This is a genomic window from Pontibacter mucosus (assembly GCF_003054055.1).
Taxonomy (GTDB): Bacteria; Bacteroidota; Bacteroidia; order Cytophagales; family Hymenobacteraceae; genus Pontibacter; species Pontibacter mucosus.
On sequence record NZ_QBKI01000010.1, the window covers coordinates 114,756 to 172,426 of the forward strand.

Sequence of the window (57,671 nt, forward strand, 5' to 3'; positions counted from 1 at the left end):
GGGTTGATAACCATGGCTGTGATGCTGTTGGTAAGGCCCGGGTTGATGTGACCTGAAGTGAAGTGCGTAGCTGTCGTAACGGCTACACCGCTTGCAATTCTGGCAGGGTCCATCACCAGGTAGTAGCGTGAGCCGGCACGGTCGCCGCCATACAGGGTGTTTCTCACAGAGCCGGCAGTGGTGTACACAGAGCCCGTTAAGCGTACCCGCAGGTCTTCGTTCAGCTGGCTGTCGTAGCCCAGTTTACCGATGAAAGAGGGCTTGCGTTGGTCCGGATTCTGAATACCACCCTGGATTTCACCGCCTGTCACGGAGCCTACCGCCAGGAAGCCATTGTTCTGGTAGATAACCTCGGCGCCGATTTCAGTGGTGAAGGCATCCATGATGTAGTTGCCCACGAAGGGGTTGTGCAAGGCATGGGCGTTATCGGTTCTGCGGAAGTGGGCGTCGCCGTAGTTGATTTCCATGTGGCCCACTTTCAGGGTCAGGTTCTCCATCAGCTTGTCCACCAGCGGGCTGTTCAGGAACTCCGCCTTATCTACCTGAATGTAGCCACCTTTTACCCAGGCCTCCGGGTGGTGTCTGGAAGACAGGTAGGTAATCAGGTTGAGTCGGATACCGTCGGCCAGCGCCACATCCAGGTTCAGGTTAGCAGCGGCCAGGTTAAAGCCGTTCTCGATGGGCATCAACTGGTTAAGGTTTACCTCGTTGTTGCCTTGCTGCTGCATCAGGGCTGTGGCCGAGTTCTTGTGCTTCAGGCCCTGGAACTGCTGTGCAAAGCCGCCGCCAAGTCTCACTTTAATGCCATCAAAGGCTGCTGTGTCTTGCTTCGGCGTTTCGAAGGTATTTAGTCCCCTTTTATCGTAAGGGCGGGCGTATGGCAGGTCCGATAAGGTAATCTGCGCAAAAGAGCTCAAGCTTAAGCCAAGCATCAGGCCCAGTGAAAGTGTAAACTTTTTCATGACGTTCAGTATTTAAAATCGTTAGTTTTTTGTGTAAGAAGCAACGGGCTGGAAGCCTACCTTGAAGTTGATTTTAAGCTCGTTGCCGGTTTTTACAGTGCCTAAAAGCGCTGTGGGTGGCTTGATGCCGAAGTCGGTGAATTTGATGTTCGCCTCGCCTGCCATTTGCACCAGGTTGGATTTAGTGCTCGTCTCCACGTTAAAAGTCACGGGCTTGGTGGTGCCGGCGATGGTTAGGTTGCCGGTAGCCAGGCCGCGGTTATTGTCCAGTGCGCGGAAAGAGGTCAGCGTAAACGTGATGTCTGGGAACTTGCTAGCCTTAAGCGACTCGTAAGCCAGGTCGTCCATCTTGGCTGTGCCGCTCTTGATAGATTGGGTCTTCATGGTTACGGAAGCCGCCTTCACGTTTTTAAGGGTGGCGCCTTCTAGCACCATTTCAGCTGTACCCTGGGCCTGCGCGGAGGTCATTTCCCAGTCGTGCAGGGTAGAGGTGCCCTTTACTTTCAGCTCGGGCTTTGCGGCCAGTTTATACTGGTCCTGGGCGAGCAACGTGTTGCCTAAGCTTAGTCCTAAAAGGAGGCTAAACAGGCTTAGCAGTTTTATGGGGTTAAAAGTTCTCATGATGCAAGGGGTTAAGGTTTCTACTATTTTGTGTTATTTCTATGATGCAAAACTATAGCAGCCCGCCTCCGCAGCGAATGACCTTGCGCAGTTAAAGAAGTGATCTTAGCTGGTATTTAAGATGACGAAAGGCAGTAAATGCCTATAAGAGCTGTATTATGCCCCCTCTGGCGGCTTTTTCGTGCTTTTAGAGCATGTGAGATTTCCTGTTCAGGTAAGAGAGGTAGAGAAAAAAATATAGCCCGATGGAGGGATGCTGCATTCAGTTGGGATTTTGAACGCTGGGGGTTGTGCTGTCTTTTAGAGTGTAACTAATTGACTTTCTGTTTATTGGTGAGTGAAGTGATTCTGAAAATCACCGAATCAGAAAAATACAAAAGGGGAGATGCTATACTTTATTACTTCACCTCGCTCTTAAAAACAGCCGCGTAGTGGTCGGCCAGGCGGGTGGGTTCGGGCAGTTTATACTTGGTGGCGCAGGCCAGGGCTATACTTGTAGCGGACTCCAGGTCCATCAGGTGGCCGGGCGAGACGAAGACAGGCTTGATGTTATCCTTGGTGCGGAGCACGTTGGCGATGATGTCATCCTTATAGATAAGTGGCGAGACAGAGCCCTTGATTGCAGCCGGCTCTTTATACTTGCCTACCAGTACTTTCTTGGCCACCCCCATAGTGGGCTTGTTCAGGTGCAGGCCCAAGTGCGTGGCAATGCCCAGGCGCCGCGGGTGCGAAATGCCGTGGCCGTCCACCATGATCAGGTCGGGCTTTTGTTCCAGCTTCTCGTAGGTTTTTAGCAAATTGGGTGCCTCCCGGAAGGCCAGGAAGCCCGGGATGTAGGGCAACTCGACCGGCCCATGGTGCCATACTTTCTCCACCACCTCCAACTCCGGGTACGTCAACAGTATAAATACCGAAAGGATGGTGTCCTCGCCGATAAAGGAGGAGTCGCAGCCTGCTATCAGCTTCAGGTCAAAGTCCGGCTTCTGGATGACGATGCGCTCCTGCATTTGCCGCTGCTCTTCGGTGAGGCGGGCAAGTATAGCCGGGTCCGGGGCAGGATAGTCGAAGCGTCGGAAGTAAGCCATGGTTGAGTTGGGGAGTTTGGGAGTTAGAGAGTTTGGGAGTTAGAGAGTTAGAAGGTTAGAAAGTTAAAAAGTAAGGTATGGGCTCGGTTTAAAGTATAGTTGATTGTTACGTGCATACGTTTTTTCCTACATAATGGTGATAGCAGTAGAATATAATCATAGTATAGAAGAATCACCCTCCAACTCATTAACTCCTTAGACGCAACGTATGGCGTCCCTGAGAACCCTCAATTCTTAAACTCTCTAACTCTCTAACTCCCAAACTCTACAACTCCCTCAGGCACTGCAGGGGTAGATTAGCTTGGCGAACAGCAGATACCAGCGGCCCTCTGCAAAGCCGAAGTGAAACTCAAAGGAGGTGGCGGTGTGCAGGACCGATTGCTGTACCAGCGGCAAGGTGGCTTCTATCTGTTTTAACTGTGCCGGGGGCAGGTCGGCATACTTCCAGTAGCCGCTTTTCACGAAACGCTCCGGGCCGGCTGCAAAGCAACCATCCTTGCTATAACCTGATTGGTCCGCGTCGTAATCCATGTCGGCACAGTCGAAGGTAGGCCAGGATTCCTGCTGCAGATCGCAGGTTTTTCCCTCGTCTTTTATAGTTAGGAAGGAGCGGTCCTGATACTCGCGTTTAAAGCTGCCGATGTCCGTCACAAAGGTCATTTTAGGCATCGCGCCCGGCTGCTCAATCACCCATAAGCCATACTTTGGGTGCAGAAACTGATTTAGATCGGCTGTATCAGCAGCTTGCAGTGCCGAAAAGAACTGGCTGAACGCCTGCTCAAAAGTAGTATCGGCTGCCAGCGGCACTTCCTGTTCCGTCTCCAGCGAGTCCGTTCGCTGCGCATTGTCGGGCTTTTTGTCAGGACTGCAGGCGCTTAGAACCATTAGTAGTGCAAGTATAAAGTAAGCAGGGTATTTCATAGGGTTGATCGCTTTTGCTTTGATACGCACAGCGGCGGCAGGTGTATACTTTCTGAACTTTGGATAGGGCGGTTCGTAATCAAAGTAGGCAGATAACCAGATACTTATACTGGTGTAAGATAACAAGCTATGATGAACTATACTTTCAACGACAGTGTCCGGATTGAGCTGAAGGATGCCCATTTAGTTGGCGATCTGGCGATTCCGGAAGGAGCCTCCGGGCTGATTATCTTCTCGCATGGTAGCGGCAGCAGCCGCCTCAGCAGCCGCAACCGTTTTGTGGCAGATCACTTGCAGCGGTCGGGCTTTGCCACACTGCTCTTCGACTTGCTGACGGAGGAGGAAGACCGGGAGTACAGCAACCGCTTCGACATCCCCAAACTCACGCGCCGCCTCATCGACACGACTTACTGGGTGCAGCAGGACCCACGCACCAGCGATTTTAACCTGGCTTACTTTGGGGCCAGCACGGGAGCCGCCTCCGCCATTGGAGCCGCTGCCGCTGAGGGACCCGAGATTGTAAAAGCCGTGGTGAGCCGTGGTGGTCGTCCCGACCTGGCCGATGCCGTGTTACCTGACCTGCGCGTGCCAACGCTGCTGATTGTGGGAGGCAAGGATGAGGAAGTGCTGGCGCTGAACATGCAGGCGCAGGACCAGATGCAGTGTATTAAGGATTTGGAAATCGTGCCCGACGCTACGCACCTTTTCGAGGAGCCGGGCGCCCTGGAAATGGCTGCCCAACTGGCCACCGACTGGTTCCGGAAGTATGTGAAACCCGAAAAGCAGCAGCCCTTGCGCCAGGACCAGCCCTAGGATAGTTGTGAATGAGTGATTGAGTGAATGAGTAAGAGTGACCATGTGCAATTGCAGGTATTGTATCATTAGGTATCCCCTTTGTAGACAGTTAATGTCCTTAGCTATAGCTGCGAATAACGAGTAACGAATAACCAACAACTAAAAACAATTCACACATTCACTCATTCAAAATTAAAACCATGGATATGATCCGAAACAGGGAGGAGGCGGCGCAGCTGCTGGCAGAGCGGCTACAGAAGTATACTGGGGAGCAGGGGGTGGTGCTGGCCATTCCGCGCGGTGGCGTGCCGGTAGCTGCCCCGATAGCCAAAAAGCTGGGCATGCCCCTGGAGGTGACGGTATCCAAGAAGATAGGCCACCCCCTGAACCCCGAATTCGCCATAGGTGCCGTAAGTATGGACAGCGTCAGTTACAGCCCGCGCCCTGACGTGCCGGAAGAGTATATTAAGCGGGAGGTCGAGCGCATCCGGGAAAGCCTGAAGCAGAAGTATAAGTTGTTTATGGGCAAGCGGCAGCACATTCCGCTTCAGGACCGTGTGGTGATCATCGTGGATGATGGCATTGCCACCGGCCGCACGCTGGAAGCCACCGTGGAGTTGGTGCGAAAGGAGCATCCGCGCAAGATTGTGGTGGCGGTGCCCGTTGCCCCTCCCGAGGCCGCCACGCGCTTCTCTAAGATGGTGGATGATTTTGTTTGCCTGCTCACGCCCCCGTTCTTCCAGGCGGTAGGCCAGTTTTACGTAGAGTTCTCCCAAACCTCCGACGAGGAAGTGATACAGCTTTTGGAGGAGCAGGACAAAGTATAACTACCGCTCCACCACAAACTTCGAGAAGTATACTTTGTCGCCGGCCAGCACCCGCACCAGGTAAATGCCTGCGCCGTGTAGCTGGTCTGTGATTATTTTTGTGCTGAAGGTGCCGTTAGGAGCCTGCGCCAGTTGCTGTTTGTGCACCAGTTTGCCCTCTTTAGTATACACATGCACGTCGGCTACTTGGCTGGGGTGGCTGTGCTGCAGGTGCAGCGTTACGTGCTGGCCCTTGCTGCTGGTGGGGTATACTTTCAGCCTCTGCGGTTGCTCTTTCACCTGCACATGCACCACCTGCGACAGGCTGCTGGTGCCGTCTGTGTCTACCTGCTTTAACCGATAGTATAAGGTACCTGGAGAAGCTGTAGAGTCAGTGAACGTATAGTGCTGCGCCACTACGGTGGTGCCGGCTCCCGCCACACGGCCAATCTCCTGGAATTCTACCCCATCTTTCGAGCGCTGTACATCAAAATAAGCATTGTCTGTTTCTGATGCGGTTTGCCACTCCAGTTGCACCTGCCCGTTTATACCTGGGCGGGCGCTGAAACTGGAAAGTTCCACGGGGAGCGGAACGATCACCTCGTTCATGAGGGCGTCGAACCAGCGTTGGGCCATTTTCCGCTCGCCAATAAAGTTAGGGTGCAGGCCATCGTGCGTGTCGCCCTGGCCTTCGACTGAGTTTGGGTTCCAGGTGGCATCAAAGTCGGTATGTTGGTCTACCACAATTACCGGAGACTGAAGCGTGGTGAGTTCCTCTGCAAGGGCAGGGATGCGTGCGTTCAGCTTGCTGATGTTCTGATTTACCTGTACGTTGCCCACGCCTTCATCTGCCGGAATGAGCTGCGCCATGAAGATGACTACGTCCGGATTATCAGCCCGAATCTGCCGTACCACCTCACGGAGTTCGCCTAGCGTTTCTTCCACACTCTGGTTCTGGAACATATCGTTTGTGCCCAGGTGCATCAGTACAACATCCGGCGTATACCTGTTGAGCCATTGGCTTAGCCGCTGTTTGTTTCGTTCTCCTTCTTTCCCGTTAAGTATCTCGTCCACACGCCAGCCCCAGTGGCCTTCGTTTTTGTTCGTGTAAATCTTTCCTTTATAATCAGAGCCCTTTACAGCAGGACTTACGTCGTCCTTATTTACATCATGTGAGCCGACAAACTCAAAATCCACCTCTGCATCAATCAGCATTTTCCAGAGCTCATAGCGGTAGCTGGGGTGCTTGCCATCGCCCTGCGTGATGGAGTTGCCCAAAGGCATGATCTTAAGCTGTCCGGAGGCCGGGAAAACTAAAATAGCGAAGCAGGAAATAAGCAGAAAGCGTAAGACGTGTAAGCTAAGTGAAGTGTAAATTGTACTCATAAGCTAAATAGTAGGTAAGTAGTAAACGAGCTAACAGGGACGGTAGGTGAGGGGGTAACAGTTACGCGAGCGGCTGTAAGAATGGGTAAAAGTGAGCTTAGGGTAAGGGAATGTAGCTGTTTTATAAGGGAACGAAACGACTGCCTGCGCTTGCCGAGCAACTGAGGAGGTCGCCGGAGCTGAAAAAAGTATAACTTTATTGCTGGTGCCTGGTTGCAGTAGCATGGGTCAGGCCTTCTATACTTTGCAGAGGTATGAGTTTTATGCCGAAGGAAAGCCTTCCTGCATTAGCCTATTTCAAAAAGACTCTTATATTTGCTTTTAGAACTATATGTATTTATCTGCCCATAAACAGCAGTATTTTAATCTAATATTTTAACATGACGACAAAAGCATCTAAAATAATCTACACGATTACCGATGAGGCTCCTGCGTTGGCGACACGTTCGTTCCTGCCAATTGTACAGGCCTTTACAAAAGCTGCCGACATTGCGATAGAAACAAGAGATATTTCCCTGGCGGGCCGTATCATCTCCGCTTTCCCGGAAAACCTTTCCGAGGAGCAGCAGCAGTCGGATGACCTGGCGTACCTGGGCGAACTGGCGAAAACGCCGGAGGCAAACATTATCAAGCTGCCAAACATCAGTGCCTCTATTCCGCAGCTGACAGCGGCTATCAAGGAGCTGCAGGCACAGGGCTACAACATTCCGAACTATCCGGCAGAGCCTAAAACAGAAGAGGAGAAAGACATTAAGGCGCGTTACGCCAAGATTCTGGGTAGCGCCGTAAACCCTGTGCTGCGCGAGGGTAACTCTGACCGCCGTGTGGCAGATGCGGTGAAGCAGTATGCTAAGAAGCACCCGCACTCCATGGGCAAGTGGTCTGCTGACTCTAAAACGCACGTGGCCCATATGACGGGCGGCGACTTCTACGGCAGCGAGCAGTCTGTGGTAGTAGACAAAGCAACGGATGTGCGCATCGAGTTTGTAGGCGCGAACGGTGAGACCAAAGTGCTGAAAGACAAGGTTGCCCTGAAAGCCGGTGAAGTGATGGATTCATCGGTGATGAGCCGGAAGGCACTGCGTTCGTTCCTGGAAAAGGAAATCGCGCAGGCTAAGGAGCAAGGTATACTTTTATCCCTGCACCTGAAGGCAACCATGATGAAGGTGTCTGACCCTATTATGTTCGGCCACGCGGTAACCGTGTTCTTCAAAGATACTTTTGCCAAGCATGCCGCTACCTTTAAAGAGATTGGTGTGGATGCCAACAACGGCCTGGGCGATGTATACGCGAAAATCCAGAGCCTGCCGGAAGAGAAACGTGCCGAGATTGAAGCAGACCTGAAAGCGGAGATGGCGCAGCGCCCGGAACTGGCAATGGTAAACTCTGATAAAGGCATCACCAACCTGCACGTGCCAAGCGACGTGATCATCGACGCGTCTATGCCGGCGGCGATACGTTCGTCTGGACAGATGTGGGGACCGGACGGCAAACTACATGATACGAAAGCTATCATTCCGGACCGTTCTTATGCCGGTATTTACCAGGAAGTGATTCAGTTCAACACAGAGAACGGCGCATTCGACCCGACCACAATGGGTACTGTTCCGAACATCGGCCTGATGGCGCAGAAGGCGGAGGAGTATGGCTCGCATGACAAGACGTTTGAAATAGCTGCTGCTGGTACCGTGCGCATGGTGGATGCAGACGGTAACACGCTGATGGAGCAGAAAGTAGAGGAGGGCGATATCTTCAGAGCCTGCCAGACGAAAGACCTGCCGATTCAGGACTGGGTGAAACTGGCTGTAACCAGAGCTAGAATTACCAACACACCGGCCGTTTTCTGGCTTGATCCGCAGCGCGCCCACGACGCTAACCTGATCAAGAAAGTTGAGAAGTACCTGCAGGACCACGACACCAACGGCCTTGAGATTAAGATCATGTCGCCGGTAGAAGCCATGCGCTATACTTGCGAGCGTGCCAAAGCGGGTAAAGATACTATCTCGGTAACCGGTAACGTGCTGCGTGACTACCTGACGGACCTGTTCCCGATTCTGGAGCTGGGCACCAGCGCCAAGATGCTTTCGATTGTGCCGTTGCTCGATGGCGGTGGCCTGTTCGAAACAGGTGCCGGTGGATCTGCACCGAAACACGTGGAACAATTCGTAGAAGAGAACTACCTGCGTTGGGATTCGCTGGGTGAGTTCCTGGCCCTGGCTGTATCGCTGGAGGACCTGGCGTACAAGACCAAGAACGAAAAAGCCGAAGTACTGGCTGAGGCCCTGAACCAGGCCAACGCCAAGTTCCTGGAGAACGATAAGTCGCCAGCCCGCAAAGTAGGTGGCATCGACAACCGTGGCAGCCACTTCTACCTGGCCATGTACTGGGCACAGGCGCTGGCTGAGCAGTCGAAGAACCAGGAGTTGAAGGACCGCTTCTCGAAGCTGGCCAAAGAACTGACCGACAACGAGCAGAAGATCGTAGACGAGCAGATCGCCGCCCAAGGCAAGCCGGTTGACATCGGCGGGTACTACCACCCGAACGAAGAGAAGACCAGCAAAGCCATGCGCCCAAGCGAAACGCTGAACGCTGCTTTAGCTAACTTCTAAGAAGTATAAAGTATAAAAAGAGAAAGGCTGCCTGAGTGATCGGGCAGCCTTTTCCTTTTCATATCAAATCGATGTGGAAAGTTATTTCATTGAAGACATTCTCCTTGCTTAAGTGGAGATAAACATATATTATTTATTATTTCTGTTGATTACGAAGCGACAAAAGCTAAATACTTGTTTGATTACAAAATAAGACCAATAGCCTAAGCATAGAGCTATAAGTATCCAAACGTGAGTGTAGAAACCTTTAATTTTTGATGGTATACCAATAAACTTCAGCAATATGGTTGCTACCATCATCACAAAAACTGATGCTAGGAAGTAACCAATAAAGAAAGTTAATCCAGCGCCTAATTCATCTATACCATCTGATATGAAGTTACGCATTTCTTCATGCGTTTTCAAACCTGTCTTAATTAACGTGAATTTTATAAGGTATAGAACCACTGCTAAAAGAGCAAAGATGCTAACAAGAATGATAGATAGTCCTAGACCATCGTCTGAATCATAAACAAATCTATACATAGTAGCATAAATATATAACTAAGGATATTTAAAACATATTTTTTTACTTGCTAACACCTGCTAAGTTAGTAAGCTGTAAGATTTATATCTCTTTTCATGCCGCAAGTTTAGCGCCAGCGCAACTTGTGGCTGCACATGATGCCAGTTTGTAACTGGCGTTTTCCGCAAACTATACTTTTGCCAGTTACAAACTGGCTCCATACCAACCACCAGTTACCGCTGCGCTCAAACTGGCGGTATGTTCGTATAGTATGCCATGAGCCGAAACTATAAGATCAGTGACCAGAGCCAGCTGCATTTCATTTCTTTCGCAACGATACATTGGATAGATGTCTTTACAAGACCTGCTTATAAAGACATTGTAGTTGACAGCCTGAATTATTGTATTAAGAACAAAGGGCTGGAAGTACACGCCTGGTGCATCATGTCCAACCACGTGCATCTTGTTGTCAGCTCACAAACTGCAAACCAATCCCACATCATCCGCGACCTGAAAAAGCATGCTTCCAAGACCATAGTAAAAGCCATAGTTGATAATCCGCAGGAAAGCCGCAAGGAGTGGATGCTCTGGATGTTCGAGCGGGAAGGTAAGCGGAATAGCAATAACTAGGATTTCCAGTTCTGGCAGCAGCACAACCAGCCTATTGAACTTAACTCGAATTTTCTAATAGAGCAGAAGCTGAACTACATTCACAACAACCCCGTGGAAGCGGGCTTTGCGTGGGAGCCGCAAGATTATCCTTACAGCAGCGCTACAGACTATGCTGGAGGAAAAGGAATGGTTGAAATCATACTTTTAGAATAATTTTATCTCCAGTTTGAGCGCAGTGGTAACCGGTGGTTTGGCATGGCTGCCGGTCCGTAGAGATATTAATACTTATACTTTCGCCAGTTACAAACTGGCTTCATGTACAGCCACAAGTTACGCTGGCGCTAAACTTGCGGCATGAGGAACAGAGAGCATAAAAGGAGAGCGGCAGCCATACTTTGGCTGCCGCTCTCCTTTTATACTTAAAATATTCCCTAATCCGCATTAACACCTATATCTCCCTGAGCTACGATGACCTGTAATTGTTCTGGGCTCAGGTGCACATTCACATGGCCGTCATACTTCAGCACATCCTTGTAGCCAAACGGGGTGCCATCGTCAAGTTCTGCCACGTTAGATATGCTCATGCCCGTGGTACCGTTCACCGGGTTAAAAGTATACACAATGCCGCCACCTTCCTCTGCAGAGTTTTCGTGTATATGGGCCGGGTGCACACCTCCCTCAGGAGTACCATCCAACGAGATGGTGGCTAAGGCTTCGCCATTTCTTCTTTCTTCAAACAAAACGGTACCGCTTATACCGGGTACAGCTGCCTCATTTAGTTCGTAGCGTTTGGCTTTGCCTGTCAGCTCGTTCTGCCCGATATCTCCTTGCGCTACAATTACATCCAGTTGGTCCTCGCTCAGGTGCACGTTCAGGTGACCATCGTACTCCATCAGGTCCTCGAAGGTAACAGGAGTACCACTGTCGTCTCTTTGTATAATGGTGGTGCTGGTGCCTGTTGTGCCGTCAACCGAGTTGAGCGAAATAACGATGGGGCCGCCCTCTGCCGCGGTGTTGGCATGAATATGAGCAGGATGTTCGCCTCCTGTAGGTGTTCCCGTCAATACAATAGTGACGGATGTTGTTCTTGCGTCTACTCTCACAAAGGTAGCGGTACCCTCTATGTTCGGATCCGCTACGGATTCCAGATCATACACCTTCGTGTCAGGGAAAGGTATCGGGGAGTCGTCATCGTCCTTACAGCCGGTAAAGACAATCGTGCTGAGCACTAACACAAGTGCAAAGACATTGATTTTGGATAGGCTGTGTAACATAGGCTTAAGAATTAAAATGGTAATAAATAATTTACTATTGGCATTATTCTGATTTAACTTCTTGATTATCATTATGTTCTCTGTTTTTTGTCAGAGAGGCTAAAAACAGAGCCAGCGGTATGGGAAACGCTTTAAGCAGAAATGCCAATAAGGAGCGCTCTTTGAAGCTATTTTCTTCTCCTTATATCTGAATAAACTGATGAAGGAGCGCCCAAAAAGCTCGTTCCCGTCCTTTCGGATTTGCAATCTGAAAGAGCGGTTATGAAAAGTCTAGCCAATCGTAAACCTGTTGTAACCTTTGCCGCAAAACCTGCTACAACCGAAGGTAAACGAGCAGCTATGACTATGGACAATAAATTTGAACCGCATGCCTCCACTATCGTGCTGGCAGGAGCCACAGGGGATTTAGGAGGGCGCATTGCTAGGGCGCTTCTGGCAAAGGGGGCCCTTGTGAGGGTGCTGGTCCGCAGCAACAGCGACAGGGCTAAAGTGGAGGCTTTGCGAAAGGCAGGGGCTGTTATTGTTGAAGTGGATTTCCACAAGGCTGCTACACTGGCCAGAGCCTGCGAGGGGGCTACTTGTGTGGTCTCGGCCTTGTCGGGCTTGCATTATGTGATAGTGGGCATTCAGACCTTGCTGTTAAACGCAGCAGTGGCTGCCGGCGTGCCCCGCTTTATCCCTTCCGACTTTGCGGTTGATTTCACGAAGCTGCCTTACGGCCACAACCGCAACCTGGACTTCCGGAAAAATTTTAAAGAGCGGTTAGACAAAGCTCCGATAGCTGCCACGTCTATCTTAAACGGCATGTTTACGGACCTGCTTACCGGGCAGGCGCCCATCGTCCTTTTCCCAATAAAGCGGGTGATGTACTATGGCGATGCCAATCAGCTGATGGACTTTACCACCATTCAGAATACCGCTGAATATACTGCCGCCGCGGCCCTTGATTCCTCTACGCCCCGTTACCTGCGCATTGCCGGGGACGTGCTTAATGTGCGTGGGTTGAAAGAGGCTGCGAGTAAGGCTACCGGCGAGGAGTTTAACTTATTCAGGGTCGGTGGATTGGGCTTGCTGGATACGCTCATAAAAATCACAAAAGCACTTACGCCTGATAACCAGGAAGTCTTTCCGGCCTGGCAAGGCATGCAGTACATGCGCGATATGTTCAGCGGGTTACCGAAATTAGAACCGCTGGATAATGACCGCTACCCTGAGGTTAGATGGACGAGCGTAGCCGAGGTGCTGGCGAGGCGGTAGGGAAGGACACTATACTTTTGAAGTATAGATTATGCAGCATTTAACTTGCTACATCCCTCTTAGGAGGCTTTTGCCGCTTCAGGAAAGTATACATCATCCCCAAAACGCCGCCGCCCAGGGCCGCATAGCCATACCCGATTAAAAAACCATAGGCCTCATTTTCTGCACCCAGCCCTAGCGAGGCTGCAAGAGCCGTAATGCCTGACACGAGAAGTACTATCGCTTTAGTGTAGTTCATCTTATTTTCCATATTTCGAAGCATTTGGTTATTTCTGGTACACATAGGCCTGCATGTGGCTAAATGCCTGGTGCCTATACGAATATAGCAAGTCCAGCCGCATGCGTTGCCACTATTAGACCAGCAAAGCGATAAACCAGACCAGCAGGTGTTTTCTCTGGAAATCTTGTCTATGCTGCCCATCCGAAGTATAAATCTGCAAGGTAGCCAGCAGCTATGAAGTCGTGCCACAGGCCAAAGTAGTGAGCAGCCAGAAATAGTCATAGGTAAGTACTCCCACTGAAGCGGTACTAAACAAGAAGCGGCAGCCATACTTTGGCTGCCGCTTCTTTATACTTGTCTAATATCAGAATACCAACTTTAAACTAGTAACCAAACAGCGTCTTCAGGTCCAGCTGCTTCACTTTGCCATACTTCTCGAGCTCCTTAAAGTTGAGGCGGTCTTTAGAGCCGATCACAAGTATAACCTGTGGCTGAGCTTTTACATACTTCTGCTGGAACTCCTTCAGCTGGTCGAAGGTCATGGTGTTAGCGCTTTGGTACACGTCCTGGCGGATGTCGTAGTTCAGGCCCAGTTTCTTGGCGCGCTCATAATCGAACAGGATGCCGGATTTGGTGATGCGCTCCGTAGAAATGCTGTTGCGAAGTGCCGCCTGTGCGTTCTGGAAGTTGGCATCGGCCAGCGGCATATCCGTTAACAGTGCCTGCATACCCGCCATTGCCTCCGACAGCTTATCGGCCTGCGCCCCGATGTAGGACACCAGGTAGTTGGCGCGCTCTTTCTTGGACGCCGTGCCATAGTAGGAGTAAGTAGAGTAGGCGAGGGCCTTCGACTCGCGCAGGTCCTGGAACACGATGCCGCCCATGTACTCGTTGTAAAGGCGAACTACCGGTATGATGTCCTTGCTGTAAGGTACTGACTTGCTTACGAACATCATCTCGGCCTGCACCATGTTATAGTCTGCCCAGTACACGGTGGGCTCTTTGATGTCCAGCTCGGGGTAAACTACTTCGGCAGGCACTGGCTTGAGCGTGGCCGGCACGTTGTGGCCGGTGTTCAGGGTGGCCACCAGGTTTTCTGTTTCACGTGGACCATAGTATAGCACGCGGTGCTCGTAGGTCGGGATGCTCTTGATGATGTTTACCAGTTCCTGCGGCTTCAGGGCCTTTAGCTGCTTTTCGCTCAGCACGGTGTTGAACGGGTTCTTAGGGCCATACTTGGCGTAGTTCATCATGGCCTGCTGCAGAATGATGCCTTTGTTTTTCTTGGCATCGTCGCGGGCTTTCAGCACACCGGCCACCATGTCGTTGAGCGCCTGCTGGTCTGGCTTGGCGTTGGCTAGTACGCTCTCGAACAGGTTCAGGCCTTTCTCAAAATTCTCATCCAGGCCTGTCAGGCTCACGTATACCTGGTCTCCGCTGGAGAACACGTCGAACGAGGTGCCCAACTGATAGAACTCCTTCTGCAGTTGCTCGGCCGTATACTTGTCGGTGCCCAGGTACTTGAGGTAGTTCACGGCCATACCCAGTTTTGGGTCGTTGTTGGTGCCCATGTCCAGGATGTAGTAGAGCTGGAACAGGCCGTTTTCCTTGTTTTTGGTGTAAAGCAGCGGTATGCTCTGCTTCAGTTTCGTTTCGGCGATGTCTTTTTTGTAATCTACAAAAACCGGCTCCAGCGGCTGCACCTCTTTGGCCATAAAGGTCTTGTAGTACTCCGACTGCGCATCGCGGTTAACGGCTACCGGCGTGATGGCCGGCTTCTCTACTTTCTGCGCGTTCGGGTCCTTACCGGTTTTCTTGTACACCAGCACATAGTTGTTGCCAAAGTATTTGTTGGCTACATCCATTACGTCCTGCTTGGTGATGCTGGCAAACTCCGTAGGACGGTTTACGAACTTCTGCCAAGGCATCTCATAGATAAAGGAGGTTACGAAAGCATCGGCGCGGTTGCTGTTGTCCTCGTAAGCCTTCATGGTGTTGATTTTGTCGTTGTTCACCACCGCCTGTATCAGCGACTCGTCAAAGGCCCCTTTCTTAATCAGCTCCAGCTGCTGCAGCAACAGGTCGCGTACCTGGTCCAGCGTCTGTCCCTGGCGCGGCATGCCTGTCATCCGGAACGTGCCGTAATCTTTCATGGGCGTGTCGTAGGCGTACGCCTGTAGCACCTTCTGCTGCTGGTTCAGGTTCAGGTCAATCAAGCCGGCCTGGCCGTTGTAGAGCAAATTGCTGATCATCTGGATCACCAAGGCATCTCTTTCGTTGATGCCCGGCGTACGGAAGGCAATGGATACGTTCTCGGCATCCGGGCCCAGTACCTCCTTCACAATCGGCTTCTGGATGGGCTGCTCCTGCGCCACGGTAAAAGCGGGCTCAGGCTTCTTCTCCATCCCTCCCCAATACTTATCTATCAGGCGGATGGTCTGGTCAAAGTCCAAGTCGCCGCTCATGGCGATGGCCATGTTGTTGGGGATGTAGTACCTGGTGTAGTACTTCTTGATCTCGGTGATAGAAGGGTTTTTCAGGTGCTCGATGGTACCAATAGTGGTCTGCGTGCCATACTGGTGCGTCGGGAAAAGCGCTGTGTTGATGACCTCGGCTACTTTGCGGCCGTCGCTGTCCAGGGTGCGGTTTTTCTCTTCGTACACCGCCTCCAGTTCAGTATGGAAAATACGCGGTACCATGTCGGCAAAACGGTCGGCCTCCAGCTCGATCCAGCGCTCCAACTGGTTGCTGGGGATGTCGTTGGTATACACCGTCTGGTCTACCCAAGTATAGGCGTTGGTTCCTTTGGCCCCGATGGCGCCCAGGATCTTGTCATACTCGTTGGCAACGGCATAGGTGGCGGCCACACCGGAGATAGAGTCGATTTGGTGGTAGATTTTCTTGCGCGCGGCCTCGTCTTTGGTGGCTCTATACTTTTCGTACAGCGCCTCGATCTTATCCAGCTCTACTTTCTCTTTCTCCCAGTTCTGTGTGCCCAGCTCGGTAGTGCCCTTAAACACCATGTGCTCCAGGTAGTGGGCCAGGCCGGTGGCATCAGCCGGATCGTTCTTAGAACCGGCGCGTACCGCAATAAAGGTCTGGATGCGCGGCGCCTCCTCGTAGTCTGACAAGTATACTTTCAGGCCATTGTCTAAAGTATAAATGCGGGCGTTGAGCGGGTCGTTGGGGACAGTCTCGTACTTATACTCCTTCTCGGCAGGGGTTGCAGCCGCTGTTACAGCCGTATCGGTGGTGGATTGGGTTTGGTATGCTTCGTTTTTGCATTGCGTGAACGTAAGGCCCAGCGCAAGCAACAGCAAAGAGGAACCTCTTTTTATTGCCATAGTTTTGATGATGTAGTTTTTATAAAGATAGTAGGATTTTGTTTAAATAACATGTGCTTTTTTTGCTTCTATTATACTTTATACTTGCTGCTATTCCTGCTGTTTCGATCGTGCTTGTTGGAGCGCGCAAGCTGCTGCAGATCTATATTCGCGCAAGTTATACTTTATACCTCTGCTGTATTTGATTTCATTCCTATCGCTGGCGCGAGCTTGCAGATCGTGTCTTTTTATGATGTTGGATTTGTAACCCAACTGGCTTGAAAAGCCATACCTTATACTTTGCTATACTTTATACTTATCTGGCGCAAGCGTCCGCTTGTGCCTTTTTATACTTACAGTATTTCCGCTGTTCCGGACAAGGATGTCCGGAACCTTCTCTGCTGCGGACTTCCAAGTCCGCGCAAGTCATACTTTTATACTTACAGGCTTATACTTTCATAGCCACCGCTTCCTTCCATTTGAACCAAGTTCTCTTTACTAGCTGCCGTTCATCCTCCAGCTTTACATAGGCTACTGTTTCATCTCCTGCTTTCAGCCCTCCGAGGCCGGGAGGCCTCGCCTTCGGGCATCGCGCTGCTTTCGCTTCCTTTGCTCCTGACGTCGCAATGCCTCGCTCACGCTTGGCACCGGAACCTCTCGAGGCGCTCAACCCAAAGGCTGGGAACAGAATCGATAGCCGCTGCAGACGGAGCCTCAGCCAAAGTCCCCCTTTGAAGGGGGTAGGGGGATGTAATCGTATGCAGAGTTTATAATTGGTAGGGACAGGTCGCGACCTGTCCGCTCCACAGCAGCAGCAGCAATGAAACTTATACTTCAGCACCAGTAACTACAGGCTCCCCTCCTTGGTTAAGGAGGGGTAGGGGTGGTTGGGCCCGGGATTGCATAAAACGCCCTCCCCTGTTTTGGGGGTAGGGGCCCTCGACAAAAGGGGAGGGTCGGGGTGGGGTAGGGCAAGCCTAAAAATCTGCGTCCAGGCCGAAGCGCTGTTTCAGGTCGATGAGCACCGGATACTTTTCAGACAGGTAGTTAAACTTGTCTGCCGAAGTATAAAGTTTGCGGCCCTCGTCCTGTACTTCCACCACTTCCGCCCGCAGTTTTATACTCCGGTTGCCCAGCTGTTGCTTCAACTCGCGCAGGATGTCGGGGCGCAGCGCCGTGAACTGGTCCATGAGCACATGGTTTTCCAGCTGAAGGACGATTTCGTTGTCGGGGCTGATGTGGTACTGCCGGTTGAGGAGCGTGTAATCCATCATGTTCTCGGCCTTCTTGCGGCGGAGAATGCTGTGCCACACAGTCTTCAGCCTTGCCTCATCCACCGGCACAAGGGCTCCGTAGTTCCCCTCGTCCTCTTCCTCTGCTACAGCCACACTAGCCACGGCAGCTTGCGGGTTTTGCAGGTCCTTCAGGCTCGGCAGTTTCCCCAGCTTCTTCTGCGGCGGCAGCTGTGGATTTGGGCGAGGCTTCTCCGGAGCAGGCGCAGCGGCCTTAGGCGGAGCAAGCTGGGCCTCTGGTGTTACCTGCTGTGGCTGCGGCGCTTGCTGCAAACGCTCCGACGGCACGCTGCTGGCGGACACGGGCTGCTGCAATTGCGCCGAAGGTGTAGCGGCAGGGGAGGTGGCACCGGTTGCACTGGTAGAGGCTGGTGCCGGAGCCGCTACCTTAGCTTTTTTTGGTTCTGAACCCTCCTGGGCAAAGTTCAGGGCTGCGTTCAGGTGGGCCAGCTTCATTAGGCACAGCTCCACGTGCAGGCGCTGGTTTTTGCTGCTCTTATAGTTGGTGTCGCAGGTGCTTACCAGGTTCAGGCCCGAGAGCAGGAACGAAACGGAAGCCTTCTGCGACTGATCGGCATACTTGGCTTTAATGTTATCCGATACCTCCAGCAGCTGTATGGTTTGCGGATCTTTGCACACCAACAGGCTTCGGAAATGCTCCGCAATGCCAATCAGGAAGTTATGGGCATCAAAACCGTTCTTCAGGATCTCGTCGAACAGCAGCAGCGAGCCGGGCAGGTTCTGCGCCAGCAGGTGGTCCGTGAGTCGAAAATAATAGTCGTAATCGAGTATGTGCAGGTTCTCAACCGTGGCCTTGTAGGTTACGTTGTGGCCCGAGAAGGTCACCATCTGGTCGAAGATCGAGAGAGCATCGCGCAAGGCACCGTCCGCTTTCTGGGAAATCAGGTGCAGGGCATCGGGCTCGGCCTGTATACTTTCCTTTTGGGCGATGTTGCCCAGGTGGCGCACCATGTCCTCAATCCGGATGCGGTTGAAGTCGAAGATCTGGCAACGCGAAAGTATAGTTGGGATGATCTTGTGGCGCTCAGTGGTAGCCAATATAAAAATGGCGTACGAAGGCGGCTCCTCCAGGGTCTTCAGAAAGGCATTGAAGGCCTGGTTTGAGAGCATGTGCACCTCGTCTATGATGTAGATTTTATACTTTCCGGTCTGTGGGGCGTAACGCACCTGCTCCACCAGGTTCCGGATATCCTCCACCGAGTTGTTGGAGGCGGCATCGAGCTCGTGTATGTTAAAGGAGCTGTTGGAGTTAAAGCTGCGGCAGGATTCGCACTCGTTGCAGGCCTCTACCTCCGGCGTAATGTTCTGGCAGTTGATGGTCTTGGCCAAAATACGGGCACAGGTAGTTTTACCCACCCCACGCGGACCGCAGAAAAGGAAAGCCTGCGCCAGGTGCTTGCTGCTGATGGCGTTTTTAAGGGTGTTGGTGATATGGTGCTGCCCCACGACGCTATCGAACGTGGCCGGGCGATATTTACGCGCTGATACTACAAAGTTCTCCATTGCATACAAAGATAATCAATCCGAAGCTCAGATGGGAGAAAGTTTGGGAGTTAGAGAGTTAGAAAGTTTAGGAGTTAACGAGTTAGAGAGTTTAGGAGTTAGAAGGTTAGAAAGTTATACTTTTCCGCTGGCCTGGGCACTGGTTTCTGGAGCTTGGAGTACATGGCTGGCCTCGCTTGGCTTACATCGTGTACAGGGTGGCGCCCACGACCAAAAGTGCGCAGATAGTTAAAAGGGTGCTGTAGGCAAAGAACAGCACGACCACCTTCGACACCGTCATCCATCGCGACCCCTTGTAGGTGTTGCGCATCGACCTGTAGATGTACCACATAGCACCCAAAATGCCCAGAAATATAAAGTAGTCCGACAGGGAGGGCAGGAGCCAGCCCAGCAAAATCAGGATAGAGCCAAACAGGAACAGGAACGAGTGCACATGATCAGAGTAAATAAGGTGTTCCACATAGTATTTGGATGAGCGCCAGTTTACCAGCTTCAGGATAAGGGCAAACAGCGGCAGCAGCAGGAACATAACCTTCGGGAAGTGACCGACGAGCTTGTTTTTGAAGAGGGCAAGGCTCAAATCGTCGCTCATTACCTTTTTCAGCTTAGCAGTCAGGGATTGTACAAAAGCGTTATCGTCTCCTATATCTATGCGCAGCTCGTCTTTACCTTTCTTTTCAGCCGCAGCAATAGCCTCGCCAATGGCTGTTGCCTGCAGGGTCGTGTCTGCCACGCCTGTTGGTTGCCCCAGGGCGGCGAGCGAAGCATGATTTCCTGCTTTCTCAAGCGCCTTTCCGCTCAATGGTCCCTTCAAACTGCCAATTATTTCCTGGGCTTCGGCCTTCTCCTCAGGCGTAACATCCTCCACAAGGTTGTTTCTGTTGATATTGGTATTGGCCGTGGACAGGAAAAAGAACACGATGCTGATGAAGATGTACATGCTGATAGGGCTGAGGTAGGAGGCGCGCCTGCCGGCAAAGTACTCTTTGGTCAGAAATCCGGGCTTCGTGAAAAGCGGGACCATGCTGCTGAAGAACTTCGACTCGAAGTGAAAATAGTGCCCCACGCTGTGCATGGCCAAGTGCAGAAAATTCTCACGCAGTTCCAGGTTCTCCTGCCCGCACTCCGAGCAGAATTTGCCTGCCACAGTGGCCCCGCAGTTCAGACAGTTATCTTCGGTCCGGTAATGTTTTTTCATAGTGTTTAGAGTATGGGTTCCTAAACTGGCCAAGTAGCAGATCGCAGTGCCAATTTAAGGGGCTAAAGTAAGCATTTGTAGCATTTTCCTGTGATGTTGTGCCTAAATATTTATGAATTACTATAAAGCTGTCTCAGAGGCTGGCAGGAAAGAGACTTGCCGGGGTGCAGGATACAAGATTTGGTGAAGCTATTGGCCATTCCGCAACAGCAGGGGAGTATAACAACAAAGGCAGCCGCTGTTAGCGACTGCCTTTGCTTATGAATGAAAGTATAAAATCGTGCTACGGAAAGCTTAGTACGGTTTGGCGGAGTGAGACTTTTTCTGCGCCTCCTGCACACCCTGCTCGCCGGTTACGTTGCCCATCGGGCCATCAGTACCTTCAGCCATCTTCTGCTTCATCTCCTTAGTTACCTGCTCGATGCGCTCCCGAACAAGTCTGCCATAGGATTCATCGGCCTGCGTAAAGTGGTTCAGCATTTTCTCCTGGATGCGCGGGTCGCACTTGGCCAGGTCGTTGCCCAGGTTATTAATCAGTTCTTCGCGCTCCCAAGCCTCGAAGTTGCGGAAGGTCTCGCCGGCCTGCTTAAACGGATTAGCCCGCTCAATTGGCTGGCGCACCAGGTTTGCCTCGTAGCGCGGGTTATACTCTTTGCCTGCCATAGGTGCCTCTTCCAGGCCGCCAAGTATGGATGGCTCGTAGTTTACGTGGATGTTCTGGCCCTCGGCAAAATCAGTGTCGAAAGCCATTTGGCCGCCGCGCTGGTTGGTAGCAACATGCGTTTTAGGAGCGTTTATAGGCAACTGCAGGTAATTTGCTCCAATGCGGTAGCGCTGCGTATCAGAGTAGGAGAAAGTACGGCCCTGCAACATCTTGTCATCCGAGAAGTCCAGGCCATCCACCAGCACACCTGTTCCGAAAGCGGCCAACTCCACCTCGTTAAAGTAGTCCACAGGGTTGCGGTTCAGCGTCATTTTGCCGATTGGGTACCACGGAAACTGCTCTTTTGGCCATAGTTTGGTGTCGTCCAACGGGTCGAAATCCAGTTCCGGGTGATCATCGTCGCTCATGATCTGCACGTTCAGTTCCCACTCCGGAAACTCGCCGCGCTCGATGGCCTCATACAGGTCCTGGGTGGCGTGGTTGAAGTTCTTGCCCTGTATTTCCTGCGCCTCTTTCTGCGTCAGGTTACGGATGCCCTGCAGCGGCTCCCAATGGTATTTTACCAGTACAGCCTCGCCCTCGGCGTTCACCCACTTGTACGTGTTTACCCCGGAGCCCTGCATCTGGCGGTAATTGGCCGGGATACCCCACGGCGAGTACAGAAAGGTAACCATATGGGTTGCCTCCGGCGTGCCCGCAAAGAAGTCGAAAATGCGCTCGGCGCTCTGTATATTAGTTACCGGGTCAGGCTTCTGCGAGTGGATCAGGTCCGGAAATTTCATGGCATCGCGGATGAAGAAAATCTTCAGGTTGTTGCCCACCAAGTCCCAGTTGCCATCTTCGGTGTAGAACTTCACGGCAAAGCCGCGCGGGTCGCGCAATGTTTCGGGGGAGCCCGACGGATGTCCTACGGTAGAGAAACGCACGAACGTTGGTGTCTCCGCGCCCTTTTTAAACACCTTGGCGCGGGTGAATTTCTCTACCGGGTCGTTGCCTACCATGCCATACGACACGAAAACACCGTGGGCACCGGCACCACGGGCATGCACCACACGCTCCGGCACACGCTCCCGGTCAAAGTGCGACATTTTCTCGATGAAGTGGTAGTTCTCCATCGTGGCTGGGCCGCGGCTACCTACGGTCCGGATGTTTTGGTTATCAGTTACAGGGTGGCCCTGCCGGGTGGTGAGAGTGCGACCTTTGCCTTGCTGGCCGTTGCCTTTGCTGGCGGTGCGGTACTTTTTCTTTTCGTTCATAGCGCGATACCGGTTGATGATGAATACGTTAACTATACCGATATACTCTATGTGTACCCTTTATGTTTATAAATAATATCTATATCACGCTTTGAAAAATCTATAACCGCATAAGTATAGTTAAATTGATTTAGGACTTTTAGAAGTATGGCTAGTTTGCCGGAAGCCGGAGAGAGCATGGCATCAGCAGGATCAGAATACCAGTGTAAAGGTACTGCCCACGCCCTCTTCGCTCTCCACGTTTATACTTCCTTTGTGCAGGTGCATGATGTGTTTGGACAGGCTCAGGCCAATGCCCGAGCCTTCTTTGTGCGAGGTGAAGAAGGGGATGAAGATATTCTCCAGCAGTTCCTCGGGGATGCCGGTACCGTTGTCGTACACTTCGATGGTTACTTTGCCGTCCTGTTGTTTGGCCACAAGAATAATTTCAGGAGACGGGCGCCCCTGCACGGCCCGCTGGGCGTTGGTTACCAGGTTGATGAGCACCTGCTCCAGCAGGCTCACGTCGCCGGTAACGGTCAAGTCAGTCGGCGTTACTTTGCACGTATAGCTGATGCCGTCTTCCTTCAGGCGCGGGCGCATGAGGGCGTCTATACTTTTAAAAAGCTCCTGCACGTATATGGTCGTCAGGTTGAGGTGCTGCTGCTTGTTGAGGTTGCGGTAGAACTGCGTGAAGCGCAATAAGCCCTCGCTGCGCTTTTTGATGATGCTGATGCCTTCCTCGGTGTCTTCCAGCAGCTCTAAATCCACAGGGGCATCCGGCTCGGAAGTATAACGCGCACGCTCCAGATGCAAGTGCTTGCTCAGCGTGTCGGCCAGCGAGGCGATAGGGGCCACCGAGTTCATGATCTCGTGCGTCATCACGCGCAGCAGTTTTTGCCAGGCCTCGGTTTCGGTGGCATCTACGGTGGCGCTCACGTTTTTGAGCACGATAAGCAGCAGGTCGCGGTGCTGCATGGTAAAGGCCGTGGCCGACACCAGCAGCTGTGCCTGTCCGGCAGGTAGCTTCAGCTTGACCAGTATGCTTTCGCCGGACTTTATACTTTGCAACGACTCGTGCAGGGCAGGGTAGCGGTTCTCCAGGCCATTTATACTTTTAAGGTATGGCAGGCCCAGCATCTTTTTAAAGGCATCGTTCACCCACTCCACTTCGCCGGTTTCGGCATCTACTGCGATAATTCCAGTATCTACCAACTGCAGGATGGTTTGCATGTACTGGAACTGCGCCTCGCGCTCGATGTGCAGTTGTCGGAAAGTGTCGTTGATGAGGTTAAAGGCCTTGTGCAGCTCCTGCAGGGAAGTGTTGCTGTGCTCGTTAAAGCGCTGGGTAAAATCGCGCTGCTTCACGGCCTCCAGGAACCTGGCCAGCTCGTTGTTGCTGCGGGTTACGTAGCGCGCCATCTCCCATACTTGTGCCAGCATGATAAGTACGCCTGATGTTACCTGCAGCCAGGTATACTGCGTCAGGTACTGGAGCGTGACGAACATCATGCCCAGCAAAAGTATAAACCGGACCAACAGCCCGAGCTCCAGACGCTTAGATATCATACTTGTTCAGGCGGCGGTAAAGGGCGGTGCGGGTAAGGCCGAGCTCCTTGGCGGCTTTGGAAATGTTGCCTTTGTTCTTCTCAATCACGCGGCGGATCGTTTCGCGCTCTATCTCGCTCAGCGGCATGCTCGTATCGGCGGCAAAAATAGGCATGGCCGGTGCGGCAGGCGCTGCCTCCATAGGCGAGAAATTGAAGTCCTGCGGTTGCAGCACCGGTCCTTCGGCTAGTATAATGGCACGCTCCACGGCATGCTGCAGCTCGCGCACGTTGCCGGGCCAGCTGTGCTGGTTAAGCTTTTGCAGGGTGGCAGGCGCAAACTCCGGCACCTGCTTGTGGTTTTTGCGGGCGTAGATTTCAGCAAAGTGCCTGGCCAGCAGCTCCACATCGCCGTGGCGCTGGCGCAGCGGGGGCAGCGTTATCTCCACGGTGTTGATGCGGTAGATTAAGTCTTTGCGGAACAGGTTTTTGGCGGCCAGCTCGTAAATAGGCTCGTTGGTGGCCGAGATCAGGCGGATATCCACCGGAACAGGCGTGTTGGAACCCAGCGGCGTTACCTGCCGGTTCTGCAGCACCGTGAGCAGCTTGGCCTGCATGGACGGCGAAATGTTACCAATCTCATCTAAAAACAAGGTGCCGCCGTTGGCCGCCTCGAAACGGCCGGGGCGGTCTTCGCGGGCATCGGTAAAGGCACCTTTCTTGTAGCCAAACAGCTCACTCTCAAACAGGCTGTCGGTCAGGGAGCCCATGTCCACGCTCACGAAGGGTTTGTTGGCCCGGAACGATTTCTCGTGCAGCGCCCGTGCCACCAGCTCCTTGCCTGTGCCGTTCTCGCCAAGTATAAGCACATTGGCCTCGGTGGGGGCAATTTTCTCTATTTTATGAAGTATGTCGTGCAGCGCCTCCGATTGGCCAAGTATAGAAGTATGGGTAACAGCGCCCGGTGCGGCAGGCTTGCCTGATTTCTTGCCGCTTTTGGCCTGCAGGGCGTTGTGCAGCGTTTCCAGCAGCTTGTCGTTGTGCCAGGGCTTTACAATAAAATCGTAGGCACCCTGCTTCAGCGACTTTACCGCCAGCTCCACATCGCCGTAGGCCGTGATGAGTATAACCGTGGCGTCCTTGTCCTTCTCCAGAATCTGCCGCAGCCAGAAGATGCCTTCGTTGCCCGTGTTCAGGGCGCTCTTGAAGTTCATGTCCAGGAAAATGACGTCGAACTTTTGCTTCGAGAGCAGGCTGAGCAGGTTGTCCGGGTTCTTTTCGGTCACTACTTCCTTTACTTCTGTCTTCAGCAGCATCTTCAGCGCAAAAAGCACGTCGCTTTCGTCGTCAACTACTAAAACGCTACCGGTTTTTCCTGTGGCCATAGGTATTCTCGCTTATTGAAGGATCGAATATAAGTATTCTATTCAAATAATAATAAAGGAGGCGGAGATGGGACTTTTCTGGCAAGTTACGCTATGGTTATACTTGTAGCGGAAGCGCACAGGTGTACCCCGCAAAGGTGTATCGAAAGCGTACACTTGGTTATACTTTGTGTTGTGTAAATGGTTGATTATTAAGGTTTTTATACTTTGGCATTCTAATTTCTTAGGACTTTGCTGTACCTCGTAGAAATTACCCTGAAAAAATATCGCAGCCATACGTTTACACCGCTACAAAGCCTGAAACTATGATCAAGAACTATCTTAAAATAGCCTACCGCAACCTGATGCGCCACAAGGTCTTTTCGCTCATCAACATCTCCGGCCTGGCGCTGGGCATGACCTGCAGTATACTTATACTTTTGTGGGTGAAGGATGAGCTGAGCGTTGACCGTTTTCATGCAGACCTGGACAGCCTGTACAGGGTGATGGAGACGCAGAAGTACCCCGGTTCGGATAACTTCACGACAGAAGCCACGCCAGCGCTACTGGCCGAGGCCCTGGAAGCGGAGATGCCGGAGGTAAAGCATGCCGTGCGCAGCACCACCTGGCCCTGGCAGCAGCTCTTCGCCTACGGCGACAAATCCCTGAAGGTAAACGGCCGCTACACCGATCCGGAGTTTTTCGAGGTGTTCACCTTCCCGCTCTTGCACGGCGATGCCAAAACGGTACTCGCGCAGCCGCGCTCGGTGGTGATTTCCGAAACGGTGGCCAGGCAGTTCTTTAACTCTCCGGAAGAAGCCATGGGCAAGCTTTTCAGGATAAACGAATCCCAGAGCTATAAAGTAACCGGCGTGATGCAGGACGTGCCGAAAAACTCCACCATGCAGTTCGACTACGTGATGCCGGTGGAGGATTGGATCAACAGCCCCGGAAACGAGTGGCTGCAGGAGTGGGGCAACAATGCGTTACGCACTTTTCTGCAGCTGCAACCAGGCACCGACATTGCGGCCTTCAATGAAAAGGTGAAGCCCTTCATCCAAAAGTATGATGAGGAATCAACCACAGAGATGTTTGTGCAGCCTGTGGCCGATATGTACCTCTACAACGACTTTAGGGAAGGCAAAGATGGATTCATCGAGCGGGTGCGCCTGTTTTCTGTCGTGGCAGTGTTCATCCTTGTTATCGCCTGCATCAACTTCATGAACCTGGCTACGGCGCGCTCTTCCAAGCGGGCCAAAGAGGTGGGCGTGCGCAAGGCCATCGGGGCCAGCAAAGGCTCGCTGGTGCGGCAGTTTATGGTGGAGTCGGTGCTGATGGCGTTTCTGGCGCTGTTTGTGGCCGTCAACCTGGCCGGCATCCTGCTGCCCGACTTTAACGACCTGACCGGCAAGTACATCTCCCTCGATTTTACGGACCCTTCGCTGGTGCTGCTGCTCCTGGGGGTAGCCCTGCTGACGGGTATCCTTTCGGGCAGTTACCCGGCTTTCTTCCTCTCCTCCTTCGACCCGGCCAAAGTGCTGAAAGGCACCGTGAAGGTAGGCAGCCGGGTATCGGGGGTACGGGAGGGGCTGGTGGTGTTCCAGTTTATACTTTCGGCCCTGCTCATTATCAGCACTTTGGTAGCCTATCTGCAACTTAACTATATCCGCACCAAAAACATCGGCCTGGACCGCGAGAACCTGGTATACGTGCCGCTGGAGGGTGCCCTGCGCGACCGCTACGACGTGGTGAAGCGCGAGCTGCAGAACACGCCGGGTGTGCTGAATGTAACCGCCAGCGACCAACCTCCTATCTCGGTGGGCAACTCTACCGGAGGCATCGAGTGGAAAGGCAAAGACCCGAATACGAACGTTTTATTCAGTGTGATGTCAGTGGACTATGATTTTATAGAGACCATGGATGTGAAGCTGCTCGAAGGCCGCACGTTCTCCAGGGAGTTCGGAACCGATACCGCTTCCTTTATCATCAACAAAGAGGCGGCTCGCCTGATGCAGATGCAGGACCCTGTGGGCCAGTGGCTGAAGTGGAGCATAGAGGGGCGCGTGATTGGTGTGATTGACAACTTCCATACGACGTCGATGCACATCCCGGCGCAGCCGCTTATCCTGCGCCTGCACCCCGATTTCGACAACCTGCTGTTCGCGCGCCTGGAGGCGGGGCAAACCAAGCAAGCCCTGGCGGCCATCGAGCAGATTGTGAAGCGGCATAACCCGGCCTATCCCTTTGAGTACCACTTCCTGGACGAGGATTTTGAGAAGATGTACAAGGCGGAAGCCATTATGGGCCAGCTGACGAAGTATTTTGCGGGTATCGCTATCTTCATTTCCTGCCTCGGCTTGTTTGGGTTGGCCCTGTTTACGGCAGAGCAGCGCACCAAGGAGATTGGCGTGCGCAAGGTGCTGGGCGCCTCAGTAGCAAGCATCGTGTACCTGCTTTCCAAGGATTTCCTGAAGTTGGTGCTGATTGCCAACCTGATCGCGCTACCGCTGGGCTGGTATTTCATGACTAACTGGCTCAACGACTACGCCGACCGCATGGAGCTAAGCTGGTGGATCTTTGCCGTGGCCTTTATCGCGACTGTTATCATCGCCATTGTTACCCTGAGCTTCCACGCCATTAAAACGGCGGTGGCCAACCCGGTAAACTCACTCCGGACTGAGTAGTGGAAAGTATAGATTGAAGTATAAAACCTAAGATGAGATTTATACTTTGTTGAAAGTGTAAACCCACTCTACTCCTCTTTTTGAAGTGGGGTCGTTTCATCCTCACTATTTTGTCATCCTGAAAGGATCTTGGTAGCAAGTCGCAGAGGCTTAACCTCCCTTCTACCAAGTTTCTTAGCAGAATGACAAATAGTTTAAAGGCATAGTGAGTAAGATGAACCCATCCTTCCTCCCTGGGGGGTGGGTTTACTCCTTCACCAAAGTATAAATCAAAGTATAAAGTATAGATTTTAACCCGAAAAAGCGCCCGCCCTGTAAGCTACTCAGCCTGCAGGGCGGGCGCTTTTTTTATAGGAAGTATAAAAATGATTTCAGGAAAGTATGGATGTGTTACGGAAGCGCACAGGTGTAACAGGCAGAGGTGTATCGGAAGCGAACAGTATAAAGTTGGTTGTATGGATAATTAGCTGATTAACAGCGCTTTTAATTTTTGGCATCCAAATTTCTTATAGTGTTTATGCCGACCGGCAGCTTACGGACAAAGTATAAAGCCGCAGTCGGAAACAGCGTCTGAACCATGCATACACAAAATAAAACTATCCTTCACCAATCACTAAGTACAAAATAAAACTATGAAAAAGTCATTCACATTTCTGTTCCTGATGCTGGTGCTGCTAGCGCCCTCCTTCGCACAAAAAATCCATATGGGGCTGCCTGTGGTAAAGGCAACCGCCGCCGTAGCGGACTACAGAGTGGGCAAAGAGCTTATCAAGGGCAACTGGAACATCATGCCCCAGATTTCGCCGGACGTGCTGCGCGTGCCGGTGCATAAAGGCAAAGAGGACGTTACTTTCTACACCAACACCGACTCCATCAGCTTTAAAGTGCAGGCCGGTAAATCGTACCGCTTTTACGTGAACCTGAACGACACCGCTTATGCCTTAACAGAGCTGCAGGGCTTCGGCTTTGAGGCGGTAGAGTTTAACAAGAAACAGCCGGTGCCGGCTTATACGTTTGTGTATGAGCAAAACCGCAACAACGCCTACCTGCAGGAGCTGCGCTCGAAGTATAACCTGGACGCCATCGTGGCAGGCGCCGCCAACGACACTGAGAAAGCCCTGCGCATGGTAAACTGGGTGCACAAGCAGTGGCAGCACAACGGCATGAACGAGCCCAGCAACCCGGATGCGCTGACCATACTGGCTGAGGTGAAAGAAGGCAAACAATTCCGCTGCGTAGAGTATGGCATCGTTACCACCGCCTGCCTGAACGCTATTGGGCTGCCCGCCCGCACCATGGGCCTGAAGATGAAGGACGTGGAAACAGTGGAGTTCGGTGCCGGCCACGTGCTGCTGGAAGTATACCTGCCGGATTTGCAGAAGTGGGTAATGCTGGACGGCCAGTTCGACGTGATGCCGGTGCTTAACAACGTGCCCCTGAACGCGGTGGAGTTTCAGCAGGCCATCGCCAAAGACTACAGCAAACTGGAAATCAGAAGCCTGTCTGGAACAAGCAAAATGCAGTACGTGAACTGGGTATACCCTTACCTGTACTACTTCGACGTGAAGTTCGATAACCGCGAGGGCGTGGCCTTTGAGCGGGAAACCATCGATGGCAAGAGCTCGCTGATGCTCGTGCCGGTGGGGGCCAAGGTGCCGGAAGTATTCCAGCGCAAGTATAAACTGGACCGCTACAAGTATACCAACTCGCTCACAGACCTGTACCAGGCACCGGTGCTACCGGCTGCCACTACCACGGCATCGAGGTAAGTATAAAGTATAAACCTGAAACTTTTTGGCTGTTGCTTTGCGTTAATAATTCGCTGGCAGCAGCCAAAAAGCCATAAATAATCTGTATGTTTGTGGCATACTTCTTGAAGTATAAAAGCAAGAACAGCGTTCTTTAACTTATGGGGATGACCGGAATTGACAGCTTGAGCAAATTGCGTGTAAGCATGTCGGGTGATGAACGTACCACCTGTCAAAAATCCGTTCGAACAATAACTGGCGAATCTAATTACGCCATGGCTGCTTAATCTAGGTATTAAGCACTAGCCATAGTCTCGTGCAGGTTTCGTGAATCTGCCTGCATATATGAGGCTTCGATCCGATTTACTAGTCTGTGTAAAGGTGTGGTGCACAGGCGAAACTAAAGCACCTAAGGAGTGCGCATAAGTTTGGTTTATACTTGCAAGCTCCCGACAACCCGAATAAACCTAAGCATGTAGAAGGCACGACGGTTTCCTTGTCTGGACCAGGGTTCGAATCCCTGCATCTCCACTATTATCTTTGTTATTCGCTTGTTTGTCAGTTAATTGCAATCATGCTGCACAACAAAGTGCATAACATTCTTCCAAGCATAACAAAAAGCCTTATCAATATTGATAAGGCTTTTTTTGTTTCAGTTCAGTCACTGTTCATCTGCTTAACCACAGACAGCTACTTTAAAAAAGTAGCTGTCTGTGGTTGCTGGCTAAAGCAAAACCTCACATTATCTCAGGTTAATAAATTCAGCGAACTGCAAAATCAGTTTAGGGGATGTCTCTGGAATGTTTAATGGGTTGAACTCATCCATATAAGTAACAGATAGTCTCAATGACTGTGTTGAATGCAGTTGTGTCTCGGCATTATAGCGAATCAACAACACATCTATACAAAAGTCCTGAGCATCATCTTTTAGCTTGATATATTGTTTCAAAGCGTAGTGGTAATCTTCGTCAGGGATAACAAGATGATATGTAGCAGCCTCCGGTAAAGGAGTTTCTACCTGGACATTATAGATTCCTCGTATACAATGTACCATGAAAGGCAACGGCCAGAAGTTGTCAAATTCTTCCAACGGAATTGGTATAGCATCTTCATATATCTTCATCACTATATTATTTCTTTTTTTAGTCTGCTGTTAAAGGCTGTCATAGCGAGTCTTACAATGTCTCCTTTACTTAGTTTGATGTTTTTAAGCAGGAAATAATATTTGGCTTTTTCTATTTCGATGTCCACCTCAGGATTCAATTTAATACTTCGTTTCATTGTAGTAATTTTCTTTTTTATATTTTATATATAAAATTTTAAATACTACTTTTCTACTTTTATCCCTTTTCCTGGTACATCTACCTACCGATTGTTTATATATAATTAAAACAATCATAATCAATGAAATCACATACAACTGATATAGCATTAGAATTAACGAGGGAAATCCCTATAGAAAAATTAAATGAAAAGCATTTAGAGTTTATAACCAGCAGCCATAAAAGATATTTGTGGGATGATGAAGATTATATGTACACACCAGATGATATGCTTTATTGTAACATAAATCGTATCCTGGTGCCTATCATAATGAATGAATTTCTGTTGATAGGCTGGTATGAACATACTACTATAAGAAGTGCTAATATTCCATCAGCAGCTAATTTTTATGTCCATATGCTGAGTAATCAAGTTTTCATACTGGCAAATTTCGACCATAAGCAATACATTTTGGCAGCACCTTATCCATCCTCTGCTGAGGCTGCGATGAATTTCGTGGAAAGTGGAAACGACCTTTGTAAAGCATACAGGAGAGAGTACAAACAATATTTAACATCAAGAAGAAAAGGTCTGATTGAGGATATATTGCATGATGAGTAGATACCTTATTCTTAAATAAACGTGCTTTAAGCGAATTCGAAGAATATTTAATACAGGTATGTTAACTATATCTGCCTTATCAGAAATAATCTCAAATTTTTTAAACTTATCCTTTTCTCATGTCTATAATGCATGTAAAAATTAATTAAAGCATTATGATAAATGATAAATCGAAAAAGGCTGAACCAGCCTTACATGATAAGAGGTACGTTCACTATGGCGTTGAAGAACTATTTGATAGCCAGTCATGGAAACCGGATGAAGTTTTTAGCAACTGTAATGGAAAGTATTTGACTGGTTATGTAGCAACAGGAAATAGGTTTTATTATGAAGATGGTCATATTAAACCTTGGGATGTGCTTTGGTATAAAGGGCCAGAAGGACATGAACCATTATTTATTCCTTTTAACTCACTTAAAGTGTTTGCAATTCAGGACTACTGGTATCACGTCATTCATTATACTACAATTTTTTTTAGAAATATTGAAACATGGGAGACTTACTATCTTTCTAAGACTGAGCATATATATTCCACTGGTTATGACGAGTTTGGTGAACCTGAAAAATTTTATGCTTACAAGCAAGATGAAGCTGACATGGATTTGCTTAATGAAGACTCTCTTAGGTTTGTAAATACCAGAGACATAAAGCTTATAAAGCTTTTTAAAGAGATATAAGTGAATTGAGTAGAGTAGTAAATACAATTAAACATAAAAATAGCCGGGAGATAAGGAAACCCGGCTATTTTTTATGGTAAATCTCCGCTAAGAGATATCCGATATTAGATTTTATATTTTTCTTCAATAATTGTAAATACTTTTTCTAAATCAACTTCTCTTTTAGCATTAAAAGCTTCTTTAGCTGTTAAATTAGTACTTAAATAGTATTCATTGGCAACATAGTCAAGTAAGTCATCTCGGAAGCTGTCAATAATAGCAAAGACAATTTCTTTAAGTTTTTCTATGTCTCTAAGAGACAAAGAAAAATCTACTTGTTTTGTATCGTCAAACTTACTCCCGTGACCAATTGCGTTGCGGTTAGCAAGAAGTTGGCTATTTAGATAATGTTCCCTTGTCTGAACTGCACTTTTATAGCCTAATCCTAAAATTGAAGTGATATTTCTTAAAACTTTTGGTTTTAGATTGGATTCAGTGTTAATAATTGAGCTATCAAAATCGTCTTCAATCCGGACATTGGCTTGAAATTTTCTTGTTTCCAGTTTCAAATATTTAGACATAAAAGCCATTTCATTAGCCAATGTCATACTTCCATTGTTCTCGATGCATCTACTTATGTATTCTTTGATTGAAATAGCTTTGAAATTGCTCGACAAAACACCAACATTTATATTTTTATCGGAAACATATTTGATGTATAGCTTGCTGCTCAATTTTATATATCCCTCCCAATGAGCATAAAGAAGTAATATTAAGGACTTTAAAACTACTTCATTATTACTTTCTTTCTTAGCTATTAACAACAAGTCCGATATTTCTTTTTTCCTCCAACCTAAGTCTTCGTCAAGAAGATTTTCAAACTGTTGGTACTTCATAGTTGAAAGTAAGCCTTAGAGAATTCTGTTAGTCCTTTTATACGTGTCAGTGCCTTAACACCCCTGTCAGAGTATATCTCAAAATCTTTTTGACTATACAAGTCTTTGATTTTTTGTTGAAACTCTGGCACGCTCAGCACAGAAAGCTTATCAATATTTTCCGCAACACCAGGAGTAATAGCATCAAAGCTTGACTGTGAAAAAGGACCATCAAAATCATCCTTTTCGCTGTTGTATTTTTTGAAAGCTTTGTCGCCTAATGTCTTAGCTAATAAATCAAATACTCGCTTAAATGTGTCGGCCTCTTTATCGAAATTAAAGTCTTGGTCTCCTATCAAATTCGCAGTTTCAGCATCAATGAACTCACTCAATAGGGAAGAAGAGACCTTATATTTAGCGAAATCAACCTTGCCATATTTTGCAATCATGTAGCGTAAGATTAACTCCATATGAAACTCTATCTTGAACTTATAATCTTGAAGAGGTAGGCAGTCAATGAAGTTTGGATACTTTTTAAGATTATTTAACTTATCATAAAATTCTTCATCAAGCATAATTATTAGGCAGTTTCGAATTTCCTGTGGTTCCAAATGTAGTCCACCAGAGTTTAGTCTTTGAAACAATTCATACTGAGCCTGAATGCTATTCTCAGTAAGAATAATGTTTATATCGAACTTAGACCTTCTGAGAAGCCTCTTTAAATCTTCCGGTAAACTGCTCCAATCGAACCCTTCCAGCGATGGCAGCTTTTTGGTTACTGTTAAAGTAAGTGGGGCGTGATTTTTTAACTCACCTGTTAGCTGTAAAATTGTTGAAATCCTTTGGACACCATCAACAACAGTCCATTTCCCATCTTCTTTTTGAGCAACAAAAATAGGAGGAATCGGAATTCCTAATAGTATGGATTCAATAAAGCGAGATTTCTGTTCATCTCCCCATCTGTATAGTCTTTGAAATGCAGGGTCTAATTCAATTTCGCCATCTTTATACAAATTGATAATTTCACCGATGGACATACTGTAGCTGTCGGTTTTTATTTCCTTTCTACCAGTAGCGAGTTCATCTAATAACTCTCTTTCATTTGGCATGACATACTTTCGTTAGTATAACAAATAAATTTTACTACAACTTATGACTTATATGGACCTAAGAATCTTACTCCATTGAAGTGTATCATGTGAGTAGGTGCATCTGCAATCCATACCTCTGTTTCCCATGATATATCATTGAGATATTTTACCATCGTCTTCCTGTCTGGAAAAGCGGTTACATAAACTAATTTGTCTTTTATAGGCGCAAATAATGTTGCTAACTCCTTATGTCTCTTGCCATCAACCGGGCCATGAGACGTAACAGATTCAATTAATAACACCCAATCTTCTTTCGGATAGTATAGAACTACATCGGGCATTTTTCCGTGACTATCTACTTCCACGCCAAGTTCAGCCAAAAAGTCTTTTTCAAAGAAGTCTGTTTTGCCACCAGTGTCACCTACATAAACAACCTTTGCACCAGGAGCGAAACGAGGACCAAACTCAACTATGATGTCTTTGATAAGTTGGCTGTGCGCACCTGCTGTAAGTTTTATCTCTTTATCATCGGAAACTTGTAACGGTATCAGAGCCATTTCTCGCTCCATTGCATATTGTTGGACAAGTGTTTCTCGGTCTTTAAGGTATTCCGTTAACTTTCCATCCCAAGATGAAGTACCGTATGCAAGGAGGGTGTTATGAAGTTCAGCAGCTATCTGGTAACAAGCTTTGGGTGAATTAACGGCACGATTTGGGTCGTCCGGATTATATAGTGCTATACCTGCATCTACAAACTGATGAAGTGTTTGACGTCTAAAAGTTTCTCTTGTGTTGGGTGCATATTCTTTTCCATACACATCCCGGCTCCAATCCATTATTGGCGTTACCCCAATCATAGGACGTTCAATTTCATCCCAAGAACCAGTTGGTTGTAGATTCAAAAGAGCCAAAAAAGTTAATGCTGAACGTTCATTAAGTTGCGCTCGTGGCATTCCCAACGCTGTTAAAATTTCTAACGCTTCTTCTATTTTAGATTGAGCGTTTAGTGGGTTGTTTTCAGTGTTTTGTGTCATTAAGTTTATTTCATTATCAATGATAGAATCTATATCGTTTTGTGACAACGTGAATGTATGTACCTGCTTACCCATCCTGTGTAATGATTCAAGAGATGGATAGTGTAGAGACTTTAAATCAGTAGCATTTACTTGTGTGTGTCCACCAAACTGTCGGTAGTACTTATCCAAAAGTGTAGAGTTTAGGTATACATAAAGACCTTTGGCAAGTGCTTCATCTACTCCGGCTTTTTTGGTATGGAAAACATTTAGCTTATTTTCAAAACCAATCATTTCGCCTGGTAATGATGAATCGTAGAAAGAGGCTACTATTCTTCGTTTTTCTTCTTTGCTACTGAATCTTCTCGTTAGAACAAAGTAACCTTTATGCTTCCAAAGCCATGACTTTGACTTCTGTGATATCATAATAGCATTCGGCTTCTTTGAAACCTTAGGCCAATGTACTGAACCATTTAAGTGAACAGGATAAAGTAGTGGTGCTGCACCATCTTCATAGTCCGTTCGGAGGTCTTCTCTCAAGCGGAAATCTACAACAGGTCCGGTACTTACCTCAACACCCAATTCATCCAGTGTAGCGTTGAAGACGGCCATGTAATCTACAATAGCCTGCTCACGATTAGTAGGAGCAATATGTATGAATTGCTGCTTATCATTTTGTTTCACGATGCTACCCAACTTGACCCTGCGGACTGTCATATCAGTTGCCGTGTATTCATTATGGTCTTCATCGAAAGAGAAGTCTGCTACAGGGCTTGATGTAATTGTAACATCATCAGTTACTTCACCTTTAACACAATGGATGATTACATTTTCTTGCAGCACATCATTATCTGAGAAAGCATTGTTACGGCTATCAAAAATATGGATGTGTTTTATGGCTGTCTCTTTCAATAGCAGTTGCCTGAAAGGATGGTAATATGGTCCGTTACAGAATGAACGGGGAATTATAGCTACAATCTCACCACCTGGTTTTAACATCTTAATCGCCAAAGCCACGAATCCGGTGTATAAATTGACCGTTTCAATACCTATCTGGCTCATAGCGATACGATGTTCACTTGACGTGCTGATTTTCTTGTAAGGAGGGTTCATGATAACATGGGTGTAACCTTCATGTTTTCTACTGAACAGTCCGTTATCAACAAGCTGAGTAGCTGATAAAATGAAATCTTTATCAATAAATTCAGATGAAAACTCATATCCCTTGCTTTTCACTGCACTACTGCATGTGGCAAGTGTTTCTGCTAAATATGGTTTAATTATATTTTCGATATCATAGGCTACAATATCCAGTGATGTGATTTCTTCACGTCTAATAGCTTCTTCTGTAAAAGCAGCGAGAAGTGAACCAACACCACAGCCAGGGTCGAGCAGCCTTACTTCACCCTTTATATTAGTGAAGAGTGAAGCCATAAATTGGCAAATAGGTGATGGTGTAAAAAACTGGCCTAAACTTGATTTACGTTTAGGGTCTAACTTTGAATTTGCCTCAACACGGAGTGCCTCAGCTTTGCTTATTATTTCCAAAATTTAATATTTGAATACTCGAATAAAGATACAATTTACTACTTCCCTCCTTCTTTTTAGGTGAGAACTTCCTTAAATGTTGTTTCTAATATGTGAAGACCGGTGTTCTGAAGTAAAAGCTACTGCTTTCAAAGAGGCAGATAACTCATTGATTAAATTTTGTTAAAAATAACTTAAACTTTCTTCTATCTCATCTCTACAATAATGTAAGAAATAAATTTTATGTGAAATGGAAGAAAAGAAAGTTGCACCATGCTTGGGTGCTGAAATTATAAGTGATAGTAGGTCTGATTTTGAAAAGTTGTTTGATAGTACATATTGGGAGCAAAAAGGGGCTTTAAGTGATATTACTGACAATGAAAAATACTTTCGGAACTTTATTATCGAGAATGATAGGTTCTACTACAAAGAAGGTTACATATCAGACCATGATGTACTTCATTATATTGAACAGGATTCTAAAGGGGTAAAAGCAATTCCCATGCGTGATTTAATAGTTTATGCAATAGGGGAACAGAGTTTCAATGATGTTCTATACTTCATAAGCATTAGTACTGGTGAGATATATTCACTTATAGCATCTTATTATCCGGATGAAGAAGATGATATATTACTTGCTTTTAAAGAAAGTGAAAGGTTACATCTATTAGCAGGTAGACCAAACATCACAATGTATAATTCACAAGAGATAAAAGCTAAAACCAGGAAAGCAAAGATTAGTCGATTATTCGAGTGAAAAGGAAAGAGAGATCAGCACTGCTGACCTCTCTTTCCTTTTCACTCCCTTATGATATTTCGTTATAACAGCCTCCTTGGCAGTTACATCGTTTCCATCCAAGTAAAACATAATCAGAATGACTCATGGAGTTTAGAGATTAAACTATAAGTCATAATTTCCATTACACTTCTATTCGGTTAAATAAAATTCAAAAGTAAGAGAACAATTAATAAGCTTCTAATAATTAATATCAATAGTTAAATATTAAATAAACATGAAATTTAAATTTATTAGATGATAATTCTTTAAGTAATTAATTTAATAAACAATTTGAATTACAAACATTTAAAAATGAATTCTCGAAGAGAAGATATATCTGATACATATATTATCAGAATTTAATTTATATAAATAATCTAATCAGGTTAAAACATTTTCGATTCTGATACTAAAATAAAAAAATCAGAATCAAATGAATACAACAAATAATAGCAATTACGAAGAAATATATTCACCTGTCAATTTCGATTCTAAGGAAATACTAAGACAAGAAGGATGGAAAGGGTATATGATTGAAAGTCATCATCAAAAATTAGACTTTATCCTTCACCAGATATACATAAACCGAATTCTGCACGATAAGTACGAACATAGTGATTTTATAAAGTTATCAGCGAAGCACCACATTGAACGCTATTTGTATCCTGAGACAACTAAAAAATTAAAGCCACTACTAAAAAAGTATGGTGTTATCGAAGACAATGGTTATTACAGAATCGCTAAGGAGGAAAACGGTTTCAATGGTGAATGCTTAGGATATAGGCTAACTTCCAAATATGACGTTCCACATAGGCGAATCTCGGTAGATAAACATAGCACGTTGTATAACAACATCATCCGTTTCAGAACGGCTGATTTCAAGAAACAAGACCAAGTTACTCAATGGATTGGAAGCAACATGCAAGATATTGGTATTCGCAAGGATGATGCAATCGCCTATGTAGAGCAATGGTATGCCAATGCCATACTATTTATCAATCCGGATAACTTGAAAAAGAATCAGCACTATGATGATTATCAAAAGATAATCGAGAGTAAAAAGGAACGATACCTATATATCATAAATGCGATTTATGATGGCACCATTTTCCAAGCAAAACGAGATAAAACGGGAGAGCGTGTGCATCATGCAATATCCGTGCTTTGGAGAGAACTTAGGCAGTTCCTTTATTTAAGGAGTAAGCCAGATGCGTTGCTATGCAACCTGGATGTAGCAAACTCACAACCATTTTGTCTGGTCAAAATACTGAGAGATGTATTTAAAGATAAGGCTAAGCCTACCAGCGTTCAGACCTACATTAAAGAAGTGAGCCAAGGTACATTTTATCATTACATGGCCAATGCTGTGGGGTTATCTGTGACTGATTTCTCAAAATTCAAAACTGATTTGTTTGCAAATGTATTTTATGGAGAAAATGAGAAGACCTTTCATAGTAAAAGTGCGCAGGCATTTATGAAAGAATTTCCTACCGTTTACCAGGTTATTGAAAATGAAAAACAAGGTAACTATAAGAAGCTTGCGGTTCTGATGCAGAAGGTAGAATCTCAGGCCATCGTTGATGGGGTTATGACAGATTTAATGCACAAGTACGAGGATAAGTATTTCTTCACATCACTGCATGACTCTGTAATTTTTGAGTACCAGCCGGAGTTGGTTGATGAGATAAAGATGCTAATGGTTCAACATATGGAAAAAGTTGTTGGTCTCAAACCGACTATAAAAAAGCTTGAGTATTTCAATTTACCGGCAGCGACTAATAGTGCGGTACAGCAATTTAAGGATGCAATAGAAATGTTCGAGTGGTATGATAGCATGGCATACGTGGCACATGAAGAACTTGTACTTAATTTGCTATAAACCAGTACTATGACAGAATGAAAATTTAAATGAAAATTTTTAAAACAAAGGCTGAGGCTTTATCTATAATAATCATTATGACCTAATTAAATAGTAATGAATATAAAGAAGAAACTAACAGCTAATCATTTGATTGATATAGAGAAATTGAACCAGAGCCTGGTTGCTAATGCCTGTTTTTTTACAAAAGAAATCGGCCGGTTGATAGGAAAGGACATGAGTAACTTATGTCTTTATGCATCCTGTGATGAACGTTCATCACCTGACAACGCATATGTTTGGGTATATAAACACCTCATAACTGGTATGCTCTACGAGATAACTCTTTATCTTGATGATGCTCTATTAACAGCCGAATGGATTCCGTACAGTGATGAGTTTCTGTTTAAGCATCTAAATTACACTTCTAATTCTGATGTATTTAACACTGCAAATAGAAAGCGCAAAATTGGTATCTGCTTAGCAAATTGAAGCTAATATAGCCAAGTCATTGATAATGAAACTCAGTATCGAAGTGAAAATAAATAATGAACAATTAGTAAGCATCATCAAGCAAATGCTTACGGCCAGCGGAGGTGTATTTACTGAAGAAATTCAAAAGTTAATAGATAATGACTTGAAACAGTCACCGGATAAGTATGATTCTTATGAAGAAATTGAGGCAGATGAGTTATGGTTAGAAGGCTTGCCTTTGGACCCCTTCTATTATGAAATACAGCCAGGTGATATGCTGATGTACGGTAATCTGTGTATTCCCTTTTGTGAACTGTATTTATATGCGCACTGTGAGATAACAAGGGTTGTGTTTAGTACTGCACACTGGTTTTATAAGCATATCAAAACCAAAGAGATATTTCATGTTGAGGCTCACTATGATACTTATCATGGTTTAGAAGCATCAACAGTTAAGAAAGCTACTTATCAAGATATTGAGTTAATAGCCTTAGGATGCACACCAGATGTAGTAGGGTATAATAAGGCCAGCAGAAAGCACCGGATACCATTAATTTTTGAATAAGGTAGTCGTATGATAATGAGTGGATATTTGATAAGTAGTCTGAATATGTGATTCAAATCAGTAGTTAAGAAGATTTTACCTGCTACAAAATCTTCTTAACTCTCTGAACCGTTGAAATACCTACATCACAAAGTTTAGCAGTCTCACGTATGGTATAACCGTTATGGAGATACTTAACAACATGCTTGTATTCATTCAGCATCTTAGATTTATCTTTTACGCTTGCTCTTGGTCTGCCTAATACTTTACCTTTTCGTTTAGCTTCTGCGAGGCCAGACTTAACACGTTCAATTAATGTGAGTCGTTCCATCCGTCCGATATCAGTTAGTATTGTGAATAGAAACTGAGCCATCGGATTTACGGAGCCATCAGGGTTCAAAGTTTCCAGGTTGTAGTTCATTACCACTACACTTACACCACAGCTATGCAACTTTTCAAGCGTATCTAAGACGTGATTGGTCGCTCTTCCCAAGCGAGTTACCTCGTGAATGGCTACCTTGTTAATCTTCTTTGTTTCGGCCAGCTTAACCAAACGCTGTATACCTTCTCTCTCGGAATTCTTTTTAGCACCGCTAACCGTTTCAGTTATTATTTCAACAATTTTGAAATTTTTGTTGGTGGCGAATTCTTGAAGTTCTGATATCTGCCTGTCATGGCTCTGGTCTGCTGTCGATTTTCTGACCAAGAGGGCTACCTTATTCATTCCTCTATCTTTAAATATATACTAAGATAGATATTTGTATTCAATAAAACTAATGTTTTTATGGATACAAAATCTTAGCCATAAATTTTAAGATTGCTGGTAGTATAGCAGCTTTATTTCGGAAAGGTTTTTTTGAACACAAACCTATAGCATAGTTAATTATAGATAGACTAAGAGTGTATTCCTATTGTTGTAACTGATTCTAAAGCTATTTTTCATATAAGATTAATCAGATATGTAGATGTTCTAATTTAATTTTAAGAATCTATAATTATCTTTTTGTAGCTTATGGCAATAATTAGAAAAGGTAAGTCATTGAGGATGAAAAAAGAGGTCGTTAGTCCGTTTGATATAAAACTTGAATTTGATAAATCGACAGAAAACCCAAGTAGGCTGTTCCAGTCCTTTGCTGAACTCATAGATAGTATTTCACGCTTAGATACTGTTATTGCAAAAACTGTCAACACTACAGTTTCAGCCAAAATCTATCTTGATGATTTTGAAAAAGGCTCACTAATAGCAAAATTATGGAATGAGTTGATTTTAAATGATGATAACAAGATTGATGATGTGCAAAGTAGTGAGCCGGTCAGTGAATACATTGAGGAAGCCAGGGCTGCAAGCTTAAATTATTTATCAAATGGTAAATCATCAGTTACAGAACTTCAAGGGCTAAATAAAGAAATTAAAAACATTGCCGATAAGAAGGACTTAGCTAAGTCCTTTAACTATGTTGATGTCGATTTATTAGAATTGGCTTCAGCTTTGAATGAGGTGAATAATTCAACTGATAAACTAACTGACAAAGAAAAGTATACTGTAACCAGTCCTAACACTGATGCCCGTGAACTTAAAGCAGGTACACCTAAGATTGACATAGAAGCAGTTGAAAACGCTTTAACAAGTGATACAATAACAAATACTTCTCAGGTATACTACAAGATTAAACGGCCAGATTTTTTAGGTGATTCTCAGTGGGAGTTTAAGTTCGGGAATAAAAATATTAAGGCAAAAATACTTCATGAAGAGTGGTTGACGAAGTTTCATAATGGTGAGGTTGTAGTAGTGCCAGGGGATTCACTAAGAGTGAAAGTAAAGCAAGTGAGTAAATACAATAAAAATGGGTACTTAATATCGGATAAGATAGAAATCGTTGAAGTTCTCGGGATTAAACGTAATAAGGAAGAATAATGAAATTAGAAAGGTCTTTAATTTACATTCTTCTATCTGAACTATTGTTCACTATACTTCCCGTATTTATTGTTCTTATAGTGCGAAGTTATGAGGGAAACTACAAAATGATATTTTATAATACAGAATGGTCAATCATGGCTATCATTCTATATGGTCAATCAATTGTAAAATTTTCATCAGGAATATCGAACTCAAAAGCAAAGTTTAGATGGCAGTTAGTGTCGCTGATTATATCTATAATTATAATATTTGGACTGATACCATCAATAACTGTATTGATAATCAATCTTTTAAACTCCGGGGAAAATTTTGCTATGTATATGATACAGACTTTTTTGTTTGTAGTTAGTGTATTCTGCTATTTTATAATCGGCTATCTTGGCCAGAAAATGTTAGAAGAGTAGTGGTAGATTTGGTCAGCTAATGCGACAGTCATTACAAAAGGATTTCTAACAGCAAATTATCATTTGTATTTTCCACGACCTTACTATTGAACTTCGCAATATATCTTTTTGTGGCCTGGATGGTTAAGGCATCTTGAAGTAGAACAGATGTCTATGCCTATATCAAGCATAATAAATCGGCTTTATACTGTCCTTCAATAAATTTCCTTCAATACTCAATAAGTTATAAATCAAGATAATGAACTACATCTTAAGCCAAGTAGATAAAAAAATTAACTTCTTAAAATCTGTTGGACAGAAATCAGAGCTAAGAGTTCACTACCAGTCAAAGTTTGAATTCATATTAACTTATATCCTTGCTTATTTGTGGAATAAGAACTTGGATAGAATTGGTCTTAATGATACAGAATACATAGTTAATTCAATATTAAAGCCTTCTATTGGAACAACAGTTTCAATTATAAGGAAACTTGATGTTGATAATGAGTTTTTTGGGAATAAGAAACTTAAAGTTCTCAACAAGTTTATTGATAACTACCCCAATTTTAGGAATGAGAAGATAGGACATGGGTTCTCATTTGATGATGATATAGATAATTATTTAGATTTTTTCGATTCTTTCTTTGAAATAATTGAATCGCAAAACATAAATGTGATTTTTGAAGAGGTTGACTTGGTTAAAATCACTAAAGAAGAAATCGATGTTTATCGAGGTATTTCATATAAACCTGATGGCTCAACATATTTAGCTTGGACTTGCCCAAAAGCAATCGGTGAATTCAACGTTGACGATGTTTATATATACCTAAAGAGCAACTGCTACATTAGAATCTCTCCGTTTGTACTTATTGAAAATGAGTCTGAATTTTACTCGTTCTGTTCGATTGAAGAAAAGTTAACCGGAAGAACTAAATACAATAAGCTTCTAAAAACATTATTCATTACTGCTGATGTTCCAGAGTTTGAAAAGTTGTCAATCTCTACAGATGGCACAAAAAGAAAGTCTGCTAATGGTACCGTAGTAAACCTTTTTGAGAATAATTTCAAAAAGTATATTGATGTAGGCATAACCAAGAGAATAACAGATTTTCTTGAAAAGAATAGGTCATCTGTGTTTGCCACAATTTGGGGCCATGGGGGTGTAGGTAAAACTGCTTCAATACAGCGAGTTTGTGAAATTTTATGTAACCAAGAACGGAAGCTTTTTGATTATATTATTTTTCTTTCAGCTAAGGATAGATTTTACAATTATTATCAAGGCAAAATTAATCCTATAAATGATGGCATATCCTCGTTAGAGGATATAGTATCAAAGATTAATAAAATCATTTTCGATACACCGGTATTCGAATTAGACCCTATTGTTAACTATTCTGGTAAGCTACTAATTATAATTGATGACTTCGAAACTTTTACAAAAGGCGAAAAGTCAAGAATTATGTCGTTTATTAAGAAGCTTGATATTAACCATCACAAAGTGGTATTAACTACAAGGGCTGCAACTCTGATAACAGGGGAAGAAATTCAAACAAAAGAATTAAGTGAAGAAGAGTCAATTACCTTTCTACGAGAAGCAGTCAAAAATGAAATTCCTTCTTTCAACATAGAGCAACTACAAAAAGAACTGAAAAGTGTTGAAACAAGAAAGAAGGTATTTGAGATAACATCCGGTAGACCCCTGTTTATTCTGCAACTTGGTATTTTTGCTGCTCAGAAAGGAACATTAACTGACGCTTTAAACATAGAAATCAAATCTACAAAAGAAGCTATAAACTTTCTCTATGACCGCATATATGACTATTTGTCTAATGATGCGAAGAATATGTTTCTTGCTGTTAGTTTACTTGTAGACGAGAATGATTTAACTGGTTTACTAAGTAATTTAAAATTTATTGTTAGCAAAGAAGAGAAAGACGAAGAATTCCAAAGTTCACTTAATGAACTTGTTAAGCTGAAGATAATAGTTCTTGAAGATAAGGATTTATTCAAAGTATATTCTCCTGAAATATACAAGTTAATGAAAGCCTACTATCTTAATAAAGGAGCGGAATATGATGGTAATATTACTAACAGATTTAATCTCATAAATTCAGAAAAGAATTCTCCAACAGAGGTTGCACTTTTAGAGAATGCTGATGCAAGTAGGCTTTTAGATACAGAGTCTGAAGTTGAGAATAAATACCGGTATATCTTGAACAGGGAAAAGACACCTTATCACATAAAACTAACAGCTTTATTTAATTTTGCTTCTTATCTTATATCACATAAAAATAAGATAGAGAAGGCGATTAAGCTATACCAGGATTATTACCAGATATTTAGAAAAGACTCAACATACGTACAGAACTTTGCAACGTGCTATTGGGCTGGTCCTAATAAAGACTCTAAATATAAAGCAGTAAAAATAATTCAGGATTACTTATCGGTTAAACCTAAAATTAATCAGGAAACCTACCTGGAATTACTTGGTATTTTAACTACATATAAAGCAATCATAGTAGTTTCTGAACGGGATGAATTGAAAGGTAAACTTAAGTTTGGTGAAATCACTAAGGTTAATTATAACTATCTGTACAAAGAACAGAAGGAGAGGTTAATAGAGATTTTCAAATTTCCTGGTAAGTCTTTGTATTATAAAATTAAAGATATTGACTTAATGACTTTGTCACCGAGTTGCAGGAATTATGTACTGGATGGCTTGACACATTTTGTGGAGATTGCTATTAGAAATAATAGGATGGATATTGGTAGAGAAGTATGTAAAAAGATATTTGACGAGATGCCTTATAATTACCAAGACCCATTTATTTTCAAATACAATAAAATAGAATCAATAGTAAATCAAGATAAGTCTGAAAGTATTATTAACGATAAATTAACAATTACATCTGACTTAGGATTAAAGCTAAAAGCTGCTTTGTCCACTCCAAAGGATTCGCAGTAGGGAGCGTTAGTTCTCCCTCTTTGCAACTTATGAATTCAATCTAAACATGATAAGATGGATTTCTTATAAAAAAATCTCTGGTGTTAGTGATTGTTAAAATCATTTTACACCAGAGATTTGGGTTTTTAGTTGCCATATTTAAAAATCATAAAGGAATTTCAATTGCAAGATTATCATTGGCATCATCCACAACCTTACTATTGAACTTCGCAATATACCTCTCTGTAGCTACGATACTTTGATGATTAAGACTCTTCGAAATAGCATAAATATCTGCACCAACATCTAACATTAAATTTGTATAAGTATGTCGTGCCACATGGCTGGTAATATTCATGTCAATATCGGCTGCCTTCTGAAGTTCTTTTAAAGCTTTGTTATATATAGTTGTCCTACTTTCAATCTGGTTGAACTGCTTCTTTGTAGGGTCATAGATGTTAAAGTTTTTGAAGGTTTCTACATCTAAGCCAGGAAACACAAATAGCTTAGGAAACTTTGTAGACAGTCCTCTCAAAACTTTACTGGTTGCCTCAGTTAACTTATGTTTTAAAAATTTAAGTTGTTGGTCTTCTTTGTATTCATCTTGCTTAGCTATTCTTTCTTCGATAGGTGAGTTTAAAGCCGGATTAATTTCTTTCCATTTTTTCAATAAGTCTAAACTAATTGTGGCAGGCATCTCACTCTGCTTCTCCTTTATGTAGTCTTTGTATTCGGTGTACCACTTTAGAAAATCTGCGTAGCTTTTTAAAGCTTTTGCTTCTTCCGTTTCAACTACCCGTTCAGCTAATAATAGCTTTAAGTTTGTATTTAGTTTAACCGAAAGCTGTTGCTTGGTTTTATACATTATATATGTGATTCTATCACTTTTTATGCTACCAAACGATAGTAGATGTAAATCAGAGGTGCGCATACCACAGCACATAATTGAGAAAAGGAATCTTAACCTTACATCCTTCAATGCTTTAGTTGCAGGGTCTAAATCTATAATTCTTTGAACTTCAGCTTTTGATAAATATTTGTCAACAGTGCTTTCTCTTTCAAGCTGAATGTTCAGAAATGGGTGTTTTAAGTATGAGTAAGCATCAGCTTTTATAGCTTTGTTAATGGTAGTCTTGTAGTGTTTAAGATATCTGTTGGTTGTGTTAGCACTTAAATTTTTATCTTCTAATAAATACCTCTTAAATCTTAAAACGAAATCTTCATTGATGTCAGCAAATAGTAAATCACTCTTATTCAGGGTTAGCGTGTAATCTGTGATGGTTTTAAGAAGAGTATTATATTTCTTCTGTGAGCCAATACTAAGACTTGGGATTAAGCCTCTATAAAATACGGTATAACTGTTTTTATCAGCTTTTATTTTTTCTGATGCGTTGTCTGCTGTACCGTATTCATCTTCAAACTCTTTTATTTTATTATTGATGTCTTTGTAGTCAATTTTATCTGTAGCTTTTACTCTGCTTTTTTCTTTATTCCAGTAGGCTATCGGCACTTTAATTCCCAATGACTTCCATGACTGATTTGTTCTATTCTCAATAACACGAAGTTTAAGCATTCCTTCTTTAGCGTTACCTCTCTTTACCAGTACAACTTTAACAGATTTCATATATAGCTATTTAACTATACAAAAGTAGGTGATGCACAACAATTGCACAACAAAAGTGTTAATGTTTATTGAATTATATGATTGTTGATGTTGGTAAGTGTATTGATAATCAATAATATACATTTTGTTATGTTGACTATTCGAATCCCTGCATCTCCACTTAGTAACTTATCAAGTAGCATAAAAAGCCCTTAAATCAGCGATTTAAGGGCTTTTTTGTTTTTAGCCCCACCTGAATTTTTCATTTTTTCTCCTTTCTGAGGTGCCTGAATCGGGTACCCGAGGCTAATCCGATTTCGGGTATCCGAATTTGTTGTAACAAGTTGAATATCATTAAGATGTACGGGTGCTGTACATCTTGTGCGCCCTCTGATTGATTATTAAATTTAAGAGTAAAAGGAGGAGTAAAATGGACACCAAAATCAGTATCCTGTTCTACGGCAGGAAAGCCAAGACCACCAGAGACAATCTCTTGCCGATCTACCTGCGCGTCACCATCCAGGGCCGGCGGCTGGAGCTGAGCACCCACCGCTATGTCTCGCCCGAGCGGTGGTCCGTGGAGGCAGGCAAGGTGAAGGGCAGCTCAGCGGAGGCCAGAGGTATCAATGCTTACCTAGATACGCTCAGGACCAAAGCCTACGCCCACCACCGGGAGCTGCTGCAGGAAGGCAGGCCTGTAAACGTGGACACTTTTAAAGAAAAGTGGATGGGAGTGGAGGAGAAGCCGGTAATGTTGCTGGAGGTGTTCCAGATGCACAATGACCAGGTGAGCGAGCTGGTAGGGAAAGATTACGCCCCCGGCACGCTGACCCGTTACAAGACTTCCCTGCAGCACACCCGGGACTTTATCCGGTGGAAGTACAGCGCCGAGGACATCGATGTGAAGAGGCTATCCTACAGGTTCATCACCGATTATGAGTTCTGGTTCAAGAGCGTTCGGAACTGCAATCACAACACCGCGATGAAGTACCTGGCCAACTTCAAGAAGGTCATCCACCTCTGCCTCAGAAACGGCTGGCTGGAGCGCGACCCTTTCCTGGGCTTTAAAATGAATAAGAAGGAAGTGGTGCGGGAGTATCTCTCAGAGGCTGAGCTTCAGCGGATGGCAGCCAAGGAGTTCGCCACCGACAGGTTGGGCCAGGTGCGCGACGTTTTTCTGTTCAGCTGCTACACTGGCCTTGCCTACGTGGACGTGCAGAAGCTCAAGCGCTCTGAAATCCGCGAGGGCATGGACGGGGAAAGATGGATCTTTACCAGAAGGCAGAAGACGGAGACACCCTCGCGGATCCCGCTCCTGCCGGTGGCCCTAGACATCCTGGACCGTTACCAGGAGCACCCGCAGTGCCTCTACCAGGATAGGGTGCTGCCGGTGCTGAGCAACCAGAAGATGAACGCCTACCTCAAGGAGATCGCCGATCTGTGCGAAATCCAAAAGACGCTTACCTTCCACATTGCCCGCCACACCTTTGCCACCACCGTCACCCTCTCTAACGGAGTGCCGATTGAGACGGTGAGCCGCATGCTGGGGCACCGCAACCTAAGAACTACCCAGCACTACGCTAAGATCCTGGACCAAAAGGTGAGTGATGACATGCAGCAGCTGCGGGATAGGCTCACTAGAAGAGAGTCATGAACAACCGCTCATTTATATTATCTGAGTTGCCACCGACTTATCCTCCTATGGCAGATATAGAGCTGAGCAAGAAGCTATTTGTGAGAAATAGTGATGAACAAGCGCACACCTTGCAGATTTTAGGAAATTGTCCCGTCCTCAAATAGGTTGGCAGGAAGTTTAATCTTATTCGGCATAATTCATATTCTTAAAGCAACTAGTAAGATGTAATTAATATTTCATTTTTGATGAAATGTTTTAATGATAATAAATAATGTTTATTTGTAATTAAACAAATATGTTTTTATATTTAATAAAATTTATTATATAAAACATGATAAATTTTATTAAACGTTTGTGCGTTCACTATGTCTATTATCCAATATAAATTCAAAAAGATTCTATAATGTATAAAATTAAGAGACTACTGAGCTATCTACTGTTATTATTTATAGCAGCCTGCAGCAAAGGCAAAGAGGAAAAGAGCACATCTTATAATGTGACCGCGAATAATGATGCTGTTTTTCGAATTAATATCGATAGGAAAGTTTCAGGCAATGGTTGTACTCAAGGATATATTTTAGTTAATGATGAAGTAATTAGCTATTCCTTAGAGTTGCCTGATTTAGACAATATCAATTATATATCATCAATTCCTAAGGGTACATATAGCGCTAAAATCAGAACAGATGGTTCGAAGGGTTGGCGGATTGAATTAGAAAATGTGCCAAACAGAAAAAATATTCAGATCCACGTGGGAAATTATACTCGTCAAATATTGGGGTGCATTTTGATTGGAACCAAAGTGAGTCTGGAAAATTGTACTGTAACCAATAACTATAAGCATGAAGCTATGAAAAACCTGCAAAATAAATTTAACCAATTTACTGAAAATTTAAAGCTTGGCGAAAGCCCGGCTTCTCCTGTCATGATTGAAGTTAAGATAAGTGGCATATAAAATTAGGGCTCTTTGTATAAAAATCACATCTGTAATGTAGTAAAGCTTTACTATTGAATCTGAAACCCAAGGGCTTATTCCTGACTATAGTATCTGCACAGATATTTTTAACTTATAATATGTCTAATGAATATTATGTCTAAGCAGTATTAAGAATATTGAGTTGTAACTAATATTAATATTATATAAGCGCGGATTTGTATATGAACAGTAAAGATAGGGCAACTTCGCGGAGAACCTTCCTCAAGAATGTTTCGATTATTGGCGCGGGCTCCCTTTATTTACCTGAACAATTTATAAAGGTATTTAGCCAAACTAGCGCTCTTACTGTGAAGGATCTACAGCAGCCAGATCTAACTTGCGAACTTGTACGACCCGAGGACTTGCTTTATTTAAAGTTTTCCTTCTATAATGCTAGACTGACTGCTGGAGGTTTTCTAGTTCCTCAAAAAAAAGCAGAGCCTCTTTTCCTCTACGTTCAAGTACCAGCTCAGCATGTGGCAGAGGAGTTATCAGGAAAAAAAGTCCTACAACGACGCGATTTTACTAGGCTTCATTCTTTTCTCGGGACCAACACCCTTATAGCCTTTAGATTAATAAACCCATCACAAAGAATCAGATTAACACCCACGGATTTGTTGGATTGGGGGAACAACTTTCAAATGGTGACGATTGATGATTATGCTGTTCGTCAAAATAATACAGTCATCAGCTACGCAGGACCTGTATCACGGCTTAAAAATGAATTTGGAGAGTTGGGTGACCAGGCAGATATGCGTACTCTTCATTTGAATTTTGATAATGACCGGGATTCATTATGGCCGCTTACTAAATTTGAAGTACCGTACAAAATGCTTCTAGCTCCAATTGCCGAACCGGTTTACGAGGAGGCGACACAGGAATTTAGTAGAAAGTATGGTGCCCATGAATTCCTGAAAAAGGATAATAATATCATTATTGAACACATTAGCAATTACGGCAGAACTTCTATTGTGAGGCCATGGCAAAACCAGCTCGTTTTTCGCAGCTTTGACAATGAGGTAATGGATCCGAGATTCAAAGTAGTTCATTGGTTTTGCCAGCGCTCCATAGATAACGACACGGTAGCAGAACTTATTCCTGCACCTATTCACCGGGAAGAGCTGCATGACCTGACAATGCGCCCTGAATGGGATCGGGATGTATTCTCAAAACTGTTCAAAATATCTGCACTTGGGAGCACTGCCATTCTGAAGTATAAAAATGATAATCCCTTAGAGTATGCCACTGTCGCGTGGGAGCAGGAAATAAAATACGCCCGTGATAATTATGTATCAATCACCTTTCGGGCTGTTGATGTTTTTACGGGCATCAAACTGCTAATCTCTATCGTGGCAGAGCGTGAATATGAGTTTGGAATTTCCTTTCTTCCCAAACTCTATTATGTTACCTATGCTGAAAAGGAAAAAAACTACACAGATTCGGTGACCATTAGTAAAGTCCCCTTTGTAAAAATCATTCCTCAGTCGACAGGAGCATTCTTTGAGCCCCATGGCGTTAATGAAACCTTCAACAAAGCATACCATGTTGCTAAGGCCAATCCCTACACCGCCCCGGCTGGCAACCTAATTTTTGATAATCTTCTCACTTTTGACTATATCGGAATCGATAAGGATGGTAAGGAACATCCGTTTCAGGCAAAAATTATATTCATACCTGCTGAATCATACCAAATTACTGGTGGTACTTACTCATATAGTCCTCGGAGCGGCCAATCCAAAGATTACCCTGCAAATGCAATAGTAGATATTAATCACATTGGCTTACTGAACCCATCGCGTCAGGAAAAGTACCAAGGTGCCCCACGAACTATACCTTGCCAAGGCAGTACTTCAGATACCTATTGGTATAGACTAATAAAGACTTTTGACAAACCCCAGGAAGCTGCTCTTACACAAACGCTTAACGCAGTACGACAGCATGTTATGCATGCGGCTCACAAACCCTGCTATACCCTGTCTATTAATGCAGAATTGACTTACGCCCGTCTTAACGGTCTGAAACAGGACCGTAAAACAGTTACTGCCAGTGGTGGAACTGAAAACATAAGCCCTTTGCGTAAGGATGCTGCCAACGCTACCTTTAACACAAAGGACCTGATAATTCTTTGTGATATTAACCGAAAGCTTTATGTTGATGGCAGAGATGCTGCAGACAACTTTCTGGAGTATCACCCATTGATGGCTTACCTAGAGGAGTCGAACGTGATTATATCACAACTGGACCAAATCGAAGGAAGTCAGCATTACCGACCAGTAAAATATGCTACCTCCTATTTTGTAGCAGAGCTGGATATTGACCAGGATGATCCTGGGAACCGGGCCAAATTGCTTTTCCAATTAGTGAATCCTATCAGCGATTTCTTTTCCAAAAATTTCCGTAGTGCCGGTGCTATGGTCAACCCAGGGATTGTAATCAGCCATATATCTGTCCTTGAGCAAAGTATTGCCTATAACGAAACACACAACGCACCAGCTGTAGGAGCAGTAGCTTCCATGGGTAGCGCGGACTTGCCCAGCATGGTGAGTAGTGCTTCTATTTTCCGCAACTTGAATGCAGAGATTCTGGGCATCCCCCTTAAAGCTATTGTGGAAGAGTTTATTCCGGTAGAGGATTTGCCTGTTTTTAACTATCTGAAGCAGGCAGAGGAATCCATTCAAAAGATCAAGAATCTTGCGGTACAGTACCAGACTACGATTGGTCAATGGATAGATGAATACCAAAAAATCAAAGAAGAACTTGCAAGATACTTGAATGAATTCAACTCTTTAGGACTAAAAATTAACTCAATAGCAAACAACCCTGTCCGTGCTTGGTTTGAAAGCATGATTCGGCAATCGTCGACTTTAAACTATTACCGCTCGCAAGTTGCTTCGTTAAGACAGCTCACTCCAAAATATAACGATTACAAAAACCAAGTTTTAAAATCTATTGACGATTATGCCTCTACTAAGTATGGTCTCAAAGCAGCCGATGTGACGGCGTTATTACAGAGTCCTAATCTCACTCTCCTAGAATCCCTGCTGAAGAAAGCCAAAGAAATTGAGGAAAAAACTAAGAATCAAGAAAGTTACTCCCCGCGACTTTTCAAAGAGGCCGTTAAGTATAGTGGTATTATTGAGCTTGTCCGTATGCCCAAGCTTAATAATGCGTTTCTTGATCTTCTGGAAATGAAGCCAGCTATCGCTAATCAATACCAAGATTACTTTAAGGCTTTTGCAGAAGGATACCAAGAAGCAATTGTATTTGCCGATGCTATTCTAGAACAGGAAGCCAACCGAGTAAGCCAACAGATTAAGGATGCCCGAAACCATTTAGCCATAGAACTGAAGGACGCACTAGATCAGAGTTATCATAAGTTTTTCGGGGAGCACCTTACTTGGGTTCTTAAAGCCTATGAGATTGCGGAAACTTACAAATATTATTATGACCAGTATCATAATTTACACAGGGAAGATTATAGGACATTGGCGCAAGAGCGGCGGATTGCTATTGCTGAAACTTCCATCAACGAGCTGGAAGGAATGTTGGTTAATGTCTTAAAGATCAAACTTCAAGGTATTTATATTCCTTCGTTTTCAAATGCCAATGCTGCTCTTCAACGCAATTTAACAGATTTGAAAAGAGATGTTATCGCCACGCTTGAGACTCAGGATAACAATCTATTTAGAAACTACGAAGAACATTACAATAAACTTCTTCGCGACCGTGTACAAAAGTCCCTAAAAGAGTACACAGATCTGCTAGCAATTATTGATAGAAACTATGAGGAAGTCCTTAAAGAGTATCAGCGTTTACGTGAATTAATTGATAAGCGTGAAAATCTGATCCGTAGTTTTGTGCAAAACAAGATTGAAGAAGCTAAAAAAGACCTAGAGCGGCTGAAATCCGAATTAATAACAAAAGATAAAGGTTCGGCAGAGTACCAGGTAGTTATGGAAAAAGTAGGGGCTATACAAAGTGTTATTCAGAAAGTTCAGGATCTCTCGTACCAAAAATTGGAATACCAGTACAATACCCGGCGTTTCCGGCAAGTTGCCATAGGCAATGTGGTTGAGTTTATTCCCCGTAATGCTGAACTAAAGGTGAATGTAGTCTATTCCATGGAACTGAACGTTCATGATCTGGACCGCCCTCCTTCCATTGCCCGTCAGTCATTTTTGACAGAAAGCACACTGACCAATTTTAAGCTAGGTGTACTTCAACTCTTGTACATCGATTTCCTGGAAGTGCGGTTTATTACCGGCTCTGATACCAAAGATGATTTCAAGGTGCGTATTCGGGATGTACAATTTGCAGGCTGCCTTAGTTTTGTGGAAGCTTTCCAAGATTATCTTCGTTCACTTGATAATAATCTTGTTTTTGACATAAATGCTTCTGGCGCACAGATTGGGTATGGGTTGTCAATACCGGATTTTACTGCGGGTTACTTTAATTTTTTCAATTTTAACCTTAGTGCCCTTATTACCCTTCCTTTTGATCCAAAACAGAGTTTACAACTACAATTTGGATTTGGATCGCCACTGAACAAGTTTGGTTTGACCATAAGCGGCATTTTCGGGGGGCAGGGGTACTTCAATTTAATTGCTGAAACCCGTCGTGGGATTGTGGGAATAGAAATTGTGCTAGAGTTTGGTGCTATTTTCCAGCTTAACTTGGTAGTAGCCAGTGGTACTGCCTATCTGGTTGGAGGAATTTATATCCGGCGGTATGAAAGTCGATACCTAATTAAGGCCTATATACTGGCAGTAGGGCGGTTTAATGTACTCGGGCTATTCTCTGCTTCTATGTCCTTTTACCTGGGTATGGAAGGTGATGGCAATGTGCTAGAGGGCGAATGTACTATAAGGGTGTCCAAACGGTTCACCAGGTTTTTCGAGATATCAGTGAATTGCACGATGCGCAAAACCATCAAGGGAACACGGAGGGAAAGTCGAAATGAACCTGTTCTTGTTGCAGCATCGGAGCAGGCGCAGCTGGCCGCAGCCGGGCTGACGGTATTAGACACTAACCTGACACATAAACAGTTCTACAGCGATGAATATCTGTATGTGGTTCTGACTGGTCCTGCGCCCTCCAGCCTGAAACAAACCATCACTGGGCCGGGCATCAGTAGTCAGCAAGTCTTGTCAACAAATTCGTTTAAAAAGGTAGGCAATGAGCTCATTATGCCTATCCGGAAAACACTTAATGAACTAAAGCAGGAAGGGCAATACGAATTCTCAATTTCCTATAATGACACTATGGTACTTTCCCGAAGCTTTTTCCTGATGAGCAATATAGGCACATACTGCGGTGGAAAAGAACCGTCTACGGTGAACGACTACGAATATTATGCTTCTTATTACCAATAAAAATTAAATGGCTGATCAACTCACTCCTCAGTTTGATGTGCTTCCCCACGGAATAGTGGTGAAAGGCAATAAGGTGTTTGCCGCTTTTAAAATGGTAGTTTCCTTTTTGGAATTGAGTGGTGGTATAGCTGACCTTACAGATGCTGTTTGGTCGAAAGCGGTCAAGCTGGTTAATGAACAAAAGTGGCAATACCAAGTGGCCCCCCAAGGTATCGATTTTCGACTCTTTATCCGTCCGATCCAAAGCAATACATTAGATAGCGATTATCAACGATTACTTTTTTTGATAAAGCAAAATGGAGGTGAACCTAAGGAAAGCGAATCTTTTCACCTTGGTTATCGGCTTACGCAAAACAGGATGAAAAACTCTTTCGATTTCTTTAAAGGAGCATCGTTTTTCATCCCCAACCCGCCTGCAACTGCTGCAACTAAGCCCATCATTCAGTTTGAATACCCAACTGGTTCAGCAGCAGCCGGGCGTCCTGTTGATTACGGACGTTTTTTTAGTGAAGCTCGGACATTTTCTAACAGTCTAAATGTACAGGGCGCCACCAGCAACGCATATAACAAGCTAAATTTTAGTGCAGTATACGCCAGTTTACTGGATGAACCCTTAGCGGCTGAAGTTCAGTATGGCCTTATCCGCGAGTTTCTTATTGAGATGGGACAATTCCCCGACAAAGAGGGCGATACGCTTTATGATATTTACTGTAATGGTATTCAGACCAATAAATCTTTTGTTCTTCAAAAAAAGATTATAGGTGGCAAGGCCAAATATTACCATGGTTTATCGAAGCGCTTTTTTACTGCTTTAGACTTTGATTCGGTGCGGTATGAAACTGAAGATCCTTATAAAAAACAACTGGAACAAAAGCACCTGCATCCTGATGGCATTTATATTATTGCCGTCTATAAGGAAGATAGCAATGGCATCAAAGACCCATTCAACGCCCCAGAAACCCCAGAAATAAAAGGGTTCAATACATTAGTCCGCTATCGATACAATAAAAAAGATCTTATTTATTCACTGAGCCTCCATGATAAATTGCTGACCTTTCCCAACGCAGGCAGCCTTACTAAAAAAAGTCAGTCGGGTTATCTTGCTGCCCGCAGCGAAATGCACATTAAAAATGCGGCCGTACGCAACAATGTTCTTCTGTCTTGGAGGGGGGATCACCTTATTGTAAACAGGGTAGCAGGTACTCAACAGCAGGATATTGATAAGGAGACGGAACAAAAAGGAGGAGATATGAAGACTGAGGTGGACTATTGCGCAGAGGACCAGTTTGTGCAGAAGAACCTAATGAAAGGAAAGGAAACCTTGGCAGTGGGATCACAAGCCCAATTACTGAGCGGCATTTCTTACGAATTTCTGTTTCGTTCAGTAAGCTCTACCCACCACTACTTTCCATACAAAGCAGAAGTAGCACCGCCCGACGCAGAGTCCACGCTTACAGTAGAAGATATAGTTGTTGAGGCAACGCCGCTGTTGTCGCCAATAGACTTTTCGGTACACCAAGTAGAGAAAATTCCAATAGCTTCACCCTCTATTATTGGAAGACGAAATTACACAGGCAATACAGAAACAGTGGATCAGCATAACCATTTAGTATTATTGAAAACTGCCTCCAATACTACTGAGTGGCGCTACATCTATCCCCCACAGATTAAGCGTGAAAATTTCCGGATAATGGGTGGACAGACTGTTGAAGCACTAACCCAAACTCACCTAAGAGAAGAAAAGGTCACGCTGCCAAACTTTGTTACACGGTGCCAAAGATTGGACCACAGGATGCAACAAAAAATTTATAGATTACATATACCCGGCGTACCGATTCCCTACCTAGCTGATTTGAGAGGGAAAGACTTGTATATTATGCCTTCGGATTTTTTTACATCAATGTACATAAAACCCGGAAAAGTGCCTGCCTATATTTACCGAAACAACTACCCTTTTTATGATCAGACAGAACCTGTAACGTTGCAGGCTAAGGCAATAGGCAGTGTGAACCAGATAGTGTTTACAGGTCATTCAGGAAATAAACTTGTTTTTGATAAGTTATATGATGGCATTTATAACTTTGATGTATATGTAGTGGACGATTCCTTTAGTGCTTCGGCTCCCAACTTAATGAAATACAATGCTGCGCCAGTTAGAGTATCGATTGTAAATAAGCCAGTCCCACCTAACTTGAAAGGCAATCCAACAACTGATATTATTCGATCAGATAATAGTTCTATACGCAATTTTTGGTATTTCCCCATAGCTGCAGCCAAAGAAACCCATTCTTGGAAATCTATAAAATATTTGGAAGAAAACATGGTCCTTCAGCTAAGGCATGAAAACGTGGACGAGCTTCTAAATCAGCAATATGAAAGTAGTTTCCGATCCACTTTACTACGTAAAGAATATCCTTACGAATTGTTTCTTACACAGCAAAGTTCCATTGATGTACGAAAGAGATCCGGCTTATTTCCATACATTTATCCTGAGCAGCTGATGCTTA

38 protein-coding genes and 1 other RNA gene (2 of these 39 cut by a window edge) are annotated in these 57,671 nt (G+C 45.0%); 19 read left to right on the top strand and 20 right to left on the bottom strand.

The features are described 5' to 3' along the window. The 4 genes from C8N40_RS17990 to C8N40_RS18005 form a co-directional block, all read right to left on the bottom strand. Positions 1-962, bottom strand: the 5' portion of a protein-coding gene (locus C8N40_RS17990) for a hypothetical protein (RefSeq protein ID WP_108213190.1). The gene continues 394 nt to the left of window position 1, outside the view; 962 of the gene's 1,356 nt are visible here — the first part of the coding sequence; its start codon is at positions 960-962; its stop codon lies off the left edge, out of view. Between the two features lie 21 nt (positions 963-983). Next, positions 984-1,583: a YceI family protein gene (locus C8N40_RS17995; RefSeq protein WP_108213191.1), complete on the bottom strand. Its 600-nt coding sequence runs from the start codon at positions 1,581-1,583 to the stop codon at positions 984-986. A 398-nt stretch (positions 1,584-1,981) separates the two neighbouring features. After that, positions 1,982-2,668 carry a deoxyribonuclease V gene (nfi, locus tag C8N40_RS18000; protein ID WP_108213192.1) on the bottom strand — a complete coding sequence of 229 codons (687 nt, stop codon included), beginning with the start codon at positions 2,666-2,668 and terminating at the stop codon, positions 1,982-1,984. Between the two features lie 276 nt (positions 2,669-2,944). Next, positions 2,945-3,589, bottom strand: a complete 645-nt coding sequence (locus C8N40_RS18005; protein ID WP_245905180.1) for a hypothetical protein — start codon at positions 3,587-3,589, stop codon at positions 2,945-2,947. Between the two features lie 129 nt (positions 3,590-3,718). Here C8N40_RS18005 and C8N40_RS18010 point away from each other — a divergent pair, with 129 nt between their 5' ends. Together C8N40_RS18010 and C8N40_RS18015 are read left to right on the top strand one after the other, a co-directional pair. Continuing rightward, positions 3,719-4,402 (top strand): dienelactone hydrolase family protein, encoded by a 684-nt coding sequence (locus tag C8N40_RS18010; RefSeq protein ID WP_108213193.1) that lies wholly within the window; start codon positions 3,719-3,721, stop codon positions 4,400-4,402. A 182-nt stretch (positions 4,403-4,584) separates the two neighbouring features. Then, the gene (locus C8N40_RS18015) at positions 4,585-5,211 is read left to right on the top strand and encodes a phosphoribosyltransferase (RefSeq protein WP_108213194.1); all 627 of its coding nucleotides are present in this window, start codon (positions 4,585-4,587) and stop codon (positions 5,209-5,211) included. Here the strand turns inward: C8N40_RS18015 and C8N40_RS18020 are convergent, their stop codons facing one another. Beyond that, on the bottom strand, positions 5,212-6,474 hold the full coding sequence (locus C8N40_RS18020) for a GDSL-type esterase/lipase family protein (protein ID WP_108213195.1): 1,263 nt from the start codon (positions 6,472-6,474) through the stop codon (positions 5,212-5,214). A gap of 482 nt (positions 6,475-6,956) precedes the next feature. Between C8N40_RS18020 and C8N40_RS18025 the strand changes: the two genes are divergently transcribed. Continuing rightward, positions 6,957-9,185, top strand: a complete 2,229-nt coding sequence (locus C8N40_RS18025; RefSeq protein ID WP_108213196.1) for an NADP-dependent isocitrate dehydrogenase — start codon at positions 6,957-6,959, stop codon at positions 9,183-9,185. A 129-nt stretch (positions 9,186-9,314) separates the two neighbouring features. Here C8N40_RS18025 and C8N40_RS18030 read toward each other — a convergent pair whose 3' ends face one another. Then, entirely contained in the window at positions 9,315-9,710 is a 396-nt protein-coding gene (locus C8N40_RS18030; RefSeq protein WP_108213197.1) for a hypothetical protein, read from the bottom strand. A gap of 256 nt (positions 9,711-9,966) precedes the next feature. Here C8N40_RS18030 and C8N40_RS23175 point away from each other — a divergent pair, with 256 nt between their 5' ends. Further along, positions 9,967-10,320: a transposase gene (locus C8N40_RS23175; protein ID WP_245905181.1), complete on the top strand. Its 354-nt coding sequence runs from the start codon at positions 9,967-9,969 to the stop codon at positions 10,318-10,320. Positions 10,321-10,733: 413 nt separating this feature from the next. Here C8N40_RS23175 and C8N40_RS18040 read toward each other — a convergent pair whose 3' ends face one another. Further along, positions 10,734-11,576 carry a CHRD domain-containing protein gene (locus C8N40_RS18040; RefSeq protein ID WP_211318139.1) on the bottom strand — a complete coding sequence of 281 codons (843 nt, stop codon included), beginning with the start codon at positions 11,574-11,576 and terminating at the stop codon, positions 10,734-10,736. A 345-nt stretch (positions 11,577-11,921) separates the two neighbouring features. Between C8N40_RS18040 and C8N40_RS18045 the strand changes: the two genes are divergently transcribed. Continuing rightward, positions 11,922-12,833: an NmrA family NAD(P)-binding protein gene (locus C8N40_RS18045; RefSeq protein ID WP_108213198.1), complete on the top strand. Its 912-nt coding sequence runs from the start codon at positions 11,922-11,924 to the stop codon at positions 12,831-12,833. 40 nt (positions 12,834-12,873) lie between these two features. On the opposite strand, the gene C8N40_RS18050 is transcribed toward C8N40_RS18045, so the two are convergent. From C8N40_RS18050 to C8N40_RS18085, 7 genes are all read right to left on the bottom strand, one after another. Then, positions 12,874-13,071 (bottom strand): hypothetical protein, encoded by a 198-nt coding sequence (locus C8N40_RS18050; protein ID WP_146173594.1) that lies wholly within the window; start codon positions 13,069-13,071, stop codon positions 12,874-12,876. 365 nt (positions 13,072-13,436) lie between these two features. Then, on the bottom strand, positions 13,437-16,397 hold the full coding sequence (locus C8N40_RS18055) for a M16 family metallopeptidase (RefSeq protein WP_245905182.1): 2,961 nt from the start codon (positions 16,395-16,397) through the stop codon (positions 13,437-13,439). Between the two features lie 956 nt (positions 16,398-17,353). Then, positions 17,354-19,192, bottom strand: a complete 1,839-nt coding sequence (locus C8N40_RS18065) for a DNA polymerase III subunit gamma/tau (protein WP_108213201.1) — start codon at positions 19,190-19,192, stop codon at positions 17,354-17,356. 181 nt (positions 19,193-19,373) lie between these two features. Continuing rightward, on the bottom strand, positions 19,374-20,390 hold the full coding sequence (locus C8N40_RS18070) for a DUF3667 domain-containing protein (protein WP_108213202.1): 1,017 nt from the start codon (positions 20,388-20,390) through the stop codon (positions 19,374-19,376). Between the two features lie 294 nt (positions 20,391-20,684). Beyond that, positions 20,685-22,310 carry a catalase gene (locus C8N40_RS18075; RefSeq protein ID WP_108213203.1) on the bottom strand — a complete coding sequence of 542 codons (1,626 nt, stop codon included), beginning with the start codon at positions 22,308-22,310 and terminating at the stop codon, positions 20,685-20,687. A gap of 192 nt (positions 22,311-22,502) precedes the next feature. Then, on the bottom strand, positions 22,503-23,858 hold the full coding sequence (locus C8N40_RS18080; RefSeq protein ID WP_108213204.1) for a sensor histidine kinase: 1,356 nt from the start codon (positions 23,856-23,858) through the stop codon (positions 22,503-22,505). After that, a complete protein-coding gene (locus C8N40_RS18085; protein WP_108213205.1) occupies positions 23,848-25,221 on the bottom strand; it encodes a sigma-54-dependent transcriptional regulator in 1,374 nt (457 codons plus the stop codon). Before C8N40_RS18085 ends, C8N40_RS18080 begins: the two co-directional genes overlap by 11 nt. Before the next feature lie 305 nt (positions 25,222-25,526). Between C8N40_RS18085 and C8N40_RS18095 the strand changes: the two genes are divergently transcribed. The 3 genes from C8N40_RS18095 to ssrA all read left to right on the top strand — a co-directional run bounded on the left by C8N40_RS18095 (position 25,527) and on the right by ssrA (position 30,166). Beyond that, positions 25,527-27,884 carry an ABC transporter permease gene (locus C8N40_RS18095; RefSeq protein ID WP_108213207.1) on the top strand — a complete coding sequence of 786 codons (2,358 nt, stop codon included), beginning with the start codon at positions 25,527-25,529 and terminating at the stop codon, positions 27,882-27,884. 632 nt (positions 27,885-28,516) lie between these two features. After that, on the top strand, positions 28,517-29,653 hold the full coding sequence (locus C8N40_RS18100; RefSeq protein ID WP_108213208.1) for a transglutaminase-like domain-containing protein: 1,137 nt from the start codon (positions 28,517-28,519) through the stop codon (positions 29,651-29,653). 142 nt (positions 29,654-29,795) lie between these two features. Then, positions 29,796-30,166: a transfer-messenger RNA gene (gene ssrA / locus C8N40_RS18105) on the top strand. Positions 30,167-30,374: 208 nt separating this feature from the next. On the opposite strand, the gene C8N40_RS18110 is transcribed toward ssrA, so the two are convergent. Continuing rightward, positions 30,375-30,755, bottom strand: coding sequence for a hypothetical protein (locus C8N40_RS18110; RefSeq protein ID WP_108213209.1), 381 nt, complete (start codon positions 30,753-30,755; stop codon positions 30,375-30,377). A 281-nt stretch (positions 30,756-31,036) separates the two neighbouring features. Here C8N40_RS18110 and C8N40_RS18115 point away from each other — a divergent pair, with 281 nt between their 5' ends. Further along, positions 31,037-31,516, top strand: coding sequence for a hypothetical protein (locus C8N40_RS18115; protein ID WP_108213210.1), 480 nt, complete (start codon positions 31,037-31,039; stop codon positions 31,514-31,516). 155 nt (positions 31,517-31,671) lie between these two features. Then, positions 31,672-32,193 (top strand): hypothetical protein, encoded by a 522-nt coding sequence (locus tag C8N40_RS18120; protein ID WP_108213211.1) that lies wholly within the window; start codon positions 31,672-31,674, stop codon positions 32,191-32,193. 104 nt (positions 32,194-32,297) lie between these two features. On the opposite strand, the gene C8N40_RS18125 is transcribed toward C8N40_RS18120, so the two are convergent. The 3 genes from C8N40_RS18125 to C8N40_RS18135 are packed head-to-tail and all read right to left on the bottom strand — an operon-like array spanning position 32,298 to position 36,699. Then, positions 32,298-33,068 carry an MAE_28990/MAE_18760 family HEPN-like nuclease gene (locus C8N40_RS18125; protein WP_108213212.1) on the bottom strand — a complete coding sequence of 257 codons (771 nt, stop codon included), beginning with the start codon at positions 33,066-33,068 and terminating at the stop codon, positions 32,298-32,300. Beyond that, complete coding sequence (locus C8N40_RS18130) at positions 33,065-34,156, bottom strand: GmrSD restriction endonuclease domain-containing protein (RefSeq protein ID WP_108213213.1); 1,092 nt, start codon at positions 34,154-34,156, stop codon at positions 33,065-33,067. The genes C8N40_RS18125 and C8N40_RS18130 overlap by 4 nt, the downstream gene beginning before the upstream one ends. A gap of 41 nt (positions 34,157-34,197) precedes the next feature. Further along, entirely contained in the window at positions 34,198-36,699 is a 2,502-nt protein-coding gene (locus C8N40_RS18135; RefSeq protein ID WP_211318140.1) for a BsuBI/PstI family type II restriction endonuclease, read from the bottom strand. 229 nt (positions 36,700-36,928) lie between these two features. Here C8N40_RS18135 and C8N40_RS18140 point away from each other — a divergent pair, with 229 nt between their 5' ends. The 3 genes from C8N40_RS18140 to C8N40_RS18155 all read left to right on the top strand — a co-directional run bounded on the left by C8N40_RS18140 (position 36,929) and on the right by C8N40_RS18155 (position 40,353). After that, positions 36,929-37,435, top strand: a complete 507-nt coding sequence (locus C8N40_RS18140; RefSeq protein ID WP_108213214.1) for a hypothetical protein — start codon at positions 36,929-36,931, stop codon at positions 37,433-37,435. A gap of 454 nt (positions 37,436-37,889) precedes the next feature. Continuing rightward, the gene (locus tag C8N40_RS18145) at positions 37,890-39,335 is read left to right on the top strand and encodes a hypothetical protein (RefSeq protein WP_108213215.1); all 1,446 of its coding nucleotides are present in this window, start codon (positions 37,890-37,892) and stop codon (positions 39,333-39,335) included. A 496-nt stretch (positions 39,336-39,831) separates the two neighbouring features. Beyond that, positions 39,832-40,353 carry a hypothetical protein gene (locus C8N40_RS18155; protein WP_108213217.1) on the top strand — a complete coding sequence of 174 codons (522 nt, stop codon included), beginning with the start codon at positions 39,832-39,834 and terminating at the stop codon, positions 40,351-40,353. An 82-nt stretch (positions 40,354-40,435) separates the two neighbouring features. Here C8N40_RS18155 and C8N40_RS18160 read toward each other — a convergent pair whose 3' ends face one another. After that, positions 40,436-41,056 (bottom strand): recombinase family protein, encoded by a 621-nt coding sequence (locus C8N40_RS18160; protein ID WP_108213218.1) that lies wholly within the window; start codon positions 41,054-41,056, stop codon positions 40,436-40,438. Positions 41,057-41,344: 288 nt separating this feature from the next. Between C8N40_RS18160 and C8N40_RS18165 the strand changes: the two genes are divergently transcribed. After that, positions 41,345-42,247, top strand: a complete 903-nt coding sequence (locus C8N40_RS18165) for an LAPAL motif-containing putative phage structural protein (protein WP_108213219.1) — start codon at positions 41,345-41,347, stop codon at positions 42,245-42,247. Positions 42,248-42,892: 645 nt separating this feature from the next. After that, the gene (locus C8N40_RS18175) at positions 42,893-45,598 is read left to right on the top strand and encodes an NACHT domain-containing protein (RefSeq protein WP_108213221.1); all 2,706 of its coding nucleotides are present in this window, start codon (positions 42,893-42,895) and stop codon (positions 45,596-45,598) included. Between the two features lie 145 nt (positions 45,599-45,743). On the opposite strand, the gene C8N40_RS18180 is transcribed toward C8N40_RS18175, so the two are convergent. Beyond that, positions 45,744-47,201 carry a tyrosine-type recombinase/integrase gene (locus C8N40_RS18180; protein ID WP_108213222.1) on the bottom strand — a complete coding sequence of 486 codons (1,458 nt, stop codon included), beginning with the start codon at positions 47,199-47,201 and terminating at the stop codon, positions 45,744-45,746. A gap of 409 nt (positions 47,202-47,610) precedes the next feature. Between C8N40_RS18180 and C8N40_RS18185 the strand changes: the two genes are divergently transcribed. From C8N40_RS18185 to C8N40_RS18200, 4 genes are all read left to right on the top strand, one after another. Next, the gene (locus C8N40_RS18185; protein ID WP_108213223.1) at positions 47,611-48,834 is read left to right on the top strand and encodes a site-specific integrase; all 1,224 of its coding nucleotides are present in this window, start codon (positions 47,611-47,613) and stop codon (positions 48,832-48,834) included. A 385-nt stretch (positions 48,835-49,219) separates the two neighbouring features. After that, complete coding sequence (locus C8N40_RS18190) at positions 49,220-49,771, top strand: DUF5675 family protein (protein WP_108213224.1); 552 nt, start codon at positions 49,220-49,222, stop codon at positions 49,769-49,771. 203 nt (positions 49,772-49,974) lie between these two features. After that, positions 49,975-55,164, top strand: coding sequence for a hypothetical protein (locus tag C8N40_RS18195; protein ID WP_108213225.1), 5,190 nt, complete (start codon positions 49,975-49,977; stop codon positions 55,162-55,164). A 7-nt stretch (positions 55,165-55,171) separates the two neighbouring features. Next, positions 55,172-57,671 carry the 5' portion of a hypothetical protein gene (locus C8N40_RS18200; protein ID WP_108213226.1) on the top strand. It continues 1,523 nt past the right edge of the window, so 2,500 of the gene's 4,023 nt are visible here — the first part of the coding sequence; the start codon lies at positions 55,172-55,174; its stop codon lies beyond the right edge, outside the window.

What these genes read in the sequence shown, in the direction of transcription:
- C8N40_RS17995 (WP_108213191.1), bottom strand. Translation starts at nt 1,583, where the DNA reads ATGAGAACTTTTAACCCCATAAAACTGCTAAGCCTGTTTAGCCTCCTT.
- C8N40_RS18100 (WP_108213208.1), top strand. Translation starts at nt 28,517, where the DNA reads ATGAAAAAGTCATTCACATTTCTGTTCCTGATGCTGGTGCTGCTAGCG.
- C8N40_RS18080 (WP_108213204.1), bottom strand. Translation starts at nt 23,858, where the DNA reads ATGATATCTAAGCGTCTGGAGCTCGGGCTGTTGGTCCGGTTTATACTT.
- C8N40_RS18155 (WP_108213217.1), top strand. Translation starts at nt 39,832, where the DNA reads ATGAAACTCAGTATCGAAGTGAAAATAAATAATGAACAATTAGTAAGC.
- C8N40_RS18180 (WP_108213222.1), bottom strand. Translation starts at nt 47,201, where the DNA reads ATGAAATCTGTTAAAGTTGTACTGGTAAAGAGAGGTAACGCTAAAGAA.
- C8N40_RS18055 (WP_245905182.1), bottom strand. Translation starts at nt 16,397, where the DNA reads ATGGCAATAAAAAGAGGTTCCTCTTTGCTGTTGCTTGCGCTGGGCCTT.
- C8N40_RS18130 (WP_108213213.1), bottom strand. Translation starts at nt 34,156, where the DNA reads ATGCCAAATGAAAGAGAGTTATTAGATGAACTCGCTACTGGTAGAAAG.
- C8N40_RS18145 (WP_108213215.1), top strand. Translation starts at nt 37,890, where the DNA reads ATGAATACAACAAATAATAGCAATTACGAAGAAATATATTCACCTGTC.
- C8N40_RS18115 (WP_108213210.1), top strand. Translation starts at nt 31,037, where the DNA reads ATGAAATCACATACAACTGATATAGCATTAGAATTAACGAGGGAAATC.
- C8N40_RS18190 (WP_108213224.1), top strand. Translation starts at nt 49,220, where the DNA reads ATGTATAAAATTAAGAGACTACTGAGCTATCTACTGTTATTATTTATA.
- C8N40_RS18110 (WP_108213209.1), bottom strand. Translation starts at nt 30,755, where the DNA reads ATGAAGATATATGAAGATGCTATACCAATTCCGTTGGAAGAATTTGAC.
- C8N40_RS18015 (WP_108213194.1), top strand. Translation starts at nt 4,585, where the DNA reads ATGGATATGATCCGAAACAGGGAGGAGGCGGCGCAGCTGCTGGCAGAG.
- C8N40_RS18085 (WP_108213205.1), bottom strand. Translation starts at nt 25,221, where the DNA reads ATGGCCACAGGAAAAACCGGTAGCGTTTTAGTAGTTGACGACGAAAGC.
- C8N40_RS18185 (WP_108213223.1), top strand. Translation starts at nt 47,611, where the DNA reads ATGGACACCAAAATCAGTATCCTGTTCTACGGCAGGAAAGCCAAGACC.
- C8N40_RS18075 (WP_108213203.1), bottom strand. Translation starts at nt 22,310, where the DNA reads ATGAACGAAAAGAAAAAGTACCGCACCGCCAGCAAAGGCAACGGCCAG.
- C8N40_RS18175 (WP_108213221.1), top strand. Translation starts at nt 42,893, where the DNA reads ATGAACTACATCTTAAGCCAAGTAGATAAAAAAATTAACTTCTTAAAA.
- C8N40_RS18045 (WP_108213198.1), top strand. Translation starts at nt 11,922, where the DNA reads ATGGACAATAAATTTGAACCGCATGCCTCCACTATCGTGCTGGCAGGA.
- C8N40_RS18125 (WP_108213212.1), bottom strand. Translation starts at nt 33,068, where the DNA reads ATGAAGTACCAACAGTTTGAAAATCTTCTTGACGAAGACTTAGGTTGG.
- C8N40_RS18195 (WP_108213225.1), top strand. Translation starts at nt 49,975, where the DNA reads ATGAACAGTAAAGATAGGGCAACTTCGCGGAGAACCTTCCTCAAGAAT.
- C8N40_RS18050 (WP_146173594.1), bottom strand. Translation starts at nt 13,071, where the DNA reads ATGAACTACACTAAAGCGATAGTACTTCTCGTGTCAGGCATTACGGCT.
- C8N40_RS18005 (WP_245905180.1), bottom strand. Translation starts at nt 3,589, where the DNA reads ATGAAATACCCTGCTTACTTTATACTTGCACTACTAATGGTTCTAAGC.
- nfi (WP_108213192.1), bottom strand. Translation starts at nt 2,668, where the DNA reads ATGGCTTACTTCCGACGCTTCGACTATCCTGCCCCGGACCCGGCTATA.
- C8N40_RS18160 (WP_108213218.1), bottom strand. Translation starts at nt 41,056, where the DNA reads ATGAATAAGGTAGCCCTCTTGGTCAGAAAATCGACAGCAGACCAGAGC.
- C8N40_RS18040 (WP_211318139.1), bottom strand. Translation starts at nt 11,576, where the DNA reads ATGTTACACAGCCTATCCAAAATCAATGTCTTTGCACTTGTGTTAGTG.
- C8N40_RS18010 (WP_108213193.1), top strand. Translation starts at nt 3,719, where the DNA reads ATGATGAACTATACTTTCAACGACAGTGTCCGGATTGAGCTGAAGGAT.
- C8N40_RS18140 (WP_108213214.1), top strand. Translation starts at nt 36,929, where the DNA reads ATGGAAGAAAAGAAAGTTGCACCATGCTTGGGTGCTGAAATTATAAGT.
- C8N40_RS18095 (WP_108213207.1), top strand. Translation starts at nt 25,527, where the DNA reads ATGATCAAGAACTATCTTAAAATAGCCTACCGCAACCTGATGCGCCAC.
- C8N40_RS18030 (WP_108213197.1), bottom strand. Translation starts at nt 9,710, where the DNA reads ATGTATAGATTTGTTTATGATTCAGACGATGGTCTAGGACTATCTATC.
- C8N40_RS23175 (WP_245905181.1), top strand. Translation starts at nt 9,967, where the DNA reads ATGAGCCGAAACTATAAGATCAGTGACCAGAGCCAGCTGCATTTCATT.
- C8N40_RS18120 (WP_108213211.1), top strand. Translation starts at nt 31,672, where the DNA reads ATGATAAATGATAAATCGAAAAAGGCTGAACCAGCCTTACATGATAAG.
- C8N40_RS18065 (WP_108213201.1), bottom strand. Translation starts at nt 19,192, where the DNA reads ATGGAGAACTTTGTAGTATCAGCGCGTAAATATCGCCCGGCCACGTTC.
- C8N40_RS18070 (WP_108213202.1), bottom strand. Translation starts at nt 20,390, where the DNA reads ATGAAAAAACATTACCGGACCGAAGATAACTGTCTGAACTGCGGGGCC.
- C8N40_RS18165 (WP_108213219.1), top strand. Translation starts at nt 41,345, where the DNA reads ATGGCAATAATTAGAAAAGGTAAGTCATTGAGGATGAAAAAAGAGGTC.
- C8N40_RS18025 (WP_108213196.1), top strand. Translation starts at nt 6,957, where the DNA reads ATGACGACAAAAGCATCTAAAATAATCTACACGATTACCGATGAGGCT.
- C8N40_RS18020 (WP_108213195.1), bottom strand. Translation starts at nt 6,474, where the DNA reads ATGCCTTTGGGCAACTCCATCACGCAGGGCGATGGCAAGCACCCCAGC.